Annotated in this window: 48 protein-coding genes (2 of these 48 cut by a window edge); 22 read left to right on the top strand and 26 right to left on the bottom strand. The window is 62.5% G+C overall.

Annotated features, from left to right (window positions below; all coding sequences use genetic code 11):
• Nucleotides 1–354, top strand: the 3' portion of a protein-coding gene (locus ACIQUF_RS12855) for a TauD/TfdA dioxygenase family protein (RefSeq protein WP_403131823.1). It extends 552 nt beyond the left edge of the window; only the last 354 of its 906 coding nucleotides appear in the window; its start codon lies off the left edge, out of view; its stop codon occupies nt 352–354.
• A gap of 108 nt (nt 355–462) precedes the next feature.
• Here ACIQUF_RS12855 and ACIQUF_RS12850 read toward each other — a convergent pair whose 3' ends face one another.
• Nucleotides 463–1,377 carry a LysR family transcriptional regulator gene (locus tag ACIQUF_RS12850; protein WP_403131821.1) on the bottom strand — a complete coding sequence of 305 codons (915 nt, stop codon included), beginning with the start codon at nt 1,375–1,377 and terminating at the stop codon, nt 463–465.
• A 192-nt stretch (nt 1,378–1,569) separates the two neighbouring features.
• Here ACIQUF_RS12850 and ACIQUF_RS12845 point away from each other — a divergent pair, with 192 nt between their 5' ends.
• The 5 genes from ACIQUF_RS12845 (at nt 1,570) to ACIQUF_RS12825 (ending at nt 10,220) form a co-directional block, all read left to right on the top strand.
• The gene (locus ACIQUF_RS12845; RefSeq protein ID WP_403131820.1) at nt 1,570–3,906 is read left to right on the top strand and encodes a TonB-dependent receptor; all 2,337 of its coding nucleotides are present in this window, start codon (nt 1,570–1,572) and stop codon (nt 3,904–3,906) included.
• A 17-nt stretch (nt 3,907–3,923) separates the two neighbouring features.
• On the top strand, nt 3,924–5,600 hold the full coding sequence (locus ACIQUF_RS12840; protein ID WP_403131818.1) for an aryl-sulfate sulfotransferase: 1,677 nt from the start codon (nt 3,924–3,926) through the stop codon (nt 5,598–5,600).
• 290 nt (nt 5,601–5,890) lie between these two features.
• Nucleotides 5,891–7,333 carry an NADP-dependent succinate-semialdehyde dehydrogenase gene (gene gabD / locus ACIQUF_RS12835; RefSeq protein ID WP_400801355.1) on the top strand — a complete coding sequence of 481 codons (1,443 nt, stop codon included), beginning with the start codon at nt 5,891–5,893 and terminating at the stop codon, nt 7,331–7,333.
• Nucleotides 7,334–7,514: 181 nt separating this feature from the next.
• Entirely contained in the window at nt 7,515–8,792 is a 1,278-nt protein-coding gene (gene gabT, locus ACIQUF_RS12830; protein ID WP_403131816.1) for a 4-aminobutyrate--2-oxoglutarate transaminase, read from the top strand.
• A 138-nt stretch (nt 8,793–8,930) separates the two neighbouring features.
• On the top strand, nt 8,931–10,220 hold the full coding sequence (locus ACIQUF_RS12825) for an HDOD domain-containing protein (RefSeq protein ID WP_403131814.1): 1,290 nt from the start codon (nt 8,931–8,933) through the stop codon (nt 10,218–10,220).
• Between the two features lie 145 nt (nt 10,221–10,365).
• On the opposite strand, the gene ACIQUF_RS12820 is transcribed toward ACIQUF_RS12825, so the two are convergent.
• Nucleotides 10,366–11,352, bottom strand: coding sequence for a GGDEF domain-containing protein (locus ACIQUF_RS12820; RefSeq protein ID WP_403132511.1), 987 nt, complete (start codon nt 11,350–11,352; stop codon nt 10,366–10,368).
• A 141-nt stretch (nt 11,353–11,493) separates the two neighbouring features.
• Nucleotides 11,494–12,678, bottom strand: a complete 1,185-nt coding sequence (gene desA / locus ACIQUF_RS12815; protein WP_403131813.1) for a delta-9 fatty acid desaturase DesA — start codon at nt 12,676–12,678, stop codon at nt 11,494–11,496.
• 147 nt (nt 12,679–12,825) lie between these two features.
• On the opposite strand from desA, the gene dibA reads away from it, so the two are divergent.
• Nucleotides 12,826–14,574: a phosphodiesterase DibA gene (gene dibA / locus ACIQUF_RS12810; protein WP_403131812.1), complete on the top strand. Its 1,749-nt coding sequence runs from the start codon at nt 12,826–12,828 to the stop codon at nt 14,572–14,574.
• A 281-nt stretch (nt 14,575–14,855) separates the two neighbouring features.
• Here the strand turns inward: dibA and ACIQUF_RS12805 are convergent, their stop codons facing one another.
• From ACIQUF_RS12805 to tcyJ, 9 genes are all read right to left on the bottom strand, one after another.
• Entirely contained in the window at nt 14,856–15,500 is a 645-nt protein-coding gene (locus tag ACIQUF_RS12805) for a methionine ABC transporter permease (protein WP_054903149.1), read from the bottom strand.
• Nucleotides 15,490–16,599 (bottom strand): methionine ABC transporter ATP-binding protein, encoded by a 1,110-nt coding sequence (locus tag ACIQUF_RS12800; RefSeq protein WP_403131811.1) that lies wholly within the window; start codon nt 16,597–16,599, stop codon nt 15,490–15,492. Before ACIQUF_RS12800 ends, ACIQUF_RS12805 begins: the two co-directional genes overlap by 11 nt.
• A 1-nt stretch (nt 16,600) precedes the next feature.
• Nucleotides 16,601–17,401, bottom strand: coding sequence for a MetQ/NlpA family ABC transporter substrate-binding protein (locus ACIQUF_RS12795; RefSeq protein ID WP_403131810.1), 801 nt, complete (start codon nt 17,399–17,401; stop codon nt 16,601–16,603).
• The gene (locus tag ACIQUF_RS12790; RefSeq protein ID WP_403131808.1) at nt 17,394–18,785 is read right to left on the bottom strand and encodes an LLM class flavin-dependent oxidoreductase; all 1,392 of its coding nucleotides are present in this window, start codon (nt 18,783–18,785) and stop codon (nt 17,394–17,396) included. Before ACIQUF_RS12790 ends, ACIQUF_RS12795 begins: the two co-directional genes overlap by 8 nt.
• Nucleotides 18,785–19,966: an SfnB family sulfur acquisition oxidoreductase gene (locus ACIQUF_RS12785; RefSeq protein WP_403131806.1), complete on the bottom strand. Its 1,182-nt coding sequence runs from the start codon at nt 19,964–19,966 to the stop codon at nt 18,785–18,787. The genes ACIQUF_RS12790 and ACIQUF_RS12785 overlap by 1 nt, the downstream gene beginning before the upstream one ends.
• 22 nt (nt 19,967–19,988) lie before the next feature.
• Nucleotides 19,989–21,230 carry an SfnB family sulfur acquisition oxidoreductase gene (locus ACIQUF_RS12780; RefSeq protein WP_403131804.1) on the bottom strand — a complete coding sequence of 414 codons (1,242 nt, stop codon included), beginning with the start codon at nt 21,228–21,230 and terminating at the stop codon, nt 19,989–19,991.
• A gap of 243 nt (nt 21,231–21,473) precedes the next feature.
• Nucleotides 21,474–22,232: an L-cystine ABC transporter ATP-binding protein TcyN gene (gene tcyN, locus ACIQUF_RS12775; RefSeq protein WP_403131802.1), complete on the bottom strand. Its 759-nt coding sequence runs from the start codon at nt 22,230–22,232 to the stop codon at nt 21,474–21,476.
• Between the two features lie 2 nt (nt 22,233–22,234).
• Nucleotides 22,235–22,903 carry a cystine ABC transporter permease gene (gene tcyL, locus ACIQUF_RS12770; protein ID WP_400801328.1) on the bottom strand — a complete coding sequence of 223 codons (669 nt, stop codon included), beginning with the start codon at nt 22,901–22,903 and terminating at the stop codon, nt 22,235–22,237.
• Complete coding sequence (gene tcyJ, locus ACIQUF_RS12765) at nt 22,900–23,694, bottom strand: cystine ABC transporter substrate-binding protein (protein WP_403131800.1); 795 nt, start codon at nt 23,692–23,694, stop codon at nt 22,900–22,902. The genes tcyL and tcyJ overlap by 4 nt, the downstream gene beginning before the upstream one ends.
• 246 nt (nt 23,695–23,940) lie before the next feature.
• Between tcyJ and epsC the strand changes: the two genes are divergently transcribed.
• Entirely contained in the window at nt 23,941–24,873 is a 933-nt protein-coding gene (gene epsC, locus ACIQUF_RS12760) for a serine O-acetyltransferase EpsC (RefSeq protein WP_403131799.1), read from the top strand.
• Between the two features lie 219 nt (nt 24,874–25,092).
• On the top strand, nt 25,093–27,090 hold the full coding sequence (gene betT / locus ACIQUF_RS12755; RefSeq protein ID WP_403131797.1) for a choline transporter BetT: 1,998 nt from the start codon (nt 25,093–25,095) through the stop codon (nt 27,088–27,090).
• 91 nt (nt 27,091–27,181) lie between these two features.
• On the opposite strand, the gene tauD is transcribed toward betT, so the two are convergent.
• The 4 genes from tauD to tauA are packed head-to-tail and all read right to left on the bottom strand — an operon-like array spanning nt 27,182 to nt 30,646.
• Nucleotides 27,182–28,015: a taurine dioxygenase gene (gene tauD / locus ACIQUF_RS12750; RefSeq protein WP_403131796.1), complete on the bottom strand. Its 834-nt coding sequence runs from the start codon at nt 28,013–28,015 to the stop codon at nt 27,182–27,184.
• A gap of 13 nt (nt 28,016–28,028) precedes the next feature.
• A complete protein-coding gene (gene tauC / locus ACIQUF_RS12745; RefSeq protein WP_403131795.1) occupies nt 28,029–28,868 on the bottom strand; it encodes a taurine ABC transporter permease TauC in 840 nt (279 codons plus the stop codon).
• Nucleotides 28,865–29,653 carry a taurine ABC transporter ATP-binding subunit gene (gene tauB / locus ACIQUF_RS12740; protein ID WP_403131793.1) on the bottom strand — a complete coding sequence of 263 codons (789 nt, stop codon included), beginning with the start codon at nt 29,651–29,653 and terminating at the stop codon, nt 28,865–28,867. Before tauB ends, tauC begins: the two co-directional genes overlap by 4 nt.
• Nucleotides 29,654–29,674: 21 nt before the next feature.
• A complete protein-coding gene (gene tauA / locus ACIQUF_RS12735; RefSeq protein ID WP_403131792.1) occupies nt 29,675–30,646 on the bottom strand; it encodes a taurine ABC transporter substrate-binding protein in 972 nt (323 codons plus the stop codon).
• 497 nt (nt 30,647–31,143) lie between these two features.
• On the opposite strand from tauA, the gene ACIQUF_RS12730 reads away from it, so the two are divergent.
• The 7 genes from ACIQUF_RS12730 (at nt 31,144) to ACIQUF_RS12700 (ending at nt 37,568) form a co-directional block, all read left to right on the top strand.
• Nucleotides 31,144–32,484 (top strand): OprD family outer membrane porin, encoded by a 1,341-nt coding sequence (locus ACIQUF_RS12730; protein WP_403131790.1) that lies wholly within the window; start codon nt 31,144–31,146, stop codon nt 32,482–32,484.
• A gap of 164 nt (nt 32,485–32,648) precedes the next feature.
• Nucleotides 32,649–33,287 (top strand): peroxiredoxin, encoded by a 639-nt coding sequence (locus ACIQUF_RS12725; protein ID WP_403131789.1) that lies wholly within the window; start codon nt 32,649–32,651, stop codon nt 33,285–33,287.
• A 244-nt stretch (nt 33,288–33,531) separates the two neighbouring features.
• Nucleotides 33,532–34,497 carry a sulfonate ABC transporter substrate-binding protein gene (locus ACIQUF_RS12720; protein WP_403131788.1) on the top strand — a complete coding sequence of 322 codons (966 nt, stop codon included), beginning with the start codon at nt 33,532–33,534 and terminating at the stop codon, nt 34,495–34,497.
• A 59-nt stretch (nt 34,498–34,556) separates the two neighbouring features.
• The gene (ssuD, locus tag ACIQUF_RS12715; protein WP_403131787.1) at nt 34,557–35,705 is read left to right on the top strand and encodes an FMNH2-dependent alkanesulfonate monooxygenase; all 1,149 of its coding nucleotides are present in this window, start codon (nt 34,557–34,559) and stop codon (nt 35,703–35,705) included.
• 10 nt (nt 35,706–35,715) lie between these two features.
• On the top strand, nt 35,716–36,513 hold the full coding sequence (gene ssuC / locus ACIQUF_RS12710; RefSeq protein WP_403131785.1) for an aliphatic sulfonate ABC transporter permease SsuC: 798 nt from the start codon (nt 35,716–35,718) through the stop codon (nt 36,511–36,513).
• The gene (ssuB, locus tag ACIQUF_RS12705; RefSeq protein WP_403131783.1) at nt 36,510–37,322 is read left to right on the top strand and encodes an aliphatic sulfonates ABC transporter ATP-binding protein; all 813 of its coding nucleotides are present in this window, start codon (nt 36,510–36,512) and stop codon (nt 37,320–37,322) included. The genes ssuC and ssuB overlap by 4 nt, the downstream gene beginning before the upstream one ends.
• A 30-nt stretch (nt 37,323–37,352) precedes the next feature.
• Nucleotides 37,353–37,568, top strand: a complete 216-nt coding sequence (locus ACIQUF_RS12700) for a molybdopterin-binding protein (protein ID WP_008095172.1) — start codon at nt 37,353–37,355, stop codon at nt 37,566–37,568.
• Between the two features lie 36 nt (nt 37,569–37,604).
• Here ACIQUF_RS12700 and ACIQUF_RS12695 read toward each other — a convergent pair whose 3' ends face one another.
• The 5 genes from ACIQUF_RS12695 to ACIQUF_RS12675 form a co-directional block, all read right to left on the bottom strand.
• Nucleotides 37,605–43,106, bottom strand: coding sequence for a dermonecrotic toxin domain-containing protein (locus ACIQUF_RS12695; RefSeq protein ID WP_403131781.1), 5,502 nt, complete (start codon nt 43,104–43,106; stop codon nt 37,605–37,607).
• 80 nt (nt 43,107–43,186) lie between these two features.
• The gene (locus ACIQUF_RS12690; RefSeq protein ID WP_403131780.1) at nt 43,187–43,819 is read right to left on the bottom strand and encodes a TetR/AcrR family transcriptional regulator; all 633 of its coding nucleotides are present in this window, start codon (nt 43,817–43,819) and stop codon (nt 43,187–43,189) included.
• The gene (gshA, locus tag ACIQUF_RS12685) at nt 43,819–45,396 is read right to left on the bottom strand and encodes a glutamate--cysteine ligase (RefSeq protein ID WP_403131778.1); all 1,578 of its coding nucleotides are present in this window, start codon (nt 45,394–45,396) and stop codon (nt 43,819–43,821) included. The genes ACIQUF_RS12690 and gshA overlap by 1 nt, the downstream gene beginning before the upstream one ends.
• A 154-nt stretch (nt 45,397–45,550) precedes the next feature.
• Complete coding sequence (locus ACIQUF_RS12680) at nt 45,551–45,934, bottom strand: PaaI family thioesterase (protein WP_403131776.1); 384 nt, start codon at nt 45,932–45,934, stop codon at nt 45,551–45,553.
• Entirely contained in the window at nt 45,934–48,258 is a 2,325-nt protein-coding gene (locus ACIQUF_RS12675; protein WP_403131775.1) for a Tex family protein, read from the bottom strand. Before ACIQUF_RS12675 ends, ACIQUF_RS12680 begins: the two co-directional genes overlap by 1 nt.
• Nucleotides 48,259–48,486: 228 nt before the next feature.
• On the opposite strand from ACIQUF_RS12675, the gene ompR reads away from it, so the two are divergent.
• A complete protein-coding gene (gene ompR, locus ACIQUF_RS12670) occupies nt 48,487–49,227 on the top strand; it encodes a two-component system response regulator OmpR (RefSeq protein WP_403131773.1) in 741 nt (246 codons plus the stop codon).
• Nucleotides 49,228–49,240: 13 nt separating this feature from the next.
• Nucleotides 49,241–50,554, top strand: a complete 1,314-nt coding sequence (locus tag ACIQUF_RS12665) for an ATP-binding protein (RefSeq protein WP_403131772.1) — start codon at nt 49,241–49,243, stop codon at nt 50,552–50,554.
• A gap of 64 nt (nt 50,555–50,618) precedes the next feature.
• Here ACIQUF_RS12665 and rimK read toward each other — a convergent pair whose 3' ends face one another.
• Entirely contained in the window at nt 50,619–51,524 is a 906-nt protein-coding gene (gene rimK / locus ACIQUF_RS12660; protein WP_119137413.1) for a 30S ribosomal protein S6--L-glutamate ligase, read from the bottom strand.
• Nucleotides 51,521–52,003, bottom strand: coding sequence for an ATP-dependent zinc protease (locus ACIQUF_RS12655; protein WP_403131770.1), 483 nt, complete (start codon nt 52,001–52,003; stop codon nt 51,521–51,523). The genes rimK and ACIQUF_RS12655 overlap by 4 nt, the downstream gene beginning before the upstream one ends.
• Before the next feature lie 109 nt (nt 52,004–52,112).
• Here ACIQUF_RS12655 and ACIQUF_RS12650 point away from each other — a divergent pair, with 109 nt between their 5' ends.
• Nucleotides 52,113–52,514: an RNA-binding S4 domain-containing protein gene (locus ACIQUF_RS12650; protein ID WP_400801295.1), complete on the top strand. Its 402-nt coding sequence runs from the start codon at nt 52,113–52,115 to the stop codon at nt 52,512–52,514.
• A 26-nt stretch (nt 52,515–52,540) separates the two neighbouring features.
• Here the strand turns inward: ACIQUF_RS12650 and ACIQUF_RS12645 are convergent, their stop codons facing one another.
• Nucleotides 52,541–53,335 (bottom strand): phosphatase PAP2 family protein, encoded by a 795-nt coding sequence (locus ACIQUF_RS12645; RefSeq protein ID WP_403131767.1) that lies wholly within the window; start codon nt 53,333–53,335, stop codon nt 52,541–52,543.
• A 119-nt stretch (nt 53,336–53,454) separates the two neighbouring features.
• Between ACIQUF_RS12645 and hslO the strand changes: the two genes are divergently transcribed.
• Nucleotides 53,455–54,354: an Hsp33 family molecular chaperone HslO gene (hslO, locus tag ACIQUF_RS12640; RefSeq protein WP_403131766.1), complete on the top strand. Its 900-nt coding sequence runs from the start codon at nt 53,455–53,457 to the stop codon at nt 54,352–54,354.
• 179 nt (nt 54,355–54,533) lie between these two features.
• Entirely contained in the window at nt 54,534–56,075 is a 1,542-nt protein-coding gene (locus ACIQUF_RS12635) for a phosphoenolpyruvate carboxykinase (RefSeq protein ID WP_403131764.1), read from the top strand.
• 49 nt (nt 56,076–56,124) lie between these two features.
• Here the strand turns inward: ACIQUF_RS12635 and ACIQUF_RS12630 are convergent, their stop codons facing one another.
• Nucleotides 56,125–56,397: a type II toxin-antitoxin system RelE/ParE family toxin gene (locus ACIQUF_RS12630; protein WP_403131762.1), complete on the bottom strand. Its 273-nt coding sequence runs from the start codon at nt 56,395–56,397 to the stop codon at nt 56,125–56,127.
• Nucleotides 56,397–56,840 carry a hypothetical protein gene (locus ACIQUF_RS12625; protein WP_403131761.1) on the bottom strand — a complete coding sequence of 148 codons (444 nt, stop codon included), beginning with the start codon at nt 56,838–56,840 and terminating at the stop codon, nt 56,397–56,399. The genes ACIQUF_RS12630 and ACIQUF_RS12625 overlap by 1 nt, the downstream gene beginning before the upstream one ends.
• Before the next feature lie 123 nt (nt 56,841–56,963).
• Between ACIQUF_RS12625 and ACIQUF_RS12620 the strand changes: the two genes are divergently transcribed.
• Nucleotides 56,964–57,116, top strand: partial view of an acyl-CoA thioesterase gene (locus ACIQUF_RS12620; RefSeq protein ID WP_403131760.1) — the 5' portion only. It continues 288 nt past the right edge of the window; the window shows 153 of its 441 coding nt (coding positions 1–153); the start codon lies at nt 56,964–56,966; its stop codon lies beyond the right edge, outside the window.

The following is a 57,116-nucleotide window of genomic DNA, read 5'->3' as shown; positions in this document are numbered from 1 at the left end:
AAGGTGTTCACCTCGACGGTGTACGAAACCGAGCACCCGGTGGTGCGAGTGCACCCGGTCAGCGGTGAGCGGGCGCTGCAGCTGGGCCATTTCGTCAAACGCATCAAAGGCTATTCGCTGGCCGACTCACAACACCTGTTCGCGGTGCTGCAAGGGCATGTGACGCGGCTGGAGAACACTGTGCGCTGGCGCTGGGAAGCGGGGGATGTGGCGATCTGGGATAACCGCGCGACGCAGCATTATGCGGTGGATGACTACGGTACCCAGCCACGGGTGGTGCGCCGGGTGACGTTGGCGGGCGAAGTGCCGGTAGGTGTGGATGGCCAACGGAGCCGGACGACCCGCAAGGGATAAGGCCTGGAAAACAACCCTGTGGGAGCGGCTTTAGCCGCGAAGAGAGCGACGCGATGGATGGCACCGGCTTTGCCGGTGTTCGCGGCTGAAGCCGCTCCCACTCTATTCTCAGATTTCATTGTCACAGGCAATTAACTGCCTGACCATCCCCTGCGCCAACGGCGACAACCCGTACCCCACCCGGCTCACCACCCCATAGCGGGTATAGAACGACTCTTCCTGCTCCGCCGCCAGGTCCGCCAGCTGCAGCGCCACCAACCCCTGTCCCGACTGATACGGCCGCAAATTGGCACTGCAGGCGATGCCGATGGTGTCCGAATGCAGCACCACGTTGAGCAGCGCATAGCCGTGCTCGCATTCCACCGTCGGCAGAAAATCCTGCCTGCCGCTGAGGTCGCTGAGGATCTTGCGGATGTTCGGCGGGCGGAAGGTGGTCGCCAGTGGGTAATCGAAGACATCCCGGGCATTCACCTGGTCCCGCTCGGTCAGCGGGTGCCCGACGCGGCAGCAGAAATGCCAGCGCTGCGGTGCCAGCTTATGCACGCGGTAGTCCGGGTCGGACTCGAACTGGCGGGTGTCGGCGACGAAAAATTCGATTTCCTCGGCCATCAGCTTGCGGTTCAGCGCCTGCCAGTTATCCACCTGAAAACAGGTGCGCGCCGCCGGGTATTCGGCAACGAAGCGCGCCACCGCCCGAGGCACCAGGCCGCCAGCGGGGGCCGGGCCGGAGCCGAAGCGCACCACACCGGTGGTGGCGCCGTTGAACTGGTGTATTTCGTTGACCAGGTTATGCGCGCCGTGCACCAGCCGCCGTGAGTGCTCCAGCACCAGAAGGCCCTGGCGGGTGGGGGCTAGCTCTTTGCTGGCGCGGTCGACCAGGCGGCAGCCGATGTTGTGCTCCAACGTCTGGATGCTGCGGCTGAACGCCGATTGCGACAGGTTCACCGCCGCCGCCGCAGCGACAAAACTGCGGTGTTCGACAAGGGCGATGAAGTGGCGGAGCTGGCGGAGGTCGATATGCATTTTCTACATGAAAATCTTCGGTCGAATGCAATTGATGAAGAGGGTGAGCCCCCTTATAAAGGGTGTTACTTATTCCACAAAATATGAATTACACATATTTATATCTCTTAAAAGAATATAAGCCCAACTGACCGCGATTCGGTTCCGTCAACGGAAATGCTCGCCAGGGCCAATGCCTCAAGGAGCATTTGCATGACCCGACTTTCCCGTTGGCCTGCGCGCGCGTCGCGTTTCACCTTGCAACCCTTGGCCGCTGGCGTGCTGGTGGCGGCTGCCAATGGCAGTTATGCCGAAGAGCCGACCAGCACCGTGCCTGCCGTGGATCAGGAGGCCAAGCTCGGCACCGTCACCGTCAATGCCCGCCGCCGCGAAGAAACTGCGCAAAGCGTGCCCACGCCGATCAGCGTGCTGAACAGTGAAACCCTGGAAACCCAGCGCATCTACCGTGTGCAGGATCTGCAACAGCTGGTGCCCAGCACCAACGTGGCTTATGTGCATGCCCGCCAGTCCAGCATCTCGATCCGTGGCTTGGGCAACAACCCGGCCAGCGATGGCCTGGAAGGCAGCGTCGGTATCTACCTCGACAACGTCTACCTCGGCCGCCCCGGCATGGCGGTGTTCGACCTGCTTGATGTCGAGCAGCTGGAAGTGCTGCGCGGCCCGCAGGGCACGCTGTTTGGCAAGAACACCACGGCCGGGGTGTTGAACATCACCACGCGCAAGCCGACCTTCCACCGCGAAGGCAGCATCCAGCAGTCCATCGGCGAAGACGGCTACCTGCAGACCCAGGGCAGTTTCTCCGGGCCGATCAGCGAGACCCTGGCCGGACGCATCAGCGCCTACCGCACTGAAGACGACGGCTACGTAAAGAACATCCACAACGGCGATGACCTCAACGGCGGCAAGCGCCAGGGCTTTCGCACCCAGTTGCTGTTCCAGCCGAGCGAAACCTTCAACCTGCGCTGGATCGGTGAGTACAACGAAGAGGACTCCAACAACGGCATTCTCAGCCTGTACAGCACCGGGCCGACCATCAATGGCGTCAACCGCTACGAAAGCCTGGCCGCGCAGGCCGGCGCCACCCTGGTGTCGGGCAAGGACCGCAAGGTCAATTTCGATGCCGACCAGCAGGTGACGGTTTTCCAGGGCGGTACCTCGGTGGAGGCCAACTGGACCCTGCCCAACGATTTCACCCTGACCTCGATCACCGCCTACCGATGGTGGGATTTCACCCCGCGCAATGACGATGGCCTCGACGTGCCGGTGTTCTACAGCGCTGGTGTATCGGTGCGCGACAAGCAGTACTCGCAGGAGATCCGCCTGGCATCGCCCACCGGAGGCGCCTTCGACTACGTGCTCGGCGCGTACTACTTCAAACAGGACTTGGACAACACTTCCTTCACTTACTATGGCCCGCAGGCGGATGTCTGGAACCTCACCCCGGCAGGCGCCCTGAACAACGTCAACACGATCGGCGACGGCCACATCGATACCGACAGCTATGCGCTGTTCGCCCAAGGCACCTGGCATGTGACAGACCGCCTCGACTTCACCGCCGGCATCCGCGGCACCTATGAAGAGAAGAGCGCCTGGGTAACCCGCGATGCGCCAAGCGGCGGCGCGGCGGTGACTGGAGCCGCGGCAGCGGCGCGCCAGGGCAGGGTGGGCGCCTACGATTCCGGCGACCTCAACCAGTACAGCTTCAGCCCTTCCGGCCTGCTCGGCCTGAGCTACCGCTTCAACGAGCAGTTGCTGGGCTATGCCACCCTGACCCACGGCGAAAAGTCCGGCGGCATCAACCTCACCGTCGGCGCGGCGCCACGGCTGGGTACCGACTCGCTGCTGGTTGGCACCGAGCGGGTGAACAACGCCGAAGTCGGCCTCAAAAGCACCCTGCTCGACGACCGGCTGCAGCTCAACGCCAACCTGTTCTGGGCCGAAGTGCATGGCTACCAGGCCAACGTCTACGACCAGGTCAACCGCGTGCAGTACCTGGCCAACGCCGGCCAGGTGCGCTCGCGGGGCCTGGAGTTCGAAGCGACGGCGCTGCCGATTCGCGGCCTGACGGTCAACTTCAACGGCTCGTGGAACGACGTGCGCTACACCGAGTACGACGATGCGCCATGCCCGCCTGAGGTAAGCCTGGCCAATGCCACCGCCACCTGCGACTTGTCCGGCCACCAGGTGGTCGGCGCCTCCAAGTACATCGCCAACCTCAACACCCAGTACAAGTGGCAGGCCACCGAGCACGTCGAGCCTTACGTCACTGCCAGCTATGCCTTCCGCTCGAAAGCGGTCGGCACCATCGACGATTCCGATTTCGGCCAGATTCCCAGCTATGCGCTGGTCAACCTCTCCGCCGGTGTGCGCCTGGACCAGGGCGACGGCGTGGTCGACCTGTCGCTGTGGGTGAAGAACGCCGGAGACAAGACCTATTTCACCAGCCTGTGGAACTCCGCCAACGGTGGTTATGCCGGCGTGCTCGGTACCCCGCGCACCTTCGGCGCCACCGCCCGTTACGACTTCTGAGCACAAGGAGCTTTGCCATGAATGCCAAGACCGAAACCCCCACACTGCCTGAAGGCGCCTGCCTGACCGCCAAGGTCCCCGAGCGTGATGAAGCGCTGCTCGGTGATGTGGTGGTCAACCCGTACCGCCTGGCGCCGCTGACCGCGATCATCCGTGACGGCGGGCGTACTTTGAGTGCGGCCCATGTGCGCGTGCTGGGCCGCGGTGAGCGCGGGGTGGATATCAGCTACGACGTATCCGACCGTTCGCTGTGGACCTACGGCGGCATCCCGGTGTTCGGGCTTTATCCGGACTACGTCAACCAGGTTGAAGTGACCTACAAGGTGGACGGCGAGCGCATTCGCGAGCGCTACCAGATCTACGCGCCGGCCGTGCGTCTGCCGGTGGTGGCGAAACAGACTGCCGCGTTGCCGGAAGTCGAGCCGATCAAGGTTGCGCCGGGCTTCGAAAACCGCCTGTACCTGTTCAACCACCTGCAGGGTGATATCCCGGGTGCGCGTGCCTTCAAGTGGAATGGCCTGGGCGGTGCCGCCGAGTGGGACCAGGTTGGCAACAACTGGATCTCCGACAGCAACGGCGACGTGCGCTGGTACCTGGACATCGAGCAGATCCACGATTCCAACCGCCGCGACGGCCTGGGCGGCACCATGGGCTTCCAGCAGACCCGCGACGGCAAACTGATATGGGGCCAGGGCCAGACCTACTCCAAGTACGACCTGCTGGGCCGGCGCATCTGGCAGCGCAGCCTGCCGGACAAGTTCGCCGACTTTTCCCATGAGATCCGCGAGACGAGCAATGGCACCTACCTGCTGCGCGTCGGCACCAGCGACTACCGCCGCCCGGATGGCAAGCGCGTGCGCTCAATCCGTGACCACATTATCGAGGTCAACGAAGCCGGCGACGTGCTGGACTTCTGGGACTTGAACCAGATACTCGACCCGTATCGTGGCGATCTTCTGGAAACCCTGGGCAAGGCCGCCATCCAGCTGCCGGATGGGGTTCAGAAACAGGACGAGCGCCTGGCCAACGAGCTGGCCGAAGGTGATCTGCCGTTCGGCGACACGCCGGGTGTCGGCACCGGGCGCAGCTGGGCGCACGTGAATGCCATCGACTACGATACCGATGACGACAGCATTATCGTTTCAGCGCGCCACCAGGGCGTGGCGAAGATCGGCCGTGACAAGGCGGTGAAGTGGATTCTCGCCTCGCCACAGGGCTGGCCGCAGCGGCTGCAGGACAAAGTGCTCAAGCCGGTCGGTGGTGAAGGCTTCGATTGGTCCTGGACCCAGCATACCGCCTGGCTGACCGGCAAAGGCACCCTGACCGTGTTCGACAATGGCTGGGGGCGTGACTTTGCCCCGACCAAGTTGAGTGGCAATTACAGCCGCGCCGTGGAATACAAGATCGACGAGGCCAAGGGTACGGTCGAGCAGGTTTGGGAATACGGTAAGGAGCGCGGCGACGAGTGGTATAGCCCGGTGACGTCGGTGGTGGCCTACCGGCCGGAGACCGATACCCAGTTCATCTATTCGGCATCAGTGAATTTCCTGACGCCTGAGAAGCTCACTACCACCGTGTTGAATGAGGTGCGACGGGGGACGCAGGAGGTGGTGGTGGAATTGAAGGTGCATAGCCGGCAGCCGGGTTCCGTTGGCTATCGAGCCTTGGTGATCGATCTGGCCAAGGCGTTCTGATTCACACTTTTTTCAACTCGTTCGTCTAACCTGTACCGGCCTCTTCGCGGCTAAAGCCGCTCCCACGGATACCGCACAGCGGTCCTGGTGGGAGCGGCTTTAGCTGCGAAGAGGCCGGTTGCATTCATGCAAATCATGAATTTTTCGATGGCCTGTTCAACCATTCGTTCTTTTTTTTGAACAGCCTATTGTCCTACACCCCAGCAGCCGCTTAGCATTCGTTTGAGATTTCAAACGCTCGATGCCCTGCCTTGGGCGCTTTTCAACAATCAACAATTCGGGAAGCCGACATGCAGCTCAAAGACGCTCAGTTGTTCCGCCAGCAAGCCTTCATCAACGGTGAGTGGCTGGATGCGGACAGCGGCCAGACCATCAATGTGACCAACCCGGCCACTGGTGAAGTCATCGGTACCGTGCCGAAGATGGGCACCGCGGAAACCCGCCGCGCCATCGAAGCCGCCGACAAGGCCCTGCCGGCCTGGCGTGCACTGACCGCCAAAGAGCGCTCGAACAAGCTGCGTCGCTGGTTCGAACTGATGATCGAGAACCAGGACGACCTGGCTCGCCTGATGACCACCGAGCAAGGCAAGCCACTGGCCGAAGCCAAGGGCGAAATCGCCTACGCCGCCTCGTTCATCGAGTGGTTCGCCGAAGAAGCCAAACGCGTTTACGGCGACACCATCCCAGGCCACCAGCCTGACAAGCGCCTGATCGTCATCAAGCAGCCAATCGGCGTTACCGCGGCCATCACCCCGTGGAACTTCCCGGCCGCGATGATCACCCGTAAAGCCGGCCCGGCCCTGGCCGCTGGCTGCACCATGGTGCTCAAGCCCGCTTCGCAAACCCCGTACTCCGCCCTGGCTCTGGTCGAGTTGGCCACCCGCGCCGGCATCCCGGCTGGCGTGCTGAGCGTCGTCACCGGCAGCGCTGGCGAAGTCGGCGGCGAGCTGACCGGCAACTCCCTGGTACGCAAGCTGTCCTTCACCGGCTCGACCGAAATCGGTCGCCAGCTGATGGAAGAATGCGCCAAGGACATCAAGAAGGTTTCCCTGGAGCTGGGCGGCAACGCGCCGTTCATCGTGTTCGACGATGCCGACCTGGACAAGGCGGTCGAAGGCGCGATCATCTCCAAGTACCGCAACAACGGCCAGACCTGCGTCTGCGCCAACCGTATCTACGTGCAGGACGGCGTCTACGACGCGTTCGCCGAGAAGCTGGCCGCCGCAGTGGCCAAGCTGAAGATCGGTAACGGCCTGGAAGACGGCACCACCACTGGCCCGCTGATCGACGGCAAAGCTGTCGCCAAGGTTCAGGAACACATCGAAGACGCCGTCTCCAAAGGCGCCAAGGTGCTGTCCGGTGGCAAGATCATCGAAGGCAACTTCTTCGAGCCGACCATCCTGGTCGACGTGCCGAAGACTGCCGCTGTCGCCAAAGAAGAGACCTTCGGCCCACTGGCGCCGCTGTTCCGCTTCAAAGACGAAGCCGAAGTCATCGCCATGTCCAACGACACCGAGTTCGGCCTGGCCTCGTACTTCTACGCCCGTGACATGAGCCGTGTGTTCCGTGTTGCCGAGGCCCTGGAATACGGCATGGTGGGTATCAACACCGGCCTGATCTCCAACGAAGTCGCGCCGTTCGGCGGCATCAAGGCTTCGGGCCTGGGCCGCGAAGGCTCCAAATACGGTATCGAGGACTACCTCGAAATCAAATACCTGTGCATCAGCGTTTGATCGCACGGTAAAAGTTTTACCTCTGCCAGCGGGGCGCGAGAGCGACGTCTCGCTGGCCTTTTTGACATAGCAGTACCTGGTGGCCAGGGCGTTCACGGCAGTCGATCAACGAATACTGTTCGCGAACACTCCCAGCCACCCCCGAATAAAAGCGCCGCTGATCGGTGCAAATGAGGGCATTATGAGCAAGACCAACGAATCCTTGATGCAACGTCGTATCGCCGCCGTCCCACGTGGCGTTGGCCAGATCCACCCGATCTTCGTTGAAAGCGCGAAGAACTCGACCGTGATCGACGTTGAAGGCCGCGAACTGATCGACTTCGCCGGCGGCATCGCAGTACTGAACACCGGCCACCTGCACCCGAAAGTGGTTGCAGCCGTGCAAGAGCAGCTGACCAAAGTCAGCCACACCTGCTTCCAGGTGCTGGCCTACGAGCCTTACGTAGAGCTGTGCGAAAAGATCAACAAGCTGGTGCCAGGCGACTTCGAGAAGAAGACCCTGCTGGTCACCTCCGGCTCCGAAGCCGTTGAAAACGCCGTGAAGATCGCCCGTGCCGCCACTGGCCGCGCTGGCGTGATCGCCTTCACCGGCGGCTACCACGGCCGTACCATGATGACCCTGGGACTGACCGGCAAGGTCGTGCCGTACTCCGCTGGCATGGGCCTGATGCCAGGCGGCATCTTCCGCGCCCTGTTCCCGAGCGAGCTGCACGGTGTCAGCGTTGACGACGCCATTGCCTCGGTCGAGCGCATCTTCAAGAACGACGCAGAGCCGCGCGACATCGCTGCGATCATCCTTGAGCCAGTTCAAGGCGAAGGCGGCTTCCTGCCAGCGCCGAAAGAACTGATGAAGCGCCTGCGCGAGCTTTGCGACAAGCACGGTATCCTGCTGATCGCCGACGAAGTGCAGACCGGCGCTGGCCGTACCGGCACCTTCTTCGCCATGGAACAGATGGGCGTCGCGCCTGACCTGACCACCTTCGCCAAATCCATCGCTGGCGGCTTCCCGCTGGCCGGTGTGTGCGGCAAGGCCGAGTACATGGACGCTATCGCCCCAGGCGGTCTGGGCGGCACCTACGCCGGTTCGCCGATCGCCTGCGCTGCGGCACTGGCCGTTATCCAGGTGTTCGAGGAAGAGAAACTGCTGGACCGCAGCAAAGCTGTTGGTGAGCGCCTGACCGCTGGCCTGCGTCAGATCCAGGAAAAGCACCCGATCATCGGCGACGTCCGTGGTCTGGGTTCGATGATCGCTGTGGAAGTCTTCGAAAAAGGCACCCACACCCCGAACGCCGCCGCCGTTGCCCAAGTGGTTGCCAAGGCACGCGACAAGGGTCTGATCCTCCTGTCCTGCGGCACCTACGGCAACGTCCTGCGTATCCTGGTTCCGCTGACTGCCGAAGACGCACTGCTGGACAAAGGCCTGGCCATCATCGAAGAGTGCTTCGCTGAACTCGCTTGATGTGACGCGCTTCATAAAAAAACCCGCCTAGGCGGGTTTTTTTTGTGCCCAACAAAGGCCTGTGGCGCTATGGTTGTTGCAGGACTTGCCTTGGAAGCTGCAACGGATTTGCGTGTCAGGGATATTCAGGAGTTGGCCATGAACGCTGCAGACCCCGCCCCACCTAGCGTACTGATCGCCGAAGGCGACCCCTGGGTACGCGACATGCTGCGTGAGATGCTGCTCAGCGTGCGCTGCGATGCCCGGCTGCAGGTGTGCGCCGATGGCTCGGAGGCGCTCTCGGCGTTGGCCAGCAAGCCCGACCTGATCATCGCCGCCCGCGAACTGACCGGCGTCGATGGCCTCGACCTGTTGCGCAAGGTGCGCGCCAAGGGGCCTGGGTTGCCGTTCATCCTCATGAGCAACCGCAGTGACAGCGCCAGCGTGCGCGAGGCACTGCCGCTGCATCCCACCGCTTACCTGAGCAAGCCACTGAATCTGGAAAACCTGCGCAAACGCCTGGAAGAGCTGCTGCTGGCTGTGGGCGAGCAGATCGCCTGCCCGGTGCCGCCGCTGCAGCCCGGTGCCAGCTTGCCCGCTTTCCTTGAGCAACGCCGCGCCACCGCCGATGGCGGCCCGCTGTTCGCCGATGTACAGGTGGCGATCAAACGTGCGCTCAATCCCCAGGGGCTGAACCTCAAGGTGCTCGAAGAAGAGGTGCGCAACGACCCGCAGGTCACCGCTGTGCTGATCGCCGCCGCCAACAGCGCGGCCCTGCATCGTGACGCGCCGGTGCAGACTTTGCTGCAAGCGCTGAACAAGCTGGGCAGCACGCAGAGCATGAACCTGATCCTGGGGCTCACCCTCAAGCGCAGCGCACGCCTGACCGACCCTTTGCTGGCGCAGTATGCGGCGCATTTCTGGAACCTATCGCTGCATACCGCCGAATACGCGCGGTCGCTGGCGCGCAAGCTCGAACTGGACGAAGAACGTTGCTATTGCGCAGGGCTGCTGCACTGCCTGGGCGATCTGGCAGTGCTGCGTTGCCTGCAGGAATGGCGGCTGGCCGGCGGTGAGTTGGATGAAGGGCAGGTGCAGACGTCGCTCAAGGAGTTTGGCGCGGCTTTCGGCTCGGCGCTACGCACTCGCTGGCGCTTGCCGCTTAGCCTGCGGGAGTTGATCGCGGCGATTTACCAGTTGGGTGGCGGGGTGTATTCGCGGGAGATTCTGGCGATGAACCTGGCTGGGCAACTGGCGCGATTGCCGGCGGATCAGGGGTTGGAAAAAGTCGCCGACAACAAGACCGCGCGCTTGCTCAAGGTAGGGCTGGCGGAGCTGAGCCGGTTGCGAAAGGTAGAGAATCCTGAGGTTAAGCCACGGGAAGAGGCCAAGGCTGAGGTCATCGAAATCAGGGATGAAGAGCCGCCTATCACGGAACCAGAGCCCTGATCAGTGGGAGCGGATTCATCCGCGAAGCAGGCACCGCGGAGCATGGCACGGGCTACGCCCGTGTTCGCGGCTGAAGCCGCTCCCACAGAGATTGCATGCCGGCTGAGGCATTTTGGACTGCCCCCCAAAGATTGCACAGTTGATTTCAACTGCTGACAATCTGATTTTTCCCCTGCCGCTTGGCCTGGTACATCGCTTCATCAGCCCTGGCAAACAGGCTGTCCAGCGATTCATCCGCATCGCCAAGCCCGGTCACCCCTTGGCTGACCGTCACTCCATACACCTGCTCGCCATGGCTGAAACTCAGCCGCTGGATCTCACGTTGCAGGCGCTCGGCGATCTGTTCCGCGACCTGCGCGGTGCAGCCCGGGAACACCGCAGCAAACTCTTCGCCACCGATGCGCCCGAACAGGTCGCCCCGCCGTAGCACGGCTTTGCCAGCGTCGGCGATGCGTTGCAGAACCTGATCGCCTTCCTGGTGGCCGTAGCTGTCGTTGATCTGCTTGAAGTCGTCGATGTCCAGTAACAGGAAGGCCATCGGGGTGCCCTCTTCACGGGCGTTGTCGAAGGCCTGTTGGGCGCATTCGAAAAAGTGCCGGCGGTTGCTGCTCTGGGTCAGCACGTCGGTGGTGGCCAGACGTTGCAGTTCGCCTTCGAGCTGCTTCTTTTCGGTGATGTCCTCGGCAATACCGACGATGATCACTCGGTCGCCTTCGCGCTGCTGATTGATGTAGCACTTGTCGCTCAGCCAGCGCACCTGGCCGCTGGCGTTGATGATGCGGTATTCGCGGTCTTCCACGGCGCCTTTGACCAGCACCTGGGCCAGGCTGCGTTCGGCGTACTCCAGGTCGTCGGGGTAGATGCTGTCGCGCCACTCGTTGAAGTCGGCCAACACCTGGCTGGCCGGGCGGCCGAAGATGCGCTCGTACGCGGGGCTGACGTAGAGCACCTGGCGGGTTTCCCAGTCGAAGGCCCAGAGCACCGCATTGACGCTGTCGAGCAACGAGCTGTAGAGCTGTTCACGTTCACTCAGCCGCGCCACTTCGCCCTGTGCATGCAGCAAGGCGAGCAAGGTTTGGGCGGCTCCAGGAGGGGCGTTGCCGGGCAGCGTTGAATGGATGTTCTTGGCCATGTGCACGGAGCGGTTCTCGACGGGTGAGCGTGCGGCCACAGACCGGCCCGCCACGCGGGCGATGTGCCGGATTTGAGTGGTTTTTCAGAGGGTAAGTTCCAGCGGGCACGCCCCATTGCAGGGCGTGCCGATCAACGGCGGTCAGGCACCGGTGGGACGCAGGGAGTAGGTTTTCAACTGCGCGGCAAAGTCGTGCAGGGCATGGATGCCACTGGCTTCGGCTTCTTGCACCCAGTCTTTCATGGCGGCGAGCATGTCATGACCGTTGGCACTGGTGCGGGCCCAGATCTGCTGCAAGGCCAGGCGTTTTTCATAGATGACTTTCAGCGCCTGGCTTTGTGCGAGTAGCGACTCGATCCGCACATGGTGGCGGTCTTCGAGCAGGCTGGTTTCCCGCGACAGCAGGCGTTTTGCGCGGCGGAAACGGTGGCTCACCGAGGCATCGAGCTTGGCCAGCTCTTGTTTGACCAGCGGGCCGATCACCAATTTGCGGTACTGGGCCATGATCTGGAAGCGGTTGTTGAGGATCGCCATGGCGGTGTCCATGTCCAGGCTGGCCTTGCCTTCGACGCGGTGGGCGATGGGCGCCACGCGTTGCACCTTGGCCAGGCGCAGCAGGCAGAGCAGGCGTATCCAGGCCCAGCCCATGTCGAACTCCCAGCGTTTGACCGACAGCTTGGCGGAGTTGGGGTAGGTGTGGTGGTTGTTGTGCAGTTCTTCGCCGCCGATGACGATGCCCCACGGCACCAGGTTGGTAGCGGCATCGCGGCATTCGAAGTTGCGATAGCCCACCGCATGGCCCAGGCCGTTGACCACACCGGCCGCCCAGAACGGAATCCACATCATCTGCACCGCCCAGATGGTGATGCCGATGGTGCCGAACAACAGCAGGTCGATCACCGCCATCAAGGCGATGCCGCCCAGCTTGTAGCGCGAATAGAGGTTGCGCTCGATCCAGTCTTCCGGGCAGTTCTTGCCATAGATGCGCAGGGTTTCCGGGTTGCGCGCCTCTTCGCGGTACAGCTCGGCGCCTTTGCGCAGCACCGTGCTCAAGCCCTTGTGCACGGGGCTGTGCGGGTCGTCCGGGGTTTCGCACTTGGCGTGGTGCTTGCGGTGAATGGCGGTCCACTCGCGGGTGTTCTGCGCCGTGGTCAGCCACAGCCAGAAGCGGAAGAAATGCTTGAGCGCGCCGTTGAGCTCCAGCGCACGGTGGGCGGAGTAGCGGTGCAGGTAGATGGTGACGCTGACGATGGTCACGTGAGTCATCAGCAGGGTAACGCCAACCAGTTGCCAGGCCGACAAGTCGAGCAGACCGTTGTACCACATAGGTGTCAAAACCCTCGAAGACACAGGGGAAGGCTGTGATTATCCCTTGGCAGGGAAATAAAACCAGTCAGCCTTTCAGATAGGACGTCACGGCATGTTTCTGCCCTTATAATGCCCCATCTTTTTTCATGGGCTTTTCCCCCCGACATGATGTCTGTTTCTGTTCGCGACGCCTTGCGCAGGGCTGCTGCTCGGCTGCTCAATCTTTTCGGTACAAGCGCGCAACAGCGTAGAGAAGACCAGGAGCGGCTGCGTATGGCGGCGGCGGTATTCGATTGCACCCTGGAAGGGGTGCTGGTCACCGACCGCCAGGGGCTGATCGTGCACGTCAACCGCGCCTTCATGCGCATCACCGGCTATCAGCAGGAAGAAGTGCTCGGCCAGCGCCCGAGCAAGTTCAAGTCGGGCCGCCACGGTGTGCCGTTCTATCAACAGATCTACGCCACGCTGGCTGCGAAGGGCGAGTGGAGCGGGGAAATCTGGAACCGGCGCAAGAGCGGTGAAATCTACCCGCAATGGCAGACGATTCGTACGATTTCTGATGATCGTGGCGAGCTGAGCCATTACGTGGCGGTGTTCAGCGACATCAGCGCGATCAAGCATACCGAGCAGGAGCTGGCCTTTCTGGCCCATCACGACCCACTCACCAACCTGCCCAACCGCTTGCTGTTCAACGACCGGGTCGAGCAGGCCCTGGCGTCGGCTCAAGCCAACAAGCGCGGGTGCGCCCTGTTGCTGCTGGACCTCGATCATTTTCAAAGCATCAATGATGGGCTTGGCCATACCGTCGGTGACCAGTTGCTCAAACTGGCGGGCGAGCGCTTGGCTCAGGTGTTGGGCAATGGCGTGACCCTGGCGCGCCTGGGCGGTGATGAGTTCGGTGTGCTGGCCGAGAATTGTCAGCAAGTCGGCCAGGCCGGGAAGCTGGCGCAGGCGTTGATCGAGCGCATGCGTGAACCCTTCGAGTTCGACGGGCATAGGCTGTTCATCAGCGTAAGCGTCGGCATCAGCCTGTTCCCCAGCGATGCGCTGAGTGCCGAGCAGCTGCTGCGCAACGCCGACGCGGCGCTGTTCAAGGCCAAGCACAATGGCCGCGCGTGCTATGCGCTGTACACCGAAGAGCTGACGGCGCACGCCCAGCAGCGGGTGGAAACCGCCGGTGAATTACGCCACGCGTTAGCGCAAGATGAGTTGCGGGTGTTCTTCCAGCCGGTATTCGACCTGTCCACTTCGAAAATGGTCGGGGTAGAGGCGCTGGTGCGCTGGCAACACCCACTGCGTGGCCTGGTGCCGCCGAGCGAGTTCATCCCCATCGCCGAGCGTACCGGGCTGATTGCCGAGATCGACGCCTGGGTGCTGCGCGAGGCGTGCCGGCAGATGGTTAGCTGGCAAGCCGATGGGCGCACGCTGGCATTTGTCGCGGTGAACATTTCCAGCCGGCTGTTCGGTCAGCGCGAGCTGTACCGGCAGGTGGCCCAGGTGCTGCACGAAACCGGCCTGGCGCCGGAGTTGCTGGAACTGGAGGTGACCGAGAGCGCGGTGATGGAAGACCCAGAGGTGGCGCTGGAACAGTTGCACCGCTTGCGCGAGCTGGGCCTGAGCCTGGCCATCGATGACTTTGGCACCGGGTATTCGTCGTTGCTGCGGCTCAAGCGCCTGCCGGTGCAGAAGCTGAAGATCGACCAGGGCTTCGTCGCCGGGCTGCCGATGGATGACGACGACATCGCCATCGTGCGGGTGATCATCGCCCTGGCGCACAGCATGGGCATGCAGGTGCATGCAGAGGGCATCGAGCAGGCGGAGCAGGCCGGGTTTCTGCTGGAGCAGCAGTGTCAGCTGGGGCAGGGGTATTGGTTCGGGCGGCCGGTGCCGGCTGGGGAGTTGTGTTGGGGGTGAGGGCGCTTGTCTTGGATTCTGCCGTGATGCGCAAATCGAGCGCCGCCCGCGCGGCGCATCGCGGATGAATCCGCTCCTACGTTTGTTGCAACGTGCCTATGCCTGTGGGGCCATGAGTGTTCGCCTTGGCGCCAGTCGATAAATCGCGTCGGCCTAACGAGGCTGTCAACGACGGTCTGTCAGGCCATGGCACGTTGCAACCGATGTAGGAGCGGATTCATCCGCGATGCGCCGCGCGGGCGGCGCTCGATCTGCGCAACACCACACAACCCAAGCCATGCTCACCGCTTGTTCAACCCTTTCGCCAGTCTATCCCCACCCACCTGAATCACCGCCACCAACGCCACCAGCATGGCAATCACGGTCAGCATGATCTGGCTGTCGAACCGCTGATACCCATACCGATAGGCAATATCCCCCAACCCCCCGGCGCCGATCGCCCCGGCCATGGCCGAGGAGTTGATCAGCGTCACCAGTGTGATGGTGAAACCGCCAACGATCCCCGGCAGTGCCTCGGGCAACAGCACATGCCAGACGATGTGCCAGCGCCGGCAGCCCATTGCCTGTGCGGCTTCCACCAGGCCATGGTCGACTTCGCGCAGGCTCACTTCGGCAATCCGTGCGAAGAACGGTGTGGCGGCGATGGTCAGCGGCACTACGGCGGCCCACACGCCATAGGTGGTGCCCACCACCAGGCGGGTGAACGGGATCAGCGCGACCATCAGGATCAGGAACGGAATCGAGCGGAACAGGTTGACGAAGGCGCCGAGCACGCGGTTCAGCAGCGGCGCTTCGAAGATGCCGCCCTTGTCGCTGGTGACCAGCAGCACCGCCATCGGCACGCCCACCAGCAGCGCGATCAGCGACGACACGCCGACCATCAGCAGGGTGTCGAGCAAGCCTTCGAGCAAGCGATCAAACCACATGGCCCAGTACCTCCACGTCTTCGGCCCAGCGGCGGGCGCGTTCCAGCAATTGATGGGTGTCATGCGGCGAGCCCTGAATCGACAGGATCAGCTGGCCGAGCGCATGCTCGCCGATGGTTTCCACGCCGCCCTGGAGCAGGCGCACACGCCCGCCCAGGTCACTGAACAGGTCGGACAACGCGGGTTCACCGAGCACGCTCAGTTTGAGTACCAGCGCACTGTCGCGGCCCACCGGGCTGGCCCGCAGGTTTGCCTGCAAAGCCGCAGGCAGCTTGGCCTGCAAGGGCGCCAGCAAGGTGCGGGTGACGTCATGCCGGGGCGAACCGAATACCCGCCACACTTCACCCTGTTCGACCACTTCGCCGCGCTCCAATACCACCACGCGGTGGCAGATGTCGCGGATCACTGCCATCTCGTGGGTAATCAGCACCACGGTCAGGCCCAGGCGCTGGTTGATGTCGCGCAGCAGTTCGAGAATCGACGCGGTGGTTTCCGGGTCCAGCGCCGAAGTGGCTTCGTCGCACAGCAGGATTTCGGGGTCATGCACCAGCGCCCGGGCGATGCCGACCCGCTGCTTCTGTCCGCCCGACAGTTGTGCCGGGTACACATGATGCTTTTCCTGCAGGCCGACCAGCTCCAGCAACGCGCGAACCTTGCGCTGGCGCTCGGCCTTGGCCACGCCGGCCACCTTCAATGGCAGCTCGACGTTCTGCCACACGGTCTTGGCCGACATCAGGTTGAAATGCTGGAAGATCATGCCAATGCGCCGGCGCAGCGCCACCAGGCGGTCTTCGTCGAACGGCGCGATGTCCACCTGGTCGATCAGTACCCGGCCTTGGCTGGGTTGCTCGAGGCGATTGATGGTGCGCAGCAACGACGATTTGCCGGCGCCGCTACGGCCGATGATGCCGAAGATCTCGCCACGGCGGATATTCAGGTCGATGCCTTGCAGTGCCGGCTGCGCCTGGCCCGGGTAGGTCTTGCCGAGGCCGACGAAGCGCACATGGGCTTGGTTGACCTCCGGGCGCAAGGCCTGCTCCCGGGCCGGTGGCGGCGCGGTTTGAGCGGTGGGCGCCTTGAGGGCGCTGGCCTGGCTCATGTCAGCCTTCCCAGCCGGCTTGGTAGAGGCTGCCATGGGCCTTGTTCAGCGCTTCGCGCACGGCGGGCGAATGCTGGTAGATGTCCACGAACCTGGCCAGGCGTGGGTCGTCCTTGCTCTGTGGGCGGATCACGAACTGGATCACGTATTCCTTGTTTTCCAGGCCGTCGAACAGCAGCGCCGAGGTGGCATCGAAGGTTTTGGCCAGGCGGATGTAGGCCGGGTAGCCCTGCACCAGGTCGGCGTCGTCATAGGCGCGTACCAGTTGGACGGCCTCGACCTGGAGGATCTTCAGCTTCTTCGGGTTGGCGACGATGTCATCCTCGGTGGCCTTGTAGCCGACCCCGGGTTTGAGCGTGATCAGCCCGGCCTTGGCCAATAACTGCAGGCCCCGGCCACTGTTGATCGGGTCGTTGGCGATGGCCACGCTGGCGCGTTCGGGCAGTTCGGCGAAGCTTTTGTACTTCTTCGAATAGAGGCCGACGTTGTTGATGATGCCGGGGGCGAAGGGCACCAGCGTGAAGCCGGCGGCGGCCTTGGCGTTTTCCAGGAAGGGGATGTGCTGGAAGTAGTTCACGTCGATGTCGCCGCTGATGAGGCTGACATTGGGGGCGATCCAGTCACTGAACTCGATCAGCTTCACCTCCAGGCCTTGTTTGTGGGCTTCCTCGACTGCGGCTTCCAGGGGGATGGCGAAGGCGGCGGTGGTGCCGATCTTCAGCGGTTCGGCAGCGGATGCGCCGCTGACCAAGCCAAGGGTGAGGGCGATGGCCGCGACGGGCCGGAACAGTTTCTCAAGCATGGTGCGCAACTCCAGTCGGGGCAGGGGTAGAAGTGTGGCGATAGGCCGAGCCGGGGTGGTCGGTTGGCAGGTATGGGTGGTCGCTCTGGAACAGCTTTTCGCGCAGGGTGCCTTCGGCGTAGGCGGTCTTGTAGCGGCCACGCTGTTGCAGGTGCGGGATGACGAGGTCGATGAAGTCTTCAAAGCTTTCGGGGGTGACGGTGCGGGTCAGGTTGAACCCGTCCAGGCCGGTTTCGTCGATCCAGGCGATCAACTCGTCGGCAACCTGTTCGGGCGCGCCGACCAGGGTCACGTAGCGCCCGCCGAGGGCGTGTTGCTCCAGCAGGCGGCGGCGGGTCCAGGCGTTTTCCTGCAGTTGGCGGGTGGCCGACTGGATGGCGTTGCCCTTGCTGGCGCCAATCGGCTCGTCCAGCTCGAAAGCGGCAAAATCGATGCCGGTGGAAGCGGCGAAGTGCGCCACGCCTGCTTCCGGGCTGGCATGGCGCAGGTACTCGGCGTACTTGGCCTGGGCCTGCTGCTCGGTGGGCGCGACGATGACCGTGATGCCCATGAACACCTTGACCGCCTGCGGATCGCGGCCGGCCGCCTGGGCGGCGGCCCGCACCTTGTCGACCTGGGCGCGGGTGGCGGCTTTGTCATGGCCGCTGATGAACACGCATTCGGCATGGTTGCCGGCGAAGCCCAGGCCGCGTGGCGAGCTGCCGGCCTGGAACAGCACCGGGGTGCGCTGCGGCGAGGGTTCGCACAGGTGGTAACCCTCGACCTTGTAGAACTCGCCGTGGTGCTGCACCTTGCGCACTTTGTCCGGCTCGGCGTACACCCGCCGCTCGCGGTCTTCGACCACCGCATCGTCGGCCCAGCTGCCTTCGAGCAGCTTGTACAGCACCTGTAGGTATTCATCGGCCTGGTCGTAGCGGCGGTCATGTTCCGGCTGCTGTTCCAGCCCCATGGCACGGGCGGCGCTGTCGAGGTAGCCGGTGACGATGTTCCAGCCAACCCTGCCGTTGCTCAGGTGGTCGAGCGTGGACAGGCGCCGGGCGAACAGATACGGCGCCTCGTAGGTGAGGTTGGCGGTGAGGCCGAAGCCTAAGTGGCGGGTGACGGCAGCCATGGCCGAGACCAGCAGTAGAGGGTCGTTGACCGGCAGCTGGATCGACTCCTTCAGGGTCACGTCCAGCGACTGCCCGTAGACATCGTAGGTGCCGACGATATCGGCGATGAACAGGCCGTCGAACAGCCCACGCTCCAGCAATCGCGCCAGGTCGGTCCAGTAGCTGAGGGTCTTGTACTGGGTCGAGGTGTCGCGTGGATGTGTCCACAGGCCGTGGTTGATATGCCCGATGCAGTTCATGTTGAAGGCATTGAGGAGGATTTGCTTAGGCATCAGATGGTCCCCCGGCGCGGTGGGTTTTCGGCGTTGAGGTAGTAGTTGCCGATCGCGTGGTATTTCCAGCGCACCGGGTCGTGCAGGGTGTGCACGCGGGCGTTGCGCCAGTGGCGGTCGAGGTTGTGCTCGGCCAGGGTGGCCTGGCTGCCGGCCAGCTCGAACAGCGTGGTGCCGGCGGCGAGGGAGATTTCGGTGCTGATCGCGCGGGCTTCGGCGACGGCGATGGAAGCGGCGGCGACGGTATCGGCGTTGCTGTCGGCCTGGGCGTGGTCGAGATAAACCCCAGCGCGTTCGAGCAAGGCCTCGGCGGCGTGCAGGCGAATCGTCAGGTGGCCGAAGCTCTTCAGGGTTAGCGGGTCTTCGCTGGCCTTGTCCAGGCCGGAGTCGACCCACGGTCGGCTGCGTGTGCGCACGAAGTGCAGGGCATCTTCGTAGGCGGCGCGGGCGATGCCGGTGTCGATGGCGGCGTGGAGGATCTGCGCCAGCGGGCCGACCGGGGTAGGGCGCTCGAAGGCCGACTGGAAGGGCACCACGTCTTCGGCGCGGACGGACACGTTGTCGAACACCACCGAACCGCTGCCGGTGGTGCGCTGGCCGAAGCCGCTCCAGTCGTCGATCACCTGCAGGCCTTGGCTGTCGGCGGGCACGAAGGCCAACTGCTGCACGCCATCCTCATCAATTACCGAGGTCGGGACTCGCTGGGCGTAGAGGGCGCCGGTCGCGTAGAACTTGCGGCCATTGATGCGGTAGCCGTCGCCTTCGCGGGAAAGACGGGTGGTGCGGTCGTGGGCGGTCTTGGTCCCCAGCTCGGCGAGGGCGTTGCCAAAGCGTTGGCCGGCCAGAACTTCGGCGTAGAGGCGTTGCTGTTGTTCGGGGCTGCCATTCACCCGCAGGACTTCCAGGGCGTAGAAGTGGTTTTGCGGGATCTGCCCGAGGGACGCATCTGCTTGCGCAATGCGGGCGATGACCTTGGCCAGGGTAACGTTGGATACGCCAGCGCCGCCGAAGGCCTTGGGCACGCTGATGGCCCACAGGCCGGAGCGGGTGAACAGCTCCAGTTCGGCATGCGGCAGGCGCCGTTCGCGGTCGCGCAGGGCGCTGTCGGGGCGCAGTTGCTGGGCGATTTCTTCGGCGATGGCCAGGGCTTGGGTGTCGTTGGTGATTACTGTTGTCGTCATGGTGTTCTCCAAGGCCTTCCCATCAAATCCAGGAATGCCGCGCAGGCAGGGTGCCGTTCAGGTAATAAGCGCCGACCGCGTGGTACTTCCAGCGCACCGGGTCGTGCAGCGTGTGCACCCGGGCATTGCGCCAGTGGCGGTCGAGGTTGAACTCGGCCAGGGTGGCGCGGCTGCCGGCCAACTCGAACAGCTTCTCGCTGGCCTGCAGCGAGATTTCGGTGGTCAGCACCTTGGCTTCGGCCACTGCAATCGAGGCCCGCGCGGCGGCGGCAGCATCGATCGGCCCGGCATTGACCTCGTCGAGCACCCGCGCAGCCTTTTGCAGCAGGGCTTCGGCTGCATGCAGTTCGAGTTTCAAGCGGCCGATGTCGGCAATCACGTAGGGGTCGTCACTGGCCCGCTCGACATTGGCGTCTATCCAAGGTCGCGACTTTTCCCGCACAAAACGGATGGCATCTTCAATGGCTGCTTCGGCGATACCGGCATCGATGGCGGCCTGAATCAACTGCGAGCCGGCACCTTGGATATTCGGCGTATCACGCTGGCGCCCGTTGTCGATTACCAGGTCCGCATCGACCGGCACCTGGTCCAGCAGCACGGTGCCGCTGGCGGTGGTGCGCTGGCCGAAGCCGGACCAGTCATCGACGATGCGCAGCCCAGGCGCGCCGCGACGGACGAAGGCCAGGCGCTGACGGCCCGCGTCATCCAGCGCCTTGACCGCGACCCAGTGGGCGAACAGCGCGCCGGTGGAGTAGAACTTTTCGCCGCTGATGCGATAGCCGTCGCCATCGCGGGTGATCCTGGCCTTGAGCGTCAGGGTGTCCTTGGTACCGCGCTCTGGCCCGGCGTTGCCGATGCGCCAGCCGTCGAGCACGCTGCGAAAAATCAGCGCCTGCTGCGCCTCGGTGGCGGTCAGGCGCAGCAGTTGCAGCATGCCGAACTGGTTTTGCGGAATTTGCCCCAGGGCCGGGTCAGCGGCGCTGATCAGGCGGAACACTTCGGCGATGGTTGCGAACGAGACGTCGGGGCCGCCGTGGGCCTTGGGCACGCTGATGCTGCCCAGGCCGCTGCGGGTGAACTGTTCGATTTCTGCCCAGGGCAGCTTGCGTTGCTGGTCACGGCGGGCCGCTTGCTCGCGGGCACTCTCGGCAAGTTCACGGGCCGCTTGCAGGGCTTCGGCATCGTTGCGCAGAACCTTGGCCGGCAGCAGCAGGGGCGAGCTGTCGAGGTCGCTGTGGAATGGGATTTTTGGCAGGGTGGACATCAGAACCGAACCTCACAAAGTGGATGCGTCGCTTCAGCTGATGGCGACAACGTTTGTGGTCCGGTGGTCCGGTTTATATACCCTAAATGCTTATAAAAAGTTTATGAACTAACCTTTTGGAATATATATAGAAGTGGGGATTTGTTGTGAGTGTGCGGGCCTCATCGCGGCTGAAGCCGCTCCTACAAAGGACCGCGCAGGACCTGTAGGAGCGGATTCATCCGCGATGAGGCCGGTACGGAATTACTCGGAAGCCGCAGTCCCAAGAAACTTGCGCAAGAACTGCCGGGTCCGCTCTTCCTTCGGGTTGGCAAACAACGCCTTGGCTTCACCTTGCTCCACGATGACCCCCTTGTCGAAGAAGATCACCCGGTTCGCCACATCGCGCGCAAAGCTCATCTCGTGGGTGACGATGATCATGGTGCGTTTCTCCTCCGCCAGGCCGCGGATGGTCGCCAGCACTTCGCCGACCAGCTCCGGGTCGAGCGCCGAGGTGGGCTCGTCGAACAGGATCACCTCAGGCTCCATCGCCAATGCCCGGGCGATGGCCACGCGTTGCTGCTGGCCGCCCGAGAGTCGTCGGGGATAGGCGTCTTCCTTGCCCGCCAGGCCAACCTTGGCCAGCAACTTGCGGCCCAGCTCGATGGCCTGTGCGCGTGGCGTCTTCTTGACCACCACCGGCCCTTCGATGACGTTCTCCAGTGCGGTGCGGTGGGGGAACAGGTTGAAGCTCTGGAACACGAAGCCGGCCTGCTGACGCAGACGCCTGATCGCACTTTGCTGGCCGCCGAGCGGGCGGTTGGCGTCGATGCTGATGGCGCCAATCTGAATCCGCCCGGCATCGGGGGTTTCCAGCAGGTTGAGGCAGCGCAGGAAGGTGGTCTTGCCCGAGCCGCTGGGGCCGATGATGGCCACCACTTCGCCGGGTTGCACGGTCAGGTCGATGCCGTTGAGCACGGTCTGGCCCTTGAACTGCTTGGTCAGGCCTTCTACTACGATCATCTTCAGTGCTCCTGGTCGTGCTGGTTGACCCGCGCTTCCATGCGGTTCTGGAAGTGCGCGAGGATGCTGCAGAGGATCCAGTAGACCACCGCAACCGCCAGGTACATGGTGAACACTTCGAAGGTGCGCGCGGTAATCAGCTGCGCCTGGCGGAACAGTTCGGGCACCTGGATGGTCGCCGCCAGGGCGGTGTCCTTGACCAGCGAAATGAAGCTGTTGCCCAGCGGCGGCAGCGCAGTGCGCAGGGCTTGCGGCAGGATCGCCCGGCGCATGGCCTGGGTTCGGGTCATGCCGATGCTGGCGGCGGCTTCCCACTGGCCACGGTCGATCGAAGAGATCGCCGCACGCAGGATTTCGCAGATATACGCGGCCATGTTCAATGACAGGCCGATCAGCGAGGCCGGGATCGGGTCGAGCTCGATCCCGATCTGCGGCATGCCGAAGTAGATCACGAACAGCTGCACCAGCAGCGGCGTGCCGCGGAAGAACGACACATAGATACGTGCCAGCCAGTTCAGCGGCAGGATCTTCGACAGGCGCATCAGTGCCAGGGCAAAGCCCAGCACCAGGCCGAAGAACATGCCGCCGACACTCAGCAGCACCGTGTAGCCCGCGCCCTTGAGCAGGAAGGGCGCGGAATCGACAACGAGTTGCAGGCTTTCAGCGATCATTTGGTGACATCGGCACCGAAGTATTTCTCGGACAGCTTGGTCAGCGAGCCGTCGGCCTTGAGCTTGTCGATGGCCTTGTTCAGCGCGTCGAGCAGTTCAGGCTCGCCTTTGCGCAGGGCCACGCCGCTTTCCAGGCGCGAGAAGGCTTCGCCGGCCAGCTGAGTGTCTTTGGCTTTTTGCGCGTATTCCAGCGCGGCCAGGCGGTCAATCAGGATGGCGTCGATGCGGCCGTTGCGCAGGTCGGCGAATTTGCTCGGGTCGTCTTCATAGGTGCGTACTTCGGCTTTCGGTACGTCCTGCTTCACCCACTGCTCGTAGTTGGTGCCCAGGCCTACGCCGACCTTCTTGCCGGCCAGGTCTTGCGCCGTCTTGATGTTCAGCTGTTCGGCTTTCTTCTTCAGCACCAGCGCCTGGATGCCGGAAACGGTGTAGGGCTCGGAGAAATCGTACTTCTTCTTGCGCTCTTCGGAGATGGTTACCTGGTTGACCACCACGTCCAGACGCTTGGACTCCAGTGCGGCAAGGATGCCGTCCCATTTGGTCGGCTGGATCTTGGCTTTGACCCCCAGTTCCTTGGCCAGCAGTTCCGACAGCTCTACTTCGAAACCGGCCAGCTTGCCGTTTTCGTCCTGGAAGCTGAACGGTGGATAAGTGCCTTCGAGGCCGACGTTGATCACGCCCTTTTCCTGGATTGTCTTCAGCTGCTCGCCGGCAAAGGCCTGGCTGAACAAACCGGTGCCCAGCAGGATGGCCAAGCTGGCATTGAGAAGTGGTTTGGCGAATTTCGACATGTCAGGCCCCGCGCTTGTTGTGGAAGTGGTGGGTGGCGACTATAGAGTTGGCTTTATAGGCCAGGAAATAATAAAAACTTATGTTCTTATGCGTATTTTGCTTTTTGCCACGCACAGGCTGCATTGAGGGTAGCGCAGCTTATGCCTGACTTAGCGCAGGATGGAATAAAGCGTTGTTTTTTCCAAGGGGCGGATTTGCCGTAAAGTGGTTTGCAAAATATCTGATAGGCCTGTCAGGAGAATACCGTGAGCGAACACCCCTCATCCGCGCATTGGCAGTTGCACAGCATCGTCAGCGACCTGCGCAGCGCCCGCGAGCAGTGGCGCAGCCGCAATGGCCGCAGCATTGGCGAACAGGGCGGGCGCGAATTGCCGTCGCGCGAGGCCATGCGGCACATCCTCGAACAGCTGTGCGGTGCGCTGTTTCCGATGCGCCTGGGCCCGGTCGATCTGCGCGAGGAGAGCGAGGACTTCTACGTTGGCCACACCCTCGATGCGGCGCTGACCGCGCTGCTGGCCCAGGCGCGTCTGGAACTGCGCTACGCCGCCCGGCAGAGCAAGGCCGACCTGGCTGCGGTCGACAGCCATGCGCTGCGTTTGATCCAGGATTTTGCCGGCGCCTTGCCAGGCCTGCGAGTATTGCTCGATACCGACGTGCTGGCCGCCTACCACGGTGACCCGGCAGCGCGCAGCGTCGATGAAGTGCTGCTGTGCTACCCGGGGATCCTGGCGATCATTCATCACCGCCTGGCCCACCACCTGTACCAGGCCGGCTTGCCACTGCTGGCGCGGATCAGTTCGGAGCTGGCGCATTCGGCCACTGGTATCGACATCCACCCCGGTGCGCAGATCGGGCCGAGCTTTTTCATCGACCACGGGACCGGGGTGGTGATCGGTGAGACCGCGATCATTGGTGAGCGTGTGCGCATCTACCAGGCCGTAACCTTGGGGGCCAAGCGCTTCCCGAGCGATGAGTCAGGGACACTCCACAAAGGACTGGCGCGGCACCCGATCGTCGAAGATGACGTGGTGATCTACGCGGGGGCGACCATCCTCGGAAGGATTACCATCGGCAAAGGTTCGACCATTGGCGGCAATGTGTGGCTGACCCGCAGCGTGCCGGCGGAAAGCAACATCACCCAGGCCAATCTACAGTTGGATTGCCAGGACAAAAATTGAGCAAGCGGGTTGCTCCCACATTCCTGTGTGGGAGCGGCTTCAGCCGCGAAAAGACCAACACCGATCAGCACCCCGGTTCGCATCAAATCCCTATCCATGTTTAACTTGAACGCTTGTTCAACGAAAAAACGCTGGTCCGCTGCCGGTGTTCAACAGGAGGATTCCTTTGCTGAACCCGTTCAACCCGAACCTCACGTCCTTCGACGAGGTGCATGAAGCATGAGTGCACCGACCCCTGCCAACAGTAAAATCCGCATGAACCCTCCGGTGTTCTACTTCGCGGCAAGTTTCATTCTCCTCTTCGGCCTGGTGGTCATCGCCCAACCGCAAGCCGCCGGCGAATGGTTGCTGGCGGCGCAGAACTGGGCGGCCAACACGGTCGGCTGGTACTACATGCTGGCCATGACCCTGTACCTGGTCTTCGTGGTAGTCACCGCCTTGTCTGGCTACGGCAAGATCAAGCTCGGTGCCGACCACGACGAGCCCGAGTTCAGCTACCTGTCGTGGGCCGGCATGCTGTTCGCCGCCGGCATCAGCATCACGCTGTTCTTCTTCTGCGTCTCCGAACCGCTCACCCACATGCTCCAGCCGCCGCAGGGCGAAGCCGGCACGGCCGAGGCCGGGCGCCAGGCGATGCAGATCCTGTTCCTGCACTGGGGCCTGCATGGCTGGGGCGTGTTCGCCTTCGTCGGCATGGCCCTGGCCTATTTCGCCTATCGCCACAACCTGCCGCTGGCCCTGCGCTCGGCGCTTTACCCGCTGATCGGCAAGCGCATCAATGGGCCGATCGGCTATGCAGTGGACGGCTTCGGCATCATCGCCACGGTATTCGGCCTGGGCGCCGACATGGGCTTCGGCGTGCTGCACCTGAACGCCGGCCTCGACTACCTGTTCGGCATCAGCCACAGCCAGTGGGTTCAGGTCATCCTCATCGCGCTGATGATGGGCGCTGCTGTCGCAGTAGCGGTCGCCGGGGTGGAGAAGGGCGTGCGGGTGATGAGCGACATCAACCTGTTCCTGGCCTGCGCGCTGCTGTTGTTCGTGTTGTTTGCCGGCCCGACACAACACCTGTTCAACACCTTGATCCAGAACCTTGGCGATTACCTCGGCGCCTTGCCGCGCAAGAGTTTCGACGTGTACGCCTATGGCGAAAACCGCGACTGGCTGGGTGGCTGGACGGTGTTCTACTGGGCCTGGTGGATTGCCTGGGCGCCGTTCGTGGGGCTGTTCATCGCGCGTATTTCGCGTGGTCGGACCATCCGTGAATTCGTCTTCGGCGTGCTGCTGATCCCGCTGGGCTTTACCCTGGCGTGGATGTCGATTTTCGGCAACAGTGCGCTGGACCAGGTGATCAACCACGGCATGACCGCCCTTGGCCAGTCGGCCCTGGACGATCCGTCGATGAGCCTGTACCTGCTGCTGGAAACCTACCCGTGGAGCAAGACCGTTATCGCGGTGACGGTGTTCATCAGCTTCGTGTTCTTCGTCACCTCGGCCGACTCCGGCACGGTGGTGCTGTCGACCTTGTCCGCCAAGGACGGCAGCGCCGACGAAGACGGCCCGAACTGGCTGCGGATCTTCTGGGGCGCGATGACCGCGCTGATCACCAGCAGCCTGCTGTTCGCCGGCAGCATCGATTCGCTCAAGTCCGCGGTGGTGCTGACGTCGTTGCCGTTCTCGCTGATCTTGCTGTGCATGATGTGGGGGCTGCACAAGGCGTTCTACCTGGAATCGCAGCGGCAGATCGCGCAGATGCATTCGCTCGCACCCTTCGCGCAGTCGCGCCGTGGCCGAGGCGGCTGGCGCCAGCGCCTGAGCCAGGCCGTGCACTTTCCGTCACGCGATGAGGTGTACCGCTTCATGGACGACGTGGTGCGCCCGGCAATTGCCGAGGTGCGCGAGGTGTTTGAGCAGAAGGGCCTGGTGCTGGTGACCCAGGATGATCCGAGCCATGACAACGTCAGCTTGAAGGTTGGGCATGGCGAGGAGCAGCCCTTCATCTACCAGGTGCAGATGCGCGGTTACTTCACGCCGTCGTTCGCATTGGGTGGGTTGGGCACGCAGGACTTGAAGAATCGCCGCTATTACCGGGCGGAGGTGCACCTGAGCGAGGGCAGCCAGAATTACGACCTGGTGGGCTACAGCAAGGAGCAGATCATCAACGACATTCTCGACCAGTACGAACGGCATCTGCAGTATTTGCATCTGGTCCGTTAGTAGCCTGTACCGGCCTCTTCGCGGCTAAAGCCGCTCCCACTGGAAATGAGCGAAACCTGTGGGAGCGGCTTTAGCCGCGAAGGGCCCATCCTTAGAACGGCGCATCCCCCAGAATGGTCGCCCGATGCATTACCCGCCGGTTCGGCCGGTAATCATCCACCGCAAAATGCTGGGTCACGCGGTTGTCCCAGAATGCCACGTCATTTTCCTGCCAGCGCCAACGGATGCTGAACTCCGGCCGCGTGGCATGGGCGAACAGCAGTTTCAGCAGCGCCTCGCTTTCCAGTTCGCTCAGTTCGTTGATCCGCGTGGTGAACCCTTCGTTAACGAACAGCGCCTTGCGCCCGCTCACCGGGTGGGTGCGTACCACCGGATGCGACAGCGGCGGGTTGTTGCGCCGGGTCGCTTCCCAGCGTGCGAGGTCTTCCGGCGTGGTGCCGAAGCGCTCCAATGGGAACGACTTGGTGAAGTCGTGGGTGGCCGTCAGGCCGTCGAGCATCGCGCGCAGCGGCGCCGACAACGCTTCAAACGCGGCAATCCCGCTGGCCCACAAGGTATCGCCGCCATAGGCCGGCAACTGCTTGGCACTGAGTACCGCGCCCAGCGCCGGGGTCGGCAGGAAGGTCACGTCGGTGTGCCACACGGCGTTGTCGCGCACATCGGTAACCGCCGTGTCGAGGATCAGTACCTGCGGGGTGTCCGGCACGTTGGGGTAGATCGGGTGGATGTGCAGGTCGCCGAAGCGCGCGGCAAAGCGGGCTTGCTGCTCGGGGTTGATTGGCTGGTCGCGGAAGAATAGCACCTGGTGCTTGAGCAGTGCTTGCTCGATGGCATCGCGCTGTTCGGCGGTGATTTCGCGGCTGATATCCACGCCGCTGATCTGCGCGCCGAGGGCCGGGCTGAGGGGGGTTACGGTCAGGCTCATGTCTTTTCTCGTCTCAGTGGCTTTGGCCGTGCCAAGGCACCAGCTTGCGCTGCAGGGCGCGCAGGCCCATCTCCAGGGCAAAGGCGATCAGGGCGATCAGCAAGATGCCCAGCACCACCACATCGGTGACCAGGAACTGCGCCGCCGACTGCACCATGAAACCCAGGCCGCTGGTGGCGGCGATCAGCTCGGCGGCGACCAGGGTCGACCAGCCGACACCAAGGCCAATGCGGATGCCGGTAAGGATGTCGGGAAGGGCGCTGGGCAGGATCACGTGGCGAATCAGTTGCGCCTTGGTCGCACCCAGCGATTGCGCGGCGCGCAGCTTGGTCGGGTCGACGGTGCGCACGCCGGTGGCGGTGGCGATGGCGATCGGGGCGAAGATCGCCAGATAGATCAGCAGCACCTTGGACAGCTCGCCGATGCCGCACCAGATCACGATCAGCGGCAGGTAGGCCAGTGGCGGGATCGGCCGGTAGAACTCGATCAGCGGGTCGAGGATGCCGCGGGCCACGCGGTTGTAGCCGATGGCGATGCCGACCGGGATGGCGGTCAGGGTCGCGGCGACCAACGCCAGGCCGATGCGACCCAGGCTGGCGCCCAGATGCTGCCACAGGCTGGCGTCCATATAGCCCTGGGTCAGCAACGTCCAGGCCCTCGCCAGGATGTCGCCGGGCGCGGGCAGGAACAGCGGCTCGATCCAGCCGGCGGCGGTCACCAGCCACCACACCAGCAGCAGGCTGGCCAGGGTCAGGGTGCTGATCCAGCGGGTGGACAGTTGCCGGCGTGCCGTTACCGCAGGCCGGATTGAATGGTTTTGCTTGCCGGCGACCGGCAGATCCAGGCTGCTCATGCGCGCTCCTGCAGGCTTTGGCGTTGGGAGAAGACCCGTGCCAGCACATGCTCGCGGGTTTCGATGAAGCGGGGGTCGGACTTGATCGCACGGGCCGATTCGCCCGCGGCGTAGCGCTGGCCGAAGTTCAGCTGCAGGCGCTCGACTACGCGGCCGGGATTGGGCGCGAGCAGCACCAGTTCAGTGGCAAGGAACACGGCCTCTTCGATGTCGTGGGTAATCAGGAACACCGGCTTGGCGGTGCGCTGCCAGACCTGCAGCAACAGTTCCTGCATCTGTTCGCGGGTGAAGGCGTCGAGGGCGCCGAACGGTTCGTCCATCAGCAGAACCCGAGGGTCGGCCGCCAGTGAGCGGGCCAGGCCGACGCGCTGTTTCTGGCCCCCGGACAATTGCCAGATACGCCGTTCGGCAAAGCCTTCCAGGTCGACCAGCGCCAGCATCTCGCGGGCCTTGGCCTCGCGCTGAGCACGCGCCACGCCGGCCAGCTCCAGGCCGAAGGCTACGTTGCCCAGCACGTTCTGCCAGGGCAGCAGGGCGTCGTCCTGGAACACTACGCCGCGCTCGGCACCTGGACCCTCTACGGGGGCGCCGTCGAGGGTGATGCGCCCGCCGCTGGGGGCGACGAAGCCGGCGATCAAATTCAGCAGCGAGGTCTTGCCGCTGCCGGATGGCCCGAGGGCCACCAGCAGCTGGCGCGGCCCCAGGCTCAGGTTGATGTCGGCCAGCACCGGGGTGCTGGCGCCAGGGTACTGTGCGCTGATGCGCTCCAGTTCAAGCAAGGCCATGACGGGCTCCGGATCAGGTTTTCAGTTAGGCAGGAACTTGGCGCTGACGTACGGCGAATAGTCCGGCAGCACTGCATCGACCTTGCCTTGCTGCTTGAGGAAGGTGGCGGTGTCGGTCAGCGCCTGGGTGGTCGGCGCGCCCAAGGCGTTGGCCTGGTCGGCGGCCAGGGGGTAGACGTTGCCTTCCAGCAGGACCGGGATGTCGCTGGCCTTGGCGCCGGACAGCTTGACCAGCTTGTCGACGTTGGCCTTGTCGGCCAGCCAGGCTTTCGGGTCCTTGCGGTAGTCGGCGTAGGCGTCGAGGGTGACCTTGGCGAAGGCTTTGACCACGTCAGGATGCTTGTCGGCGAAGTCCTTGCGCACGATCCAGGCATCGAAGGTCGGTGCGCCTTTGGTGGCCAGTTCGCCGGAGGTGATCAGCACCTTGCCGTTCTCCTTGGCTACGCCCAGCGCTGGGTCCCACACGTAGGTGGCGTCGATGTCGCCGCGCTTCCAGGCGGCGATGATCGCCGGTGGCGCGAGGTTGAGGATCTGGACTTTGGACGGGTCGATGTTCCAGCTCTTCAGCGCGGCCAGCAGGCTGTAGTGGCCGGTGGAAACGAACGGCACGGCGACTTTCTTGCCGATCAGGTCTTGTGGGGTCTTGATGCTGTCGCGGGCCACCAGCGCTTCACCGGCGCCGATCTGGGTGGCGATCAGGAAGGTTTCGACCGGCAGCTTGCGGGTGGCGGCAGCGGCCAGCGGGCTGGAACCAAGGTAACCGATCTGCACGTCGCCACTGGCCACGGCGGTGATCACGTCGGCGCCGTTATCGAACTTGCGCCAGTCGATGCTGGCCTTGCTGGCTTTTTCGTAGTCGCCATCGACCTGGGCCACCTTGGCCGGGTCGACGGTGGTCTGGTAGGCCACGGTCAGGTCGGCGGCCTGGGCAAACCAGCTGGTGCCGGCGAGGGTCAGGGCAGCGAACAGGCGCAGGGGAGCATGCGGGATCATGGTTGAACCTCTCGTCAGGCAATCGATGTGATGGATGGCAAGAAGACTAGATGATCTAAGAATTGCGAAATAAATAACTTTTTAGAATTAGCTTAGGAGCCAAATGCTTTAAGCGTTGCACCTTGATGACGCTCAATGGCGAAACGCGAACCGCCTGCTAGGCTTCATCGGCTTTACAGAACGATGCGGAATAAGGTTATGAGCAAACGTTTGCAAATAACCTAAAGCTATCAAAGGATGAGGCCGATACAGCTTTTGGTAGTAATGGTTCCGACCATATTCCGTAAAAATCTTACAAATTCATAAAACGGTCATTTTGGATTTATAGGATTGTCATTATCCTGTAGCGCAGGTGGCCTTAGACCAAAGTCGTGAAATGTCCGGTAACGATTGACTTGCCGGTCACTCTTTGGGACTAAATCGCCAATCCACGGTGAGCGGGGCAAAAGATCCCACCGCCAGAGATACACAAAAATTAGAACGTAGAGGAGCAAAACATGTACAAGTCCAGCCTGGCTCTGGCCGTGGCATTGGGGGTTTTCGCCCAACAAGCAGGCGCTGCCGGTTTCGTAGAAGACAGCAAACTGTCGCTCAGCTCGCGCACCATGTACTTCAACAACGACAACCGTGAAGCGCACGCCACCGGCACTGCCGAGCGTCCGGATCAGCGTGAATCCGGTCAAGGCTTCAAGCTGGATTACATCTCCGGCTTCACCGAAGGCACCGTTGGCTTCGGCGTCGATGCCCAGGCCCTGTGGGGTATCCACCTGGACGGTGGCGAGGGTTACCACAAGAGCGGTTTCTTCCCGGATGACGGCAAAGGTTCCGCAGCCCAGTGGGCTCGCTTTGGCGCCAATGCCAAGGCTCGCTTCTCCAAGACCGAAGCTCACTTCGGTAGCGCCCTGGCTCCTAACCTGCCAATCCTCGTTTCCAACGATGGTCGTCTGCTGCCACAAACCTTCGAAGGTGGCACCATCCAGTCGAAGGAAATCGACAACCTGACCATCAACGCCGGTCAGCTGACCCACGCCATGGGTCGTGCTTCGAGCAACCGCACAGGTCTATCGGTGGCCGGTTCCAATGCCGAAAGCAACAAGTTCCGTTACGGCGGCCTGGACTACAAGCTCACTCCAGACCTGACCCTGCAGTACTACTACTCGAACCTGGAAGACTTCTACAAGCAGCACTTCCTGGGTGCGACCCACGTCTTCAAGATCGCTGACAACCAGTCGTTCAAGACCGACCTGCGCTACTTCGACAGCAGCAGCGACGGCAAGAACGGCAACGACAGCGCTTACAACTTCAACAACAACGGTGGCTACGCCAAGAACACCGGCGAGGTCGACAACAAGACCTGGTCCGCCATGTTCACCTATACCCTGGGTGGCCATGCGTTGATGCTGGGTCACCAGCAGATCGGCGACGACGGCGGCTTCGTGTGGCTGAACCAGGGCAACCTGACCAACGACAGCGGCACCTCGGAAGGCGCTGGCGGTTCCAGCTTCTACCTGTTCACCGACAGCATGATCAACCAGTTCGCCCGTGCTGGCGAGAACACCACCTTCGGTCAGTACTCGTACGACTTCGCTTCGCTCGGTGTACCGGGCCTGAAGGCTTCGGTTGCCTACCTGCGTGGTGACGATATCCGTAACAAATCGGGTAACGGCACCTACAACGAGTGGGAACGCGACGCTCGCGTCGACTACACCATCCAGGAAGGCACCCTCAAAGGCCTGGGCTTCAGCCTGCGTCAGGGCGTCTACCGTGGTGCTGGCGAAAGCAGCGCCGACCAGGACCAAGCTCGCTTCATCGTGAACTACACTTACAGCTTCCTGTAAGCCGTAGCCACAGAGAAAGCCTCGCCTAGTGCGAGGCTTTTTTGTGCCTGCAGATTCGTATGCTATTCGGTTATAAATAAATCAGTATTTATTCTTTTTGTTTTTAATCGGATGCAGGCACATTGAACTCCACAAGGCAGAACACAGCACAGGAGCCGCACCCCATGAGCCTCAAACTCGGCGACATCGCCCCCGACTTCGAACAGGATTCCAGCGCCGGCAAGATCCGCTTCCACGAATGGCTCGGCGACAGCTGGGGTGTGCTGTTCTCCCATCCGGCGGACTTTACCCCGGTGTGCACCACCGAGCTGGGCCTGACCGCCAAGCTCAAGGACGACTTCGCCAAGCGCGGGGTCAAGGCCATCGCCCTGTCGGTGGACCCGGTCGACTCGCACCACAAGTGGATCGATGACATCAACGAGACTCAGAACACCGTGGTCAACTTCCCGATCATCGCCGACGCCGACCGAAAGGTATCCGACCTGTACGACCTGATCCACCCGAACGCCAGCGATACCCTGACCGTGCGCTCGCTGTTCGTCATCGACCCGAACAAGAAGGTGCGCCTGACCATCACCTATCCGGCCAGTACCGGGCGCAACTTCAACGAAATTCTGCGAGTGATCGATTCGCTGCAGCTGACTGACAACCACAAGGTCGCCACGCCAGGTAACTGGCAGGACGGTGACGAGGTGGTGATCGTGCCTTCGCTCAAAGACGAGGAAGAGATCAAGCAGCGCTTCCCCAAAGGCTACCGCGCCGTGAAACCGTATCTGCGCCTGACCCCGCAACCCAACCGTTGAAGCATTCTCGTTGCATTGCTCTTAGCCATAGCAGGGATATTCGGGCCGTTTCGACGGCCCTTTTTTATGCGTGCAGGTTGCCAACATCTTTAGTCTTTAAAAGAATAAACAAATGAAAAAATATGATTTCTAGATATATATAGACCCTGATACTGTCACCCCATCACTCAGCAACACCCCACCTTACTAGCCCGTCAACGAGGCAGCAGGTGCAACCCGAACCTCATTCGCACAGGAGAGCGCCATGCGCACAGTCTTCTTGCGTCGTGGTCTGGTCGCCCTGTTTGCGGCGGCTGTGTCCTTCGGCGCCATCACCCAAGCCCAGGCCGAAAGCCTGCGTATCGGTTATCAGAAATACGGCACCCTGGTGCTGCTCAAGGCCAAGGGTACGCTGGAGAAGCGCCTGGCAGAGCAGGGCATTCAGGTGCAGTGGACCGAGTTTCCCGGTGGCCCGCAACTGCTCGAAGGCCTGAACGTTGGCTCCATCGATTTCGGCGTCACCGGCGAAACTCCACCCGTGTTCGCCCAGGCTGCCGGCGCCGACCTGCTCTACGTGGCCTACGAGCCGCCAGCGCCGCACAGTGAAGCGATCCTCGTGCCGAAGGGCTCGACGATCCAGTCGGTGAAAGACCTCAAAGGCAAGAAAGTCGCCCTCAACAAAGGCTCCAACGTCCACTACCTGCTGGTCCGCGCCCTGGAAGACGCTGGCCTGAAGTACAGCGATATCCAGCCGGTCTACCTGCCCCCAGCCGATGCCCGCGCCGCCTTCGAGCGTGGCAGCGTCGATGCCTGGGTGATCTGGGACCCGTACCAGGCCGCCGCCGAGCAGCAGCTGCATGCGCGCACCCTGCGTGACGGCAAGGACCTGGTCGACAACCACCAGTTCTACCTGGCCACCCGCAACTACGCGACCCAGCACCCGGCAGTGATCAACACCCTGATCGAAGAAGTGCGCGCCGTGGGCGAATGGTCCCAGGCCCAGCCGCAGCAGGTCACCGACCAGGTCGCGCCGCTGCTCGGCCTGCCGGCAGACATCACCCTCACCGCGGTCAAGCGCCAAGGCTACGGTGCCGCGCCGCTGACCCCCGAGGTGGTGGCCGCACAACAGAAAATCGCCGACACCTTCCAGGCGCTCAAGCTGATCCCCAAGCCGCTGAGCATCAAGGACGTGATCTGGACACCCCCGGCCAAGGTCGCTAGCGCGCCTTGATTGAAATGCCTGTGCCGGGGCGCCGCGTGGCCCCCGCCACCCTTGAGGAGACAACTCCAATGAGCCTTAATATTTTCTGGTTCCTCCCCACCCACGGTGACGGCAAGTACCTGGGCACCTCCGACGGCGCCCGTGCGGTCGATCACGGCTACCTGCAGCAGATCGCCCAGGCCGCCGACCGCCTTGGCTTCGGTGGGGTGCTGATCCCGACCGGGCGTTCCTGCGAGGATTCCTGGCTGGTGGCGGCGTCGCTGATCCCGGTCACCCAGCACCTGAAATTCCTCGTCGCCCTGCGCCCCGGCATCATTTCGCCGACCGTGGCAGCCCGACAAGCAGCAACGCTGGATCGCCTGTCCAACGGCCGTGCGCTGTTCAACCTGGTGACCGGTGGCGACCCGGACGAACTGGCCGGTGACGGCCTGCACCTGAACCACCAGGAGCGCTACGAAGCCTCGGTCGAGTTCACCCGCATCTGGCGCAAGGTGCTGGAAGGCGAAAATGTCGACTACGACGGCAAGCACATCCAGGTGAAGGGCGCCAAGCTGCTCTACCCACCGATTCAACAACCGCGCCCGCCGCTGTACTTCGGCGGTTCGTCCGAAGCGGCACAAGACCTGGCGGCCGAGCAGGTCGAGCTGTACCTGACCTGGGGCGAGCCACCGGCAGCTGTTGCCGAGAAGATCGCCCAGGTACGCGAGAAAGCCGCCGCTCAAGGCCGCGAAGTGCGCTTCGGCATCCGCCTGCACGTGATCGTGCGGGAAACCAACGAAGAGGCCTGGGCCGCTGCCGACCGCCTTATCTCGCACCTGGACGATGACACCATCGCCCGTGCCCAGGCATCGCTGGCGCGTTTCGACTCAGTGGGCCAGCAGCGCATGGCCGCCCTGCACGGCGGCAACCGCGACAACCTGGAAGTCAGCCCCAACCTGTGGGCGGGCGTCGGCCTGGTTCGTGGTGGTGCCGGTACTGCGCTGGTTGGCGATGGCCCGACGGTCGCGGAGCGGGTCAAGGAATATGCCGATCTGGGCATCGATACCTTCATCTTCTCGGGTTATCCACACCTGGAAGAGTCTTACCGCGTGGCCGAACTGCTGTTCCCGCACCTGGATGTGCAGCGCCCGGAGCAACCGAAAACGGGTGGCTACGTGAGCCCGTTCGGCGAGATGGTGGCCAACGACATCCTGCCAAAGTCCGTGTCGCAGAGCTGAGGGGCGGGCCATGAGTCGTGCAACTTCCTCCACCCTGACCCAGCGCCTGGCGCCGTGGGCGCTGCCGGTACTGCTGCTGGCGGTGTGGCAGCTGGCGGTCAGCGCGGGCTGGCTGTCGACGCGCATCCTGCCGGCTCCGAGTGCGGTGGTCAGCGCCGGTGTCGAGCTGGTGCGCAGCGGCGAAATCTGGACTCACCTGGCCATCAGTGGCTGGCGTGCGGGGCTGGGCTTCGTCATCGGCGGCAGCATCGGCCTAGTGCTGGGTTTCATTACCGGCCTGTCAAACTGGGGCGAACGCTTGCTCGACAGCTCGGTGCAGATGATCCGCAACGTGCCGCACCTGGCGCTGATCCCGCTGGTGATCCTGTGGTTCGGCATCGACGAGTCGGCGAAGATTTTCCTGGTCGCGCTGGGCACGTTGTTCCCGATCTACCTGAATACCTACCACGGTATCCGCAACGTCGACCCGGCGCTGGTGGAAATGGCGCGCAGCTATGGCCTGTCCGGCTTCGGCCTGTTCCATCAGGTGATCCTGCCGGGTGCATTGCCTTCGATCCTGGTCGGTGTGCGCTTCGCGCTGGGTTTCATGTGGCTGACGCTGATCGTCGCCGAAACCATTTCCGCTAACGCCGGCATCGGCTACCTGGCCATGAATGCCCGTGAGTTCCTGCAAACCGACGTGGTGGTCTTGGCCATCGTCCTGTACGCCGTGCTCGGCAAACTCGCCGACCTTGCCGCTCGCGGCCTGGAACGTGTGTGGCTGCGCTGGCACCCGGCCTATCAGGTTGCCAGGAAGGAGGGCGCATGACCGTGCTCAAGGAACAGCCGCCACGCCTGCTGCGTGGCATCCCGCTGGCGGCCAACGGCCTGCGCAAGACCTTTGGCCAGCGCGAAGTGCTCAAGGGCATCGAGCTGCATATTCCGGCCGGCCAGTTCGTCGCCATCGTCGGCCGTAGCGGCTGCGGCAAGAGCACCTTGCTGCGCCTGCTGGCCGGGCTCGACAAGCCCAGCGCGGGTGAGCTGCTGGCCGGTGCCGCGCCGCTGGCCGAGGCTCGCGAGGAAACCCGCTTGATGTTCCAGGACGCACGCCTGCTGCCCTGGAAAAAGGTGATCGACAACGTCGGCCTGGGCCTGAGCGGTGAATGGCGCCAACGTGCACTGGACGCGCTGGAAGCGGTCGGCCTGGCGGACCGCGCCAATGAATGGCCGGCGGCGCTGTCCGGTGGCCAGAAGCAACGCGTGGCCCTGGCCCGTGCGCTGATCCATCAGCCGCGCCTGCTGCTGCTGGACGAGCCGCTGGGTGCGCTGGATGCCTTGACCCGCATCGAGATGCAGCAACTGATCGAACGCCTGTGGCGTCAGCACGGTTTCACCGTGCTGCTGGTCACCCATGATGTCAGCGAGGCGGTAGCCGTGGCTGATCGGGTGATCCTGATCGAGGACGGCGAGGTCGGGCTCGACCTCACCGTCGACCTGGCAAGGCCCAGGGCGCGTGGTTCGCACCGCCTGGCCGCGCTGGAAAGCGAAGTGCTCAACCGTGTGCTGTCGGCTCCGGGCACTGCGCCGGAGCCGGATCCTGTAGCCCCTCTGCCCACGCAACTGCGTTGGGCGCACTGAACCCCAAACGCATAGAGAAGGAATCAAGCCATGACCATCAAAGCCATCAACGTCCGCAACCAGTTCAAAGGCACCGTGAAAGAAATCCTCGAAGGCCCTGTGTTGTCGGAAATCGACGTGCAGACCGCCTCCGGTATCGTCACTTCGGTAATCACCACCCGCTCGGTTAAAGAGCTGGAGCTGCAGGTAGGCAGCGAAGTGATTGCCTTCGTCAAGTCGACCGAAGTTTCAATTGCCAAGCTCTAAGGGAATGCCCGGGGCGTGCCCGCCCCGGGTACTGGTTCACGGGGTGGCTGGGCGCAGATCGCCGAAATGCGCCTCTGCCTGCGCTTGCGTCAGCGGGCCGCGCCAGACATCGGCCCTCTGGTTGCGCTGACTGGCAAGCTTGAGATGCCCCGCTTCCAGGCGGGCGAAACCGTGAGCGGGTTTCCTTTTGAAATGGAAATGGGCGTACCAGAGTGGCTTGTGGGTTCGGCTGTCGTGGATGACGTATTCTTCCAGATACTCCACGGGTTTAGCCTGGTTGTCCTTTGCAGGCGTCAATTCTCGTGACCAACGCAGTTCAATTTCCCCCTGCTCCTTCAGGTACTCCAGGTGAGCGATGCTCGGTTGCTGGCCCGCCTTGATTTGCTCAATACGTAAAGTGCGGCCCAAGGTATCCAGCTGATGGGCACTTTGTTCCAGGCGTTGCACCAGCGTTCGTTGCCCCTGTTTGATCTCGTTCCCGGCCTTGCGGATCAGGTCGTCGGCAATGTCCCGTAGCGATGCGGCATGGCCTTGAGCGAGGTCTTGAAGGTCCCTGGGCAGCATATTGAGACCCTTGTAACGCTGTAGGTCGGCCATCTGCCGGCTGACCTTGGCCAACCGGCTGTTCGCTGTATGCTCCAGCACCGCCAGGCTGGCCGTGGGTCTCTGGGGTGGGGTCTGGACGCTCTGCCATCGGCCGTCAGCGTTGGGGGTAAAGGTGGCGTGGGGGAAATTGTCCACAGGCTGGTTGATCTGTATCTGGTTTTGCCCATCGACTGAGGCCTCTCGGCCGATCAGCAGCTGATCATCCACCGTTTCGAAAAGCCTCGGCCTGCTGGCTCCTCGATTGGCCTGCACATTTGCTCTTCTGGCGGGTGTTGCGGCGTTGAGGCGGATATCGATTTCTTTCGTCAGCCCCGCCAATCCTTGATCGACATGCTGGACCGCGCTGGGAGAAAGGTAGTCGGGGAAGTTGTCCTGCCAGCTCTGCAGATGGGCCTGGAATCGCTGGTAGCGCTCCTTGAGATGAGCCATCAGGCGGGCTTCGTCGCGTCGGCTGAGTACGGTCAGACGCATATCGGCCTGGCTGAACAAGGCACTGCGCACTTTCACGATTTCGCGGTTCATGTTGCGCAGCAAGAGGAAAAACTCGTAGTCGACAGTACTGCGGGGGATCATGATGCTGGCAATACGCGCTGAGATTTCCAGCAAGCGGTAGTCTATCGGTACCAGATGGATGTTGAGCTTGTGCATGCTCAGATCGTAAGCGGTAAGTTCGGCCCCCTTCAGTTGACCGCGGATATGCTCGTGACGATGTATATCAGCCTCAAAGCGGTGCAGAGACTCGGCAAGCTCAGCGTACGTATCATGAACCGTTTTGAGGTGACCGGGCACTTCGCTCGGGAGTAAGTCGTCGACGTCCAGCTGCAGCTGTTGGGAGCGGGCGAAGCAACCCTTCAAATGCGTATCATGCAGCCTCATCAGCAGTATGTTCTGCTTGCTCAGGTCTACAGCCAGTTCCTGCTGGAAGTTGTTGTAGTCAAGGCGTTTGAGGTGTGCCCTCAGGCTGCGCAAGCGCTCCAGACTTTGCTCGCCGAACGTCACGTAAGCCTGTACGTGTTCGGTCGCTTTTTGCCTGGCCCGAGCGATGATGTGCTCTGCAGCAGGGGCACCGGTTGGGCCGTCGGGGCCAATGCCGCGCGCCTGGTTGTAGGCCTCCACGCTGGTTTTTACCTGGACCCTGTGCTTGCCCTGAGTGCGATGGATGTCCAGCAGTACATCTCGCGGCGAGATGATCGCTGGCTGGCGCCGCAGCACGCCGCGCAAGGTTGTCCAGCCGCGGTTGTACAGCGCGCTCAGCTGAGCACCACCCCCTGCCAGGCCGTCTTCGATCAACTGGCCACTGAGTCGGCCGTGGGTCTCCCAACTGCCCTGGGCAGTGCGTTTGACCGGCTGTTTGTAGGTGATGGCATCGTTCCCGGCCAAGCGCCAGGTGCGGTAGGTGTCATCCCACTGGACCGGGTAATACTGCCCTTGGCGGGTGATGAAATCGACGCCGGTATCGACATGCCGGTACACACCAGCGCCCTGAGGTAATGGGTGGTTTGTCCAGCGCCCGGTGGGCACAGCGCTTTCATAGCCCTTGAACGGGTTTGTAGAGTGATGCCGGTTCGACCTTACCGAAAGCGGTGTGGCTAGGCGCTGACGCTGGCCGGTCGATAGGCGCGCGGCACTGGCAGGATTGTTGAACAACACGGCCGGGGTCAGGTCCAGCAGTGCCTCGGTCAAACACAGGAACACGCTGTTCAAGTGCTCGATACCGGCGCGCGTGTCACCTCGCAAGTACGCTTCGACGCTGGCGGTTGCGGCGTGCCAACCGTCATACAGGCCGACGACGGTGCCGACCAGCGGTATGAAGCCAAGGGCCATCTTGATGTAGTCATAGACTTGGCCGTGGCACACCGCTTCGGTTTGCAAGTACAAGTCGGACTGGCTGCGCGAGGTGGCACGGTTGCTCAGTACAAGTCTACCCATCTGCAAGTTGGCCAGCAGGGTGGGCAGCGGTTCGTCGCGGGTAATTCCCAGGCCTATGAAGCCTGAGAAGTTCCGGATCAGCGCTGTCCTGATGTAGCTACGGTGTGCCGATGCATTGCCGTCGATGGGTAGGCCGGCGAGGTAGTCGAGCATGGCTTCGTCCACGGCCATATCGGCCAACGCCCGGCATGCCTGGGCAGCATCGTCGTACTGGCTGACGATGCGGTTGTTGGGCGCCTCGGGCAGCAACAACAAAACAGGCCCATTGCCGGCCTTGAGCACGAAGATGCCGTTCAGGGTCGTTGCATTGGAGGAGCCGTCGGTGGCCACTCCCGGGTTGAGTTCCAGCGTGTGGTAGTCGACGGTACGTGCGGCGATGGCTGTCAGTTGCTCATGGACGAAGCGTTCGAGCAGCTGTTGGCCGTTAGCGTACAACCCCGGATGACGACTGGCGGCTATGATCCCGAGTTGCTTCGCGAAGGGCGCGCACAGCGTTTCACGGCGCAATTCGGCCTGCCAGCGCGTCTCGCTTTTTTGGCCCTGGAATGTTTGCAGGATCTGCCGCTCATAGGCGCCGGCAATATCCAGTTCGGTGATCAGGTTGGCGATGTAGCTTTGGTTGACGCCCCGGCGTAGCGCCTCATCATCGCTGCCGCCTTCGAACGCGATGGTGGCATTGCCCAGGCGCAAGGTCAGGTCGTCATCGAGTGCCCACGGCAGCAAATGCTCAAGCGCGACGTCGCTGCGTTCATGGCTGAAGGCCTTGACCAGTTTGAAGGCGTTCGCTTGCCCGGACTCGCCGAGCGAAACACGTTGGTCGAAAACCCTGTCGGCAATGTTGAGTGTGATGGCAGGTACCGCGCCGGGCGCAAAATCATCGCGCAGACGCTGCTCCAGCCGGGCGATTGTGAATTGGCCGCGCTCAGGCAGGTCTCTGTCCAGCAACCGGGCGTTGGCCAACATGGCTTTGCGCAGTGCTTCAACCTGTTCTGCCAGGTGCGTGCGCTGGGGCAGATCGAGGTGTCGCAAGGGGTGCAGTTGCTCCAGCAGGTTCGCGGTGCGGTTGCGTTCGGCGTGTCGGGCGAAGGCCTGCAGCCTGGCTTGATTGGCACTGATGCGTAGCCGCTTGCTGGCCGCTTCGCGGGAAACCGGCGCAGCGCTGTCGTCAGGGTGAGTGAGGCTGGCGATCAGGGTCTGCGTGCAGTAGTCGAAGACATGTGTGTCAATGGCCTTGAAGACGATGGCGGGGGCCTGGGTGAGATCCTCCATAGCCGTCAACAGGGCGTGCAAGTCCTGCGGCCAGATGCTTTCCAGCAGCGTTTCGAGGAAGCATCCCCTGAGCGTGTCGAGCACCCGCTCGGTCAGTTGGGTCGAGTCTTCAAAGGCCATCAGGCCGCCGTTGTCGCCGGGCTTGTAGAGCAGCAGCGAGGAGTCTTGTGGATCGCTGTGATGCAACGTCAAGAAGCCGCTCAGGTGCCACGCTTGCGTGCCTGTCACCAGTTGCAACGTGCACGGCCGCACGTGGCGCTGCAGGCTCGGTTCGGGCATGTCGCAGAGTTGCTCGACCCAGTTCAGGTGGGTGGCGGGTAGCTCGCCCAACAGGTTCTGTAGCTTTGCTTCAAGTTGGAGGGCTTGTCTGAATGCTTCGCTGAGTTGATCGAAGCGGCTGGATTCGCCGTAGCGTTGCCCCCACACCGCGCTGTTCAGCGTGGCCGGCAGGTCACTGAGCAGCTGCTCGTGTTTCGACTGCACGGCGTCCAGCCGGCTCTGCAGTGACCGCAACGTCTCCATGGATGCCGAATTGGCGGCGAGGTCGTTGCCGAGGTAACGGGCGAGCAGGTCTTCCTGGCGTTCGATACGTTGCTTGTGCCAGCCGCTGGGCAAGCTATCGGGCAGACTGTCGAAATGCAGCTCCTGCAGAGCCAGGGCTGTATCTTCGGCGACTTGTTCATCAATCGATTGGCGAATGTTGCTCGGCAAGACCAGTGCGGGCTGGATGTAGCGGGTCAGCTCCCAGGCCTCGATGTCGTTCCAGGGCAACGGATCGGTGGCGTGCAATTGCGTGGCCTGGTGCAGATGATGCAGGGCCAGCCGCAGGTTCTCGCTGTGCATCAGCAGTGCGAGCCGGCTGAAACCGTCCTCGTTCAAGGGCGAAAGGATGATCGCCTGATGGTCACTGCCTTCCTCCAGCGCCGCCGCTGGCCGAGGCCAGAGCAGTTTGCGGTGCTCGTGCATCCAGTCCAGTAAGGCCTGTTGGTGGCGGAAACTGCGTACCGGCGTATTCGCTTCCGGGCGGTATAGCAGCCATTGCCCCTGCTGCGCGGTCGGCGCAAACAGCAGGGTTGTAGCGCAGGCTTCGTCAGTACCGTCAGTATGCCGCCACTGCACCAAGGTGTGGCCCTGCGCTGGATGCTGACGTCCTTGGGCCCAGGCCCTGACGCCGATTTTGTCCAGGCCGAAGGCGATGTCCTGGCATGCCATGAAATGCTCACGCAGTTGAGAAACCAGGTAAGCCTGACGCGATTTGGCGGTGCCGGCCATGCGTGCGCCCCAGTAGTCCGCCTGGGCATTCTCCAGCGTGTTTGCCACAACCGGAGCGAGCGCCGCCGTCCACTCGCTACCGGCCCACGAGGCGCGCCCGACGTCCGCGTCAAGGCCCCAGGTTTGCCAGTTGGCGAAGGGCTCGGCAGCGTCGGGGGCGGCGTAGACGCGTGCGGCAAACGTGAGCATCGTGACCTGGCTTTCGCCATTTCGCAGGCCGCAAGCGCTCGGGTCCAGGCCTAGTGCGTTGGTGACGGCATGCAGGAGCGTATTGCGCAGTGTCGGGGCTTGGGTACAAACAGCGTGCAGGGCTTTGGCTGCTTCCTGCCGTCGCTGGTCGGCATCCAGCAACGCGCTGCTGCGCGCCGCGTTTTGCAGGTGGCTGCTGTCTGAAAGCGTGGATAGCTGGGCGCCGTCGGCGTAGAGGTAAGCAGTGTTGTCGGCGTGGGATGGATCGGACATGGCTGGTCTTCGCAATGAACGTTGAATGAGCGTTCATTGCAACAACCAGCGTGGGCGCATGGGCGGTACATGTTGCTGAGTCAGGTCTTGCGGCCTTCCAGATAAGGTGGCAGGTACAAGCCCAGGTAGGCCTCGAACACCCGCTTGCCTTCCTCGGCCATGCGCGGGGTGATCGCTTCATGCAACTGCACCGAGCGCGCGTACACCCGGTCGCTCAGTTCCATGGCCAACGCGAACACATCCACATCCACAGGCATTACCGGCAACCTGAAGTGCTGGTCGAAGAGTGTGTGCATCAGCTCGCCCAACTCCATGTCGTGCTGCCGGTCGGCCTGCACCACTTCGCTCAGGCCGTGTTGTGCCAGGATCAGCTGACGCGCGGCGGCATCGCCGTTGTAGATGTCGAGCATGCGCTGCTCGATCAAGCGCGAAAGGTCATGCCAGGTCGTCAGCGCACTGTTGTCGATAGGTGCACTCAGTGCTTCGCGAAAAGCCCGGTGTACATCGGCCGTCAGCGCTTCCAGCAGTGCCGGTACGCTGGCGAAGAAGTGGTACACCGACGATGGGGGTATTTGTGCCCGTTCAGCCACGCTGTAAATCGACAGCGCCGCCACCCCTTGCTCGGCCAACAGCTCGCGTGCCGCCGCCAGGATCGCTTCGATCCTGGCCTGGCTGCTGGCGCGGGGTTTGCGCGGGGTGGCGGTGCGGTTCATCAGTTGCTGATTGCCAGGATGCTGGCCTGGTAGGCGCCGACGAACAGGTCGAAGTCGCCGACTTCTTGTTGTTCAAGGCGCGACTGCTCGGCCAGCGATTCACGGGCCAGGGTTTCGTAGGCTTGCTGGCGCTCGGCGGGCAGCGGCTGTTCGCGGAAGGTCTCGGCGTGCAGGCGGCTCTGGCGCAGAGAGAACGCGATGAAGCTTTCGTCGTGCTCGGCCATGCGTGCCAGTACCTGGGCTGAAGGCGTCAGCGAGGCGTCGTCAACCTTGGCCTGTTGCGCTTCCAAGGCCTTGGCATGTTCATCACCGCCTTGTGTCTTGTCGAGCAGCTCAGCCAGTTGGCCGATACTGCTGATAAGCTCAGTGGCCCAGGTTTTCAGAGCGATTGGCTGGCCGTCACGGTGCAGCTCCAAACCAGGGCGACGGCCTTCCTTGACCACGGTCAGGAAGTTGTCGGTGCACTGCCCGCATTCGCCGTTATCCAGCTGCGGGCTGTCTTCCAGTGCGCAGAACAGCAGGAACGCGTCGAGGAAACGGGCTTCGGTCAGGTCGATACCCACCGGCAGGAATGGGTTGATGTCCAGGCAGCGCACCTCGACGTACTGCACGCCGCGCGAGGTCAGGGCCTGGATCGGCCGCTCACCGGTATAGGTGACGCGCTTGGGCCGGATGTTCGAGTAGTACTCGTTCTCGATCTGCAGGATGTTGGTGTTCAGCTGCACCCATTCGCCATCCACGTGGGTGCCGACTTCGACGTAAGGCGGGTAGGGCGTGCCCACCGCTTTGCGCAGGCTATCGGTGTAGCTGGCCAGGTTGTTGTAGCAGGGCGTGAGGCCGGCCTGGGCATTGCTCTGGTAGCCCAGGTCGCTCATGCGCAGGCTGGTGGCATACGGCAGGTACAGGGTTTCGGCGTCCAGCTCTTCGAGCTGGTGCGGGCGGCCGCGCAGGAAGCCTTTGTCCAGCGCCGGCGAAGCACCGAACAGGTACATCAGCAGCCAGCTGTAACGGCGGAAATTGCGGATCAGCGCAATGTAGGCCGAAGACTGGTAATCGCGGTCATCTTCGCTATTGCCTTCGGCTTCGCGCAGCAGTGGCCACAGCGCTTCGGGCAGCGAGAAGTTGTAGTGAATGCCGGCGATGCATTGCATGGTGCGGCCGTAACGCAGGGCCAGGCCCTTGCGGTACACGTGCTTGAGCTTGCCGATGTTCGACGTGCCGTACTCGGCGATCGGGATATCTTCCTCGGCCGGCAGTGTGCACGGCATCGAAGGGCTCCACAGGTATTCGCCAGCGAGCTTGCTGTAGACGAAGCGGTGGGTTTCTTCGAGGTTCTCGAGCACCTTGGCCGGGTCGGGCAGGGCCGGGGTGATGAACTCCAGCAGCGACTCGGAATAATCGGTGGTGATCTGCTCGTTGGTCAGCGCCGAACCCAGGGTTTCAGGATGCGGGGTCTGGGCCAGGCGACCTTCGTCGGTCACACGCAGGCATTCGCGCTCAATACCGTGCAGGCACTGCTTGAGCAGGGGAAGATTGGCGCCGAGCAGGCTCAGGCGGCGGTTGAGGAGGTCGCTCAAGATGGATTCCTTCACGCATCAGTCGCCCCAATATGGGGGTAGAGTTGACGGTCTACAAGGGTAGGAAGAAAGGAACTGGCGTTGTCGCCTGGTTTACGCGGTTCCGGCAGTGCCAGCGCACTGCCGAAAAATACCGCAGATACCGCTTGGTGAGCTAGAGAACCGCGAAGGTTCCCTGCGCTTTCGCCACAAGTTTGTCGCCTTGGACTACGTCGGCGTCGACCACCAGGGTGCGGCGCCCGGCATGCAGCACACGGGCGGTGCACACAACCTCACCGTCGCTGACCGCACGCATGTAGTTGATCTTGCATTCGATGGTCACGCTCTGCTGGTCGAAGCCATGGCTGGCCGAACAGGCCAGGCCCATGGCGATGTCCACCAGGCTGAAGATGGCGCCGCCGTGCAGCTTCTGGCCGCGGTTGCGCAGGTGTGGCTCCAGCGCCAGAGCCACCTCGGCAACGCCGGTGTCCAGGCGTTGCACGCGGCAGCCCAGGAGCTGGCTGTAGGCGCTTTGCACCAGCTCTTTGGGGATTTCCATCACTTCTTCTTCAATTGCTTGGCGTTGGCGAACAGCGAAGCCATGGCGTTGTTGGCCGGGGCTGCGGTGGCGGTTTCGCGCGGGCGTTGGGCCTGCGGCTGGCGGTTGCCGCCGTTGCCACGGTTACCGCCACGGTTGCCTTCGACCTTCTCGCCCGGGGTGTCGCTCATGCGCATGGACAGGCCAACGCGCTTGCGCGGGATGTCCACTTCCATGACCTTGACCTTGACCACGTCACCGGCCTTGACCGCTTCGCGCGGGTCTTTGATGAACTTCTCCGACAGCGCCGAGATGTGCACCAGGCCATCCTGATGCACGCCGATGTCGACGAACGCGCCGAAATTGGTCACGTTGGTGACAACGCCTTCGAGGATCATGCCAGGCTCCAGGTCCTTGAGGTCTTCGACGCCGTCCTGGAAGGTGGCGGTCTTGAACTCGGGGCGTGGGTCACGGCCGGGCTTGTCCAGCTCCTGCAGGATGTCGGTGACAGTCGGCAGGCCGAAGCTGTCGTCGGTGAATTTCTTCGGGTCGAGGCGCTTGAGGAAGCTGCTGTCGCCGATCAGCGAGCGGATATCGCGATCGGTGTCGGCGGCAATGCGCTTGACCAGTGGGTAGGCCTCCGGGTGCACGGCGGAAGCGTCCAGTGGGTTGTCGCCGTTCATCACGCGTAGGAAGCCGGCAGCCTGCTCGTAGGTTTTTTCACCCAGGCGGCTGACTTTCTTCAGCGCGGCGCGGGTGGCGAACGGGCCATTGGCGTCGCGATGGGCGACGATATTCTGCGCCAGGGTTGCATTGAGGCCGGAGATACGGGTCAGCAGCGCCACGGAGGCGGTGTTGACGTCCACGCCCACGGCGTTCACGCAGTCCTCGACCACGGCGTCCAGGCCGCGTGCCAGCTTCAGCTGGGACACGTCATGCTGGTACTGGCCGACACCGATGGATTTCGGGTCGATCTTGACCAGCTCGGCCAGCGGGTCCTGCAAGCGGCGAGCAATCGACACGGCGCCACGGATCGACACGTCCAGGTCGGGGAATTCGCGGGCTGCCAGTTCCGATGCCGAGTACACCGAGGCACCGGCTTCGGAGACCATGATCTTGGTGATCTTCAGCGCTGGGTACTTTTTAACCAGTTCCGCCACCAGCTTGTCGCTTTCGCGGCTGGCAGTGCCGTTGCCGATGGCGATCAGCTCTACCGAGTGCTTTGCACACAGGGCGGCGAGGATGGAAATGGTGCGGTCCCAGTCGTTTTTCGGGGCATGCGGGTAGACCGTGGTGTAGTCCAGCAGCTTGCCAGTGGGGTCGACCACGGCGATCTTGCAGCCGGTGCGCAGGCCCGGGTCGAAGCCCAGGGTGGCGCGCGGGCCGGCTGGGGCGGCCAGCAGCAGGTCGTGCAGGTTGTGGGCGAACACGTTGATCGCCTCGCCTTCGGCGTTGTCACGCAGCTCACCGAACAGGTCGGTCTCCAAGTGCGTGTAGAGCTTGACCTTCCAGGTCCAGCGCACCACTTCGCCCAGCCACTTGTCGGCGGGACGGTTGCGATTTTCCACGCCGAAGTGGCCGCCGATCATCACTTCGCAGGGGTGCAGGGTGCCTGGCAGCTCTTCGCCCACCTTCAACGAGGCGCTCAGCACACCTTCATTTCGGCCACGGAAGATGGCCAGTGCGCGGTGCGACGGCGCGTTGCGCAGCTGTTCGTCATGGGCGAAATAGTCGCGGAACTTGGCGCCTTCCTCTTCCTTGCCGGCGACCACGCGGGCACTGAGCACCGCTTCCTGCTTGAGGAAATTGCGCAGCTTGTCGAGCAGGGCGGCATCTTCGGCGAAGCGTTCCATCAGGATGTACTTGGCGCCTTCCAGCGCTGCCTTGACGTCGGCCACGCCTTTTTCCGCATCGACGAAACGCGCGGCTTCGGTTTCCGGCGTCAGTTGCGGGTCGTTGAACAAGCCATCTGCCAGCTCGCCGAGGCCAGCTTCCAGAGCGATCTGGCCCTTTGTGCGGCGCTTCTGCTTGTACGGCAGGTAAAGGTCTTCGAGGCGGGTCTTGGTGTCGGCCAGCTTGATTTCGCGGGCCAGCTCAGGGGTCAGCTTGCCCTGCTCTTCGATGCTGGAAAGGATGCTCGCGCGGCGCTCGTCGAGTTCGCGCAGGTAGCGCAGGCGCTCTTCCAGGTGGCGCAATTGGGTGTCGTCCAGGCTGCCAGTCACTTCCTTGCGGTAACGGGCGATGAAGGGCACGGTGGAGCCCTCGTCCAACAGGCCCACGGCCGCCTCTACCTGCTGAGGGCGCACGCCCAGTTCCTCGGCGATACGGCTGTTGATGCTGTCCATGTAAACCACCTGACATTTGTGAATACGGGGGCTGCAAGGCGCGTGTTTCGCCCGGCGGCGCTGGATGAAAGGCGCGCATTATACCCATCGAAGACGGCTTGCGGTGATGGCGCCAGGCCAGCCGATCAGGTCTCGAACTGGCGTCGGGGGAAAAATCTGCTAACAATGCTCACGGCACGCGTGGCAATGGCTACGCCATAATGCGCGGCGATACCAGAGGAGTTATTCATGACCGGCACCCCGAACACCGCTGAAGGTGACAAGATTCTCATCGTCGACGACGATCCCGGGCTCAGCAGCCTGTTGGAACGTTTCTTCACCAGCAAGGGCTATCGCGCCCGCGCGGTGCCCAACACCGAACAGATGGACCGCCTGCTGCAGCGCGAGGTGTTCAACCTGGTGGTGCTCGACCTGATGCTGCCCGGCGAAGACGGCCTGTCCGCGTGCAGGCGCCTGCGCCAACAGAACAACCAGATTCCGATCATCATGCTCACTGCCAAGGGGGACGAACTCAGCCGTATCAAGGGGCTGGAGCTGGGCGCTGACGATTACCTGGGCAAGCCGTTCAACCCTGACGAGCTGATGGCGCGGGTCAAGGCCGTGCTGCGTCGCCAGGCGCCGAGCGTGCCGGGTGCGCCGGGCAGCGAGGACGAGTCGGTCACTTTCGGTGACTACGAACTGTCGCTGGCCACCCGTGAACTGAAGCGTGGCGATGAAGTGCATATGCTCACCACCGGTGAGTTCGCCGTGCTCAAGGCGCTGGTGATGCACGCCCGTGAGCCGCTGACCCGCGACAAGCTGATGAACCTGGCCCGTGGCCGCGAGTGGGATGCCCTGGAGCGGTCCATCGATGTGCAGATATCGCGCCTGCGCCGCATGATCGAGCCGGACCCGTCCAAGCCGCGGTATATCCAGACTGTGTGGGGCGTGGGTTACGTCTTCGTGCCGGACGGAAACGCGGGTAAATGAAGCCTCTTCGTCGATGAAAACACCGCTCTGGTTCCCGCAAAGCTTCTTCGCCCGCACGTTGTGGCTGGTGCTGATCGTCGTCCTGTTCTCCAAGGCCTTGACCCTGGTCTACCTGCTGATGAACGAGGACGTGCTGGTCGATCGGCAGTACAGCCACGGTGTGGCGTTGACGCTGCGTGCCTATTGGGCGGCCGATGAAGAAAACCGTGACAAGATCGCCGAGGCTGCAGGCCTGATCCGGGTGACCGGTGCCGGTGTGCCGGAAGGCGAGCAGCATTGGCCCTACAGCGAAATCTACCAACGGCAGATGCAGGCCGAACTCGGCGAAGACACCGAAGTGCGCTTGCGCATTCACGCGCCGCCGGCGCTGTGGGTCAATGCGCCCAGCCTTGGCCCCGGTTGGCTCAAAGTACCGCTTTACCCACACCCGCTGCGTGGCCAGAAGATCTGGAACGTGCTGGGTTGGTTCCTGGCCATCGGCCTGTTGTCCACCGCGTCGGCGTGGATCTTCGTGCGTCAGCTCAACCAGCCGCTCAAGCGTCTGGTGTTCGCGGCCCGTCAATTGGGCCAGGGGCGCAGTGTTCGGCTGCCGATCAGTGATACGCCGAGCGAGATGACCGAGGTGTATCGCGCTTTCAACCAGATGGCCGAGGATGTCGAGCAGGCCGGGCGTGAGCGCGAGCTGATGCTGGCAGGTGTATCCCATGACCTGCGCACACCTTTGACGCGCCTGCGGCTTTCGTTGTCCTTGCTCGATAGCGACAACGACCTGAGCGATGACATGGTCCGCGACATCGAGGACATGGACGCGATCCTCGATCAGTTCCTGGCGTTCATTCGTGATGGCCGCGACGAACCGGTGGAGGAAGTCGACCTGGCCGAACTGGTACGCGAGGTGGTGGCGCCGTACAACCAGCCGGAACAACGCGTGCGCCTGTGCCTGGAGCCGATTCCTCCGTTTCCGGTGCGCCGGGTATCGCTCAAGCGCATGTTGGGTAACCTGATTGGCAATGCCCTGCATCATGCGGGTAAAGGTGTCGAGGTGGCCGCCTATGTATCGGGCGATGAGAGCGCGCCTTACGTGGTGCTCAGTGTCCTGGACCGGGGTACCGGGATCGACGAGTCGGAGCTTGAGACCATCTTCAACCCCTTCATCCGGGGTGACCGCGCCCGGGGTGGCAAGGGCACCGGGCTGGGGTTGGCGATCGTCAAGCGGATCGCGGCCCAGCATGGCGGCAATGTGGAGTTGCGCAACCGGTCCGGCGGCGGGATCGAGGCGCGGGTGAGGTTGCCGTTGGGGCTTTTGTTGCCGCGTAATGCTGTTTGATTGTGTCGGCCTCTTCGCGGTTGTAGGAGCGGATTCATCCGCGATGAGGCCGGCATGTTCAACCTCAACCTTTCCCTTTGGTCCGCGTCTGATTCGGCCCGCCATTCTTCTCCAGATGCTCGATGATCATCCCGGCCACGTCCTTGCTGGTGGTGACTTCAATCCCTTCCAGGCCCGGTGAGGAGTTGACCTCCATCACCAGCGGCCCATGGTTGGAGCGCAAGATATCCACGCCGGCCACGCTCAAGCCCATCACCTTGGCCGCACGAATGGCGGTGATCCGCTCTTCGGGCGTGATTTTGATGAGGCTGGCGACCCCGCCCCGGTGCAGGTTGGAACGGAACTCGCCTGGCTTGGCCTGGCGCTTCATCGAAGCGATCACCTTGTCGCCCACCACGAAGCAGCGAATGTCGGCACCTCCGGCCTCCTTGATGTACTCCTGAACCATGATGTTCTGCTTGAGGCCCATGAACGCCTCGATCACCGACTCGGCCGCCTGGGTGGTTTCGCACAGCACCACGCCGATGCCCTGGGTGCCTTCGAGCACCTTGATCACCAGCGGCGCGCCATTGACCATCTGGATCAGGTCGGGGATGTCGTCCGGCGAATGGGCGAAACCGGTAATCGGCAGGCCGATGCCACGTCGCGACAGCAGCTGCAGCGAGCGCAGCTTGTCGCGGGAGCGAGCGATGGCCACCGATTCGTTGAGCGGATAAACCCCCATCATCTCGAACTGGCGCAATACCGCGCAGCCGTAAAAGGTCACCGAGGCACCAATCCTCGGAATCACCGCATCGAAGCCCTCCAGCGGCTTGCCGCGGTAATGAATCTGCGGCTTGTGGCTGGCGATGTTCATGTAGGCCCGCAGGGTATCGATCACCACCATTTCGTGGCCACGCTGGGTGCCGGCCTCGACCAGGCGGCGGGTGGAATACAGACGCGGATTGCGCGACAGCACAGCGATCTTCATGCAGCACCTGTGACAGGGGTAAGGGTGGCCGGAAAGGCCGGTTTGTCTTGCACGTATTTAAGCCCGGGGTTGACCACCAACTGACCATGGACGAGCGCCTTGGATCCGAGCAACAGGCGATAGCGCATGCTTTTGCGGCAGGCCAAGGTGAATTCGACTTGCCATACACGATCACCGAGGGCCAGCGGTGTACGGATCACATAGCGGGTCTGGGCATGGCCGTTGGAGCTCTTGATGGTCTTCATGGTGACCAGCGGCGCTTCGCAGCGGCGGTGGCGCAGTTGCACGATCGAACCCAGGTGAGCGGTAAAGCGCACCCACGGCTGACCGTCGCGCTCGAACGTTTCCACCTCGGTGGCATGCAGGCTGGAAGTACTGGCGCCGGTGTCGATCTTGGCGCGCAGGCCTGCCACGCCGAGGTCGGGCAGGGCGACCCACTCGCGCAGGCCGATCACAGTCAGATGGTCAAATGTCTTCACTAAGCACACCCTGGGGATAAGGTGGTGAACTTTAAGCACGGCGGGGACTTTTTGCATCCGTCAGTTACGGTAGTACAGTTCGGTTAAAGACAGAATTCGAGGTAACGGGATGGCACACAAAGCCGAAGAAGACGACAAGGTCCGCTTGGACAAATGGCTGTGGGCGGCGCGGTTCTACAAGACCCGAGCGTTGGCCAAAGCTGCTATCGAGAGCGGCAAGGTGCATTGCCGGGGCGAGCGCTGCAAGCCGGGCAAGGAGCCTCGGGTAGGTGACGAATTCGTCCTGCGTACCGGTTTTGACGAGCGCACGGTGGTGGTCAAGGCACTGTCGGTAGTGCGTCGTGGGGCGCCGGAAGCGCAGACGCTGTACGAAGAAACCGAGGAAAGCCTGCGCCGCCGTGAGCAGGCCGCAGCGATGCGCAAGGCGGGCACGATGGGGGTGACAACCGATGGCCGGCCGAACAAGAAGCAGCGGCGACAGATTCACCAGTTGCACGGCAGTTTCGAGTGACAGGGGCCGCTTGGCGCCCCAGGGATCTAGCGAATTATCGCCAGTCGCCCGACCAACGGTAGCTTGGCTACGATCCTGAACAAGGGCGCCGTCCAGCGCATCAGCAGCGCGCTGCCTTTCGCCGCCAGTGGCGTGTGGCAGCTCCAGCCCACTGCCAGCACCGCCATCAGCAAGCCGCCGATGTAGTCATCCTGACCCCAGTGCGCCCCCGCCACCAGGCGCGGCAGCATGAACAGCAACGCCAGCCCCCAGATCACCAGGTGTTGCACCAGGCGGCGGCTGAACAGGCTCATGAACAGCGCCCAGATCAGCAGTACCGAGGCGTGGTCGCCTGGGAAACTCTTGCTGGAACGGTCTTTCAGTTCCCAGGCTTTTTCCAGGTTGGGGTAGTAGTCGCTGAGGTGCACGACGTTGTCGAACACCATGGACGGGCTATCGTGTTGCCAACCCATTGCATCTACCCACTTGGAAAACAGCGCGCGAACCACCACTAAGAGGATAAGCGTGACCAGGAAGCCAAAGAAGGCTTCTCGCACCTGGCTGGCTTTGAACACCCAATCAGCGCGGATCAGCACGGTCAGCAGGATCAGGCCGACGACGATGTCGAAGGGGCGCAGGCTGCCGACGGTCCAGATATAGCGCCAGGTGGTGTTGTCGGCCAACGGCGCATTGAGACTGTGGAACAGCCACTCGTCGAATGTCAGGCACAAGATCTGGCCAAAAGGCCATAACCAGAAACACAGTAGAGCGATCGGCAGCACGGTGCAGGCTGCCAATGGGCCCCAGGACCACTTGGCTTGGAACAGTGGTCGATTGTCCATAAAATACCTCTATTGCAAACAGGAATCGGAGCGCCTTGTGAGCGCTCTGTCACGAGGCTTTGGTTGTTTTCGAAACCTCGTGTAACCATTTTGTCATCATTTTTAGATAGCCAAAACCTATGAGCGATTTGCCGGATACCGATTTCACCCAACGTTTCATCTTCGACGACCGCGACGTGCGCGGCGAGTGGGTGGCACTCGATGACAGCTACGCTGCGGTGTTGGCGCGTCACCCTTATCCACAGCCCGTGGCAACGCTGCTTGGCGAACTGATGGCCGCCACCTCATTGCTGGTCGGTGCGATGAAGTTCGACGGCTTGCTGATTCTGCAGGCGCGTTCGGCAGGCCCGATCCCAATGCTGATGGTGGAGTGCTCCAGCGAGCGTGACATCCGTGGCATGGCGCGCTACGAAGCGGAGCAGATTCCTGCCGATGCCACCCTGGCCCAGTTGATGCCCGACGGCCAACTGACCCTGACCATCGACCCGGTCAAGGGCCAACGCTATCAAGGCACGGTCGAACTCGACGGCGCCAACCTGTCGGAATGCTTCACCAACTACTTCGTGCAGTCGCAACAGACCAACACCCGTTTCTGGCTCAACGCCGAAGGCGGCAAGGCCCGTGGCTTGCTGCTGCAGCAACTGCCGCGCGATCGCCAGCCGGATGATGAAGAGCGCGAAGACAGCTGGCAGCACGTGATCGCCCTGGCCAAAACGCTCAAGCCTGAAGAGTGGGCGGAAGGCAACGAAACCCTGCTGCATCGCCTTTACCACGAAGACGCCGTACGCCTGTTCGATATCCAGCCACTGCGCTTCAAATGCAGCTGCTCCCGCGAACGTTCCGGCAATGCGCTGGTCAGTTTGGGCGAGCACGATGCCAAGTCGCTGGTCGAGGAGTGTGGCGGCAAGGTGGAGATCGATTGCCAGTTCTGCAACGAGCGCTATTTGTTCGATGCCAGCGATGTGGCGCAACTGTTTGCCGGTGGCGGCACGGACGCGGCGTCAGAAACTCGCCACTGAAACGTTTAATTGCAGGTAAATCTCCTGTCGAATTGCGCAAAAGCGCGGTTACGACAGGAGGGGCCTACTTTTTTTGGGCGTTTCTGGCATAATCCGGCCACTTTTTTCGCTGTAGTAGTTTTTTCGAGACAACTACAAAACGTTTGGAGCACTCGGCCTCGGGCCGGATGGGGTATCTCATGACGCAAGCCAACAACACCGTGTACACCGACCTGAGCGTCGATGAGCTGGTTAAAGAAGCGCTGTCCCGCGGTGAAGGCGTGCTGGCCGATACTGGCGCACTGGTCGTCGAAACCGGCCACCGTACTGGCCGTTCGCCGGCTGACCGTTTCATCGTCGAAGAACCGTCCACCCAGGACCAGATTGGCTGGGGCCCGATCAACCGCAAGTTCCCGGCCGACAAGTTCGATGCCCTGTGGGACCGCGTCGAGGCGTTCAACAACGCCCAGGATCACTTCGTTTCCTACGTTCACGTAGGGGCCGCTGCCGAGCACTACCTGGCAGTGAAGATGACCACCCAGACTGCCTGGCAGAACCTGTTCGGTCGTTGCCTGTTCATCAACCCTGAGCAGTACAACCCGGCCGGCCGCGATGAGTGGCAGGTGCTGAACGTCGCCAACTTCGAGTGCGTGCCAGAGCGTGACGGTACCAACTCCGATGGCTGCGTCATCATCAACTTCGCCCAGAAGAAGGTACTGATCGCTGGCATGCGTTACGCCGGCGAAATGAAGAAAGCCATGTTCTCGGTGCAAAACTTCCTGCTGCCGGCTGCCGACGTGCTGCCGATGCACTGCGCTGCCAACATTGGCGAAGCAGGCGACGTGACCTTGTTCTTCGGCCTGTCGGGTACTGGCAAGACCACCCTGTCGGCCGACGAAAGCCGTTACCTGATCGGTGACGACGAGCACGGCTGGGGCGAAGGCGTCGTCTTCAACATCGAAGGCGGTTGCTATGCCAAGTGCATCGACCTGTCCGAGAAGAACGAGCCGGTCATCTGGAAAGCCATCAAGCATGGCGCCGTGCTGGAAAACGTCGTCATCAACGACGCCAAGCACGCCGACTACACCGATGTCAGCCTGACTCAGAACAGCCGCGCCGCCTACCCGCTGGAGCACGTTGCCAAGGTCTCCGAGAAAAACCTGGGCGGTGAGCCGAATGCGGTCATCTTCCTGACCTGCGACCTGACCGGCGTACTGCCGCCAGTGTCGATCCTGAACAACGAGCAGGCGGCCTACCACTTCCTGTCCGGCTACACCGCGCTGGTCGGTTCCACCGAAATGGGTTCGGGCGGCGGCATCAAGTCGACCTTCTCCACCTGCTTCGGCGCACCGTTCTTCCCGCGCCCGGCTGGCGTCTACGCCGAGTTGCTGATCAAGCGCATCAAAGCCTTCAACTCTAAGGTCTACCTGGTCAACACCGGCTGGACCGGCGGTGGCTACGGTGTTGGCAAACGCTTCAGCATCCCGACCACCCGTGGCGTGATCGCGGCCATCCAGAGCGGTGCTCTGGTCGGTGCCGAGACCGAACACCTGGACATCATCAACCTGGACGTGCCGAAGGCTGTTCCAGGCGTCGAAACCGAACTGCTCAACCCACGCAACACCTGGGCTGACAAAGCGGCCTACGACGAAGCGGCCAAAGGCCTGGCCAAGCTGTTCACTGAGAACTTCAAGAAGTTCGAGGTGTCCGACGCTATCAAGGCTGCTGGCCCGCAGCTGTAAGCTGTCGCCGGTGCTACGAGAAAGCCGCCCTTATGGGCGGCTTTTTCGTTCAAGGCCATTGCTGCCTGGCATGCAGGATGCGGATGATTTCTACGTTCTCGCCCACGATCCGATAGACCATCACATAGTTAGGGCGGATGACGATTTCACGCGTTCCTGGGTACCTTCCCGGCTTGTAGATCGATGGGCTCCGAGCAGCACGTCGAGCTTTTTCTGCAAAGCTTTCGTCGAGTGAGATCGCCGCCGCCGGGTTGTCCTGTGCAATGTGGTCCATGATGCGCAGGCGATCTTTGCGTGCCATGTCACGCCACACCAGGCGCATCAGCGGATTTTGGCTTTGAGTTCGCTTCGGCGGGCAGCGAACAGTCGCTCTGCTTCCTCATCCTCCATGGGCTGCGCAGGGTCTTCCAAGCTCGCTTCTACCTGATCGACAAACCATGCATCGTATGCCGCCGCTTCATGGGCTCGTTTCAGGGCTTGTGCACGGTCAGGGCGCTGATAGGTGCTCATCTGGCTGGGATCGAACGCTGAGGTATCCACTTCGAAATGGTCGATGCCCATCTCGAGCAGGTAGCTCACCAGCGTTTCGAATTTCTTGAATAGCCGCACATTGCCGCTGCGCTGGGCAATCAGCACGTGCTCTTGATGATTGACGTCGACCTGGATCGCCCAGCCGCCTGGCTGGCCGACAATATGAGTGGCGTTGATTCGTCCGTTTTGCGCCATGCGGCTCAATTTCGCATGATCTAATTGATGGGTAGGCATCGGGGCAATTCTCGGTTTCATCGGGATGAACCATGCTATGCAATCTATAGTAGATTGCTACTGTAGACCTTCCTGTCTTGCTGTGGGAAGTTTCCTCGCGATTACGCCAATTGTGGATATCTCATGACCGAATCCCCCAACCGCAACGCCTTCTCCCATTTCCACCCCATCCTCACCCGCCCGCTGGACAACGATCACAATGGCCACATCGCCGGCGCCACCGTGCACGGCTTCTTCGAAATCGCCATCCAGGCCTTTCTCCTCGAGCAAGCCGAG

It is taken from the genome of Pseudomonas sp. NPDC090233, assembly GCF_044772285.1.
GTDB lineage: Bacteria > Pseudomonadota > Gammaproteobacteria > Pseudomonadales > Pseudomonadaceae > Aquipseudomonas.
Note: the sequence above shows the minus strand (reverse complement) of the source record. Positions and strands in the feature narration are given on the sequence as shown.

Bases quoted from the DNA above. Each gene is read 5' to 3' on its own strand.
- ACIQUF_RS12850 (WP_403131821.1), bottom strand. From the start codon at position 1,377: ATGCATATCGACCTCCGCCAGCTCCGCCACTTCATCGCCCTTGTCGAA.
- ACIQUF_RS12845 (WP_403131820.1), top strand. From the start codon at position 1,570: ATGACCCGACTTTCCCGTTGGCCTGCGCGCGCGTCGCGTTTCACCTTG.
- ACIQUF_RS12840 (WP_403131818.1), top strand. From the start codon at position 3,924: ATGAATGCCAAGACCGAAACCCCCACACTGCCTGAAGGCGCCTGCCTG.
- gabD (WP_400801355.1), top strand. From the start codon at position 5,891: ATGCAGCTCAAAGACGCTCAGTTGTTCCGCCAGCAAGCCTTCATCAAC.
- gabT (WP_403131816.1), top strand. From the start codon at position 7,515: ATGAGCAAGACCAACGAATCCTTGATGCAACGTCGTATCGCCGCCGTC.
- ACIQUF_RS12825 (WP_403131814.1), top strand. From the start codon at position 8,931: ATGAACGCTGCAGACCCCGCCCCACCTAGCGTACTGATCGCCGAAGGC.
- ACIQUF_RS12820 (WP_403132511.1), bottom strand. From the start codon at position 11,352: ATGGCCAAGAACATCCATTCAACGCTGCCCGGCAACGCCCCTCCTGGA.
- desA (WP_403131813.1), bottom strand. From the start codon at position 12,678: ATGTGGTACAACGGTCTGCTCGACTTGTCGGCCTGGCAACTGGTTGGC.
- dibA (WP_403131812.1), top strand. From the start codon at position 12,826: ATGATGTCTGTTTCTGTTCGCGACGCCTTGCGCAGGGCTGCTGCTCGG.
- ACIQUF_RS12805 (WP_054903149.1), bottom strand. From the start codon at position 15,500: ATGTGGTTTGATCGCTTGCTCGAAGGCTTGCTCGACACCCTGCTGATG.
- ACIQUF_RS12800 (WP_403131811.1), bottom strand. From the start codon at position 16,599: ATGAGCCAGGCCAGCGCCCTCAAGGCGCCCACCGCTCAAACCGCGCCG.
- ACIQUF_RS12795 (WP_403131810.1), bottom strand. From the start codon at position 17,401: ATGCTTGAGAAACTGTTCCGGCCCGTCGCGGCCATCGCCCTCACCCTT.
- ACIQUF_RS12790 (WP_403131808.1), bottom strand. From the start codon at position 18,785: ATGCCTAAGCAAATCCTCCTCAATGCCTTCAACATGAACTGCATCGGG.
- ACIQUF_RS12785 (WP_403131806.1), bottom strand. From the start codon at position 19,966: ATGACGACAACAGTAATCACCAACGACACCCAAGCCCTGGCCATCGCC.
- ACIQUF_RS12780 (WP_403131804.1), bottom strand. From the start codon at position 21,230: ATGTCCACCCTGCCAAAAATCCCATTCCACAGCGACCTCGACAGCTCG.
- tcyN (WP_403131802.1), bottom strand. From the start codon at position 22,232: ATGATCGTAGTAGAAGGCCTGACCAAGCAGTTCAAGGGCCAGACCGTG.
- tcyL (WP_400801328.1), bottom strand. From the start codon at position 22,903: ATGATCGCTGAAAGCCTGCAACTCGTTGTCGATTCCGCGCCCTTCCTG.
- tcyJ (WP_403131800.1), bottom strand. From the start codon at position 23,694: ATGTCGAAATTCGCCAAACCACTTCTCAATGCCAGCTTGGCCATCCTG.
- betT (WP_403131797.1), top strand. From the start codon at position 25,093: ATGAGTGCACCGACCCCTGCCAACAGTAAAATCCGCATGAACCCTCCG.
- tauD (WP_403131796.1), bottom strand. From the start codon at position 28,015: ATGAGCCTGACCGTAACCCCCCTCAGCCCGGCCCTCGGCGCGCAGATC.
- tauC (WP_403131795.1), bottom strand. From the start codon at position 28,868: ATGAGCAGCCTGGATCTGCCGGTCGCCGGCAAGCAAAACCATTCAATC.
- tauB (WP_403131793.1), bottom strand. From the start codon at position 29,653: ATGGCCTTGCTTGAACTGGAGCGCATCAGCGCACAGTACCCTGGCGCC.
- tauA (WP_403131792.1), bottom strand. From the start codon at position 30,646: ATGATCCCGCATGCTCCCCTGCGCCTGTTCGCTGCCCTGACCCTCGCC.
- ACIQUF_RS12730 (WP_403131790.1), top strand. From the start codon at position 31,144: ATGTACAAGTCCAGCCTGGCTCTGGCCGTGGCATTGGGGGTTTTCGCC.
- ACIQUF_RS12725 (WP_403131789.1), top strand. From the start codon at position 32,649: ATGAGCCTCAAACTCGGCGACATCGCCCCCGACTTCGAACAGGATTCC.
- ACIQUF_RS12720 (WP_403131788.1), top strand. From the start codon at position 33,532: ATGCGCACAGTCTTCTTGCGTCGTGGTCTGGTCGCCCTGTTTGCGGCG.
- ssuD (WP_403131787.1), top strand. From the start codon at position 34,557: ATGAGCCTTAATATTTTCTGGTTCCTCCCCACCCACGGTGACGGCAAG.
- ssuC (WP_403131785.1), top strand. From the start codon at position 35,716: ATGAGTCGTGCAACTTCCTCCACCCTGACCCAGCGCCTGGCGCCGTGG.
- ssuB (WP_403131783.1), top strand. From the start codon at position 36,510: ATGACCGTGCTCAAGGAACAGCCGCCACGCCTGCTGCGTGGCATCCCG.
- ACIQUF_RS12700 (WP_008095172.1), top strand. From the start codon at position 37,353: ATGACCATCAAAGCCATCAACGTCCGCAACCAGTTCAAAGGCACCGTG.
- ACIQUF_RS12695 (WP_403131781.1), bottom strand. From the start codon at position 43,106: ATGTCCGATCCATCCCACGCCGACAACACTGCTTACCTCTACGCCGAC.
- ACIQUF_RS12690 (WP_403131780.1), bottom strand. From the start codon at position 43,819: ATGAACCGCACCGCCACCCCGCGCAAACCCCGCGCCAGCAGCCAGGCC.
- ACIQUF_RS12680 (WP_403131776.1), bottom strand. From the start codon at position 45,934: ATGGAAATCCCCAAAGAGCTGGTGCAAAGCGCCTACAGCCAGCTCCTG.
- ACIQUF_RS12675 (WP_403131775.1), bottom strand. From the start codon at position 48,258: ATGGACAGCATCAACAGCCGTATCGCCGAGGAACTGGGCGTGCGCCCT.
- ompR (WP_403131773.1), top strand. From the start codon at position 48,487: ATGACCGGCACCCCGAACACCGCTGAAGGTGACAAGATTCTCATCGTC.
- ACIQUF_RS12665 (WP_403131772.1), top strand. From the start codon at position 49,241: ATGAAAACACCGCTCTGGTTCCCGCAAAGCTTCTTCGCCCGCACGTTG.
- rimK (WP_119137413.1), bottom strand. From the start codon at position 51,524: ATGAAGATCGCTGTGCTGTCGCGCAATCCGCGTCTGTATTCCACCCGC.
- ACIQUF_RS12650 (WP_400801295.1), top strand. From the start codon at position 52,113: ATGGCACACAAAGCCGAAGAAGACGACAAGGTCCGCTTGGACAAATGG.
- ACIQUF_RS12645 (WP_403131767.1), bottom strand. From the start codon at position 53,335: ATGGACAATCGACCACTGTTCCAAGCCAAGTGGTCCTGGGGCCCATTG.
- hslO (WP_403131766.1), top strand. From the start codon at position 53,455: ATGAGCGATTTGCCGGATACCGATTTCACCCAACGTTTCATCTTCGAC.
- ACIQUF_RS12635 (WP_403131764.1), top strand. From the start codon at position 54,534: ATGACGCAAGCCAACAACACCGTGTACACCGACCTGAGCGTCGATGAG.
- ACIQUF_RS12630 (WP_403131762.1), bottom strand. From the start codon at position 56,397: ATGCGCCTGGTGTGGCGTGACATGGCACGCAAAGATCGCCTGCGCATC.
- ACIQUF_RS12625 (WP_403131761.1), bottom strand. From the start codon at position 56,840: ATGCCTACCCATCAATTAGATCATGCGAAATTGAGCCGCATGGCGCAA.